Below are 49,275 nucleotides of genomic sequence, written 5' to 3' on the forward strand. Positions count from 1 at the left end.
GGGCAGCCGTCGACGGATCTCGACCAAAGCCTTGCGCGTGTCCTCGGCGTCCATGCTGGTGAGTAAGGCGAGGCGGTCGGCGAGGGGATAGCCCAAGTGATGCAGCACCCGAAACGGCAGCCCGGCGAACCGCTCGACGGACGCCACCAGCGGCAGGCACAACTGCAACTCATTGCCTTCCCAGCCCAGCAGCACGTGCAGGCGCTGCCCTGCGGTCAATGCCTGTTCAGACGCGGCCATCCAGGCCAGCGTGTTGAACGGCGTGTGGTCCGTCACCCGCAGACGCAGCGCTTCGTAAGCCGCTGCCGGGAAGTCAGCGGCGCACAGTGACGTGCGCCATTCCAATCGTGCCGCCATAAGATCAGGTCGCCGAGGCTGGGACAGGTTCACGGGCCGGTTTGCGCAAGGCATCCAGACGCGAGCCTGTGTAACGGGTTTCGCGGAAGAAGCGCCAGCCGAGCAGGCTGTACACGTTCATGATCCGCCCTTGCTCCTGATACCCCATGCGCATGTGCAGCTTGAGGGCCGGAATGTTGTGGAACTCGCAGACATCCACCACCTTGTTGCAGCCCTGGGCCAGCATGGCTTTCCACAGCTGCAGTTGCACGTCCACCGAGAGCGTGGTGCCCCAATACGCGCGGGTCAGTTCGCCGCCGAATTCGAAGAACTCACCTTCCTTCACCGGGAACCAGCAGCCGTAGTAATGCTTGTCGTGATAGTTGCGCGACGCGCCCCAGATAAACGCCACCGCATCGCCTTTATCGTCCAGGTGCATGTGCCCGGTGTAGCCCTCGCGGGCCAGTTCGGCCATGGTCTCTACGCGGTCACCGAAGTGGCGGGTGAAGGCCACGGCGTTTTGCGCGGTGATGGTTTCCACGCGCAGTGGCGGGTACGGCCGCAATTTGTGTGGCGGCACCGGGCTGACAAGGTCGCGCTCCATCCACAACAGTTCTTCGTGGAAGAACACGTAATGCTTCCAGACTTTTTTCAACGTGGCGCTCAGGCCTTTCTGTTTGATCTGTTCACTGAGTTTGTGCAAAACACTCATGTCATGTCTCCTGACGGCGTTGGCCGTGGTGGGAGTGATGCATCGCGCGGCAAGGCCGGCGCGGCAAAGCAATTCAGGGTATTCATGAGGCGTTCCAGCCCAGAGCGAACAGGGTTTCCCCTGGCAAGTCGAAGCTGACGCGCCCGTTCTGGCAGTTGAAAGGTGCGTCGCGGCTGCGGTTGTCCGCGCCGAAGTAACGCAATGAACCCTTGAGCAATGGGCAGGCGGTGCCTGCCAGGCTCACATGCTGCAAACGCTTGCCTTTGTTGACCCCCAACAGGCTGCGTTGCGCATCGTCGGCCATCGCCAGCACGTCGACTTCGAAGGCGTCGTTTTCCACGCGCACCACGTTGGCGAGCCAGTGCTGCTGAATGAACTGCTGGGCAAAACCCACCGGTTTCAATTCGAAGTGATCGTCACCCAGGACTTTCAACATGCCCTTGGGGTAGTTCGGTTCATCGGCGGCCTGGAACCAGTTGAGCATCTCCAGCAAACCGTCCTGGGACGAGTTGATGACCACAGACGCCCACCATAGCGAGGCGAAATGGGTGTCTTGATCGTAAGGGCTCAGGCTGGAACCACTGGACATGTTGGTCTGGTCCAGCAACAGGGCCTTGCGTGGCCGGCCCTTGCCGTCGAGGCCGACCAGGTCGGCGGCTCGGCGCACGCTGTCACGGTAGACCCGGGTCGCCAGCAGGTCGCGAATCATCCATTCGTGCCAGGCCAACGCATCGACGTTGTCGCCCGATTCCGCCAGCAAACGCCGGGCCCAATCGATGCCGCGCTTGTCTGCCGCGTTGTCGGCGAACGGGCCATTGACCAGCCGTGAACTGGCCGGCATGGCAATGCGCACACCGGCCTTGGCATTGGCCGGATTGCTGCGCACTTGCCGGGCCATGCTGTTGAAAATACTTTGGTACTGGGCGTAGCTCGAATAATTGAGATTCGGTTCGTCAGCGAAACCGATGTAGTGCGTGCCCTTGCCACCGAGGGCGCGGGTCGAGGCGAGCCAGGCATCGAGGCCGGAATTGCTCATGGTGTCGGCGCGCAAATCGGCCTGGCGCTCGCTGCCGGCCAATAGCGTGATGTCTTGATAAATACCGAAGCGGTCCTGATACACCTGGCGGAACGCATCTTCGTACTGCGGCTTTTTCGCCGTGACGTCGACAAAGGTGTAATAGGCGCCCGCTTGCGGTTTGAGGGCGTCGAGCACCGCATAACTGGAGGGCGGCGGCATCACGTAGGGCAGGGCGATGCCCAGGTTCGGCGTCGGGCCGAGCACGTCTTTGCCCAGGGTCAGGCGCACATCACCCGCGTCTTCGCGCAACGGCTTGAGCTGCTGCGGATCCTGCGCGAACAGGTTGGCGGCGCCATCGAGCCAGAACGCGACTTTGCCGCTGCCTTGCAGGCGCAGGCGCCACACTTGTTCGCTTGAGGTGACCGGTAACTCGACCTGATCGAACTGCCAATAGGCCCGATACGGTTTCAGCGCCACCGACACCTGTTTGCCGTCGCCGACCCGCTGCGCTTGCAGGGCATTGACGCCGCCATGGAACTTGCCGGCCAGCACTGCGTGTTCACCCGGCGCGACCTTGAAAAACAACTCGTCGCCGTCATGGGTTTCAGCGCTGAAATGCACCTTGGCCGGAGCGAACAACGCCACCGTGCTGTCGTCGTGTTCAACCTTGTAGCGGCGAAAGCTGTAACCCGGAATCTCCAGTTGATAGCTGGCCGCATTCGGCGCCAACGGCCAGCTCTGGGTGCCGCTCAATTCACTGGCGGCAATCTTGCGTTCAGCCTGAAGCTTGCCTTTGCCGTCGAGCAGGTACAGCTGTTCTTCGTTGGCATCCGCCTGCCACGCCGGAGTCCAGCGCACCGTCAGCGTGTCGGGGCGATCCGCTTGCAGGTACAAGCTGCCGTCGCGAATGTCCGCCCAGCGCATCGGCCCGGCGTAGACGTCGAGCGAAAGCCCCAGGCTCACCAGCAGGGCGAAATACCTCATGCCGACTTCCTTTGCAGCATCAGCAGCATTGGTGCCACGTCGCTGGGCAGGATGATCAGGGTTTGCCAGACCGGCACACCGCTCAAGCGGCAGTACATCACCAGCAGTGCAAGGGTCACCGCCAGATAAGCGATGGACGACGCGGCCGCCGCGCCGACGATGCCGTACGCCGGGATCATGACCAGGTTCAGCGCCAGGTTGAGCAAGGCACCGAGGCCCATCAGCAGTGAGATGGTGCCGGGGCGGTTCTTGCCCAGCAGGTCCAGGCGCAGGATGCTCGCGTAGCACAGGCCGAGCAGGCCCGGCAGCAATGCCAGCAGCGCCGGATACGCCGGTTGATACGCCTCGCCGAACAGCGTGACGATCAGCCATTCACCGATCACCGCCATGGTCAGGCAGGCGCCGAGCATCACCGTCGCGGTCAGGCGCAGTGCCAGCGGCGTGACCTTGTCGATGCCTTCTTCCTGTTGCAGAAGGCGTTTCATCAGCGGCGTGGTCACCGCTTCCGGCACGATCAGCAGCAACTCGGCGGCGGCGCTGGCCATGGCGTAATGACCGAGCGCGGTGCTGCCGAGCAGGGCGCCGATGAACAGGTAATCGGAACGCAGAATCACTTGCTGGAACAACAGGTCCGGATGGCTGCGAGCGCTGTAGCGCAGCAGTTCGTTCTGGCTGGCGCGGTCCCATTGCAACTTCAGCGGCTGATCACGTTTGAGCCAGACCCAACCCGCCAGCACCACCAGGCTGATCCCCGCCAGCCAGCTGATCAACGCCGCTTCGAGGGCCGACTCTTTCCACATCCAGAACAGCGCGAGGAACAGCAACAGCGGCGCGAGGGATTCCACCAGGCGCAAGGCATTGAACGCGACCACGCCGCCCGAAGCGTTGTGCAGGGTCAGCAACCCGCTTTTGAGTACAGTCAACGGCACCGCCAGCAACAGCAGCCAGGCGAGCAGACCCAGTTGCGTGGTGATGTCGAGTTCGCTGCCGAATTCGCGCACCAGCGCCACCACCAGCAAGGTCAACATCGCTGCCAGCAGACAGCCGAACACCAACACCTGACTCAGCAACAAACCCATCGGCCGTTGCTTGGCCGCTTGATAACCGACCGCCGAGTTCAGCCCGCCGCTGGTGGCGGCGCTGATCAGGTCGGGCAGGGTGCTGAGCAGGGCAAACAAACCGCGCTCACTCGGGCCGAGAATCCGCGCCAGCAACACATTGCGCAGCAAGCGCAGCGCAATCATCGCCAATTTGGTGCCCATGCTCAGGGCCAGGTGCTTGAGGTAATGGCTACGGCTCATGCGCGGGCTCCGCGATACAAACGCCATGACAGCAGTTGTGGATTGCGTGCCACGCGTTGGCTGACGCCGAAACGCGGCAAGTTCAATGGGTCTTCACTGCCGCGATAAATCCCGGTGCTGGTGCCCAATGCGTACGGGAAGTCATGCAAGGCGACCTGATCGCGCACTCGCGCATCGTTGTCGCCATTGGGGTAGCAATAGACCGGCAACGGCCGGTTGCAACCGTGGTGCAGGGCATCGCGGCTGCGGCTCAGTTCTTCATGCAAGCGTTGATCGTCGAGGCCGGTAAGGATTGCGTGACTGGCGCCGTGCGGGCCGAAACGCACCAGCCCGGAGGATTCCAGCGAGCGCACCTGATGCCAGTCCAGCGCCTGGGGCAACGACTCGTCCGGGCAGGCATCGGTCAGTTGGTTCAGTGCCATCGGGCTCAGGCTTTTCAGGCTTTGCAGAAAATGCAGCAAGGCCAGACTACGGCGCTCCTCATCCAGCTCCGAAAACGGCACCGGCAAGGGGCGACCGGCCTGTTGCAGCGACTCGATCAAGCGGACGCGGGCGGGTTCGCCGTGGCTGCCCCACAAGGTTTCACCGATGCTTTCCCACCAGAACCGCTGACGGCTGCCGATGAAATCGGTGGAGAGAAAAATGCTCGCCGGCACCTGGTATTTTTGCAGCAGCGGGTAGGCATTCACCGCGTTGTCACGCCAGCCGTCGTCGAAGGTCAGGGTGATTTTCGGCCGGTCCGAGCGGATTTTCCCCGGGTGCAGAATCTCCATCAACGGCACGCAGTCGAAGTGTTTTTTCAGCCACACCAGCAAGTGCTCGAACGCCTTGGGTCCGACGCACAATTCATTGCGGTGGGGCAGGGCGGCGGCCTGATCGTCGGCCAGCACCCGGTGCAGCATCAGGATCACTCCGGCGCCTTGCAGCTGACTGCGCCCGACCGGCGAATTGAGGTAGAGCCAACCACTGGTGCGCTTTAAGAGTTGTTTGATCGCCATGGCTCAATCCTTTCAACGATTCTGTTCGGGGTTCCACTGGGCGTAGCGCTGGCCGCGCAGGAACTGCCACAAGCCGATGCTCATGCCGGCCAGCGTCACCAGCAGGAACGCGGCGAGGCGAAAGGGCTTGGGCAAACGGTGTTGCGAATCCAGCAGGCCGGCGATGGCGATGGCATAACCGATCAGCTGCGCGATCAGGCTCAGGCGATAAAAACCATGGTCGTCCCACAACCAGAAATTGCTCAGCAGCAACGGCAACAACAGGATCGGCGCCAGACGCCGGATCAGCTTGTGGCTGATCAAGGCAATCGAATACAGGCCATGCTTGAGCGGATTGAGCAGCTCGCTGCGCTGCGCCAGGCTTTGCAGGCCGCCGACCGTGACGCGCTGGCGGCGACGGAACTGCTTGTCGGCTTCATCGACGCCCTGGTCGATCACCTGTGCTTCGGGCACATAGACGATGCGTTTGAACGCGACCGGCGCGCAGGTACTGATGAAGAAGTCGTCGTTGACCTCCGCCGGCACGTTCTGGAACAGCTCGCGACGCAAGGCCAGCAACGCGCCGTCGGCGGAGACCATGCAACCGGTGCGATTCTCGACCCGGCGCAGCCAGCCTTCGTAATGCCGATACAGGCTGTCGCCGACGCTCAAGCCACCGCCGGTCACCGGGATCACCATGTGCCCGGCACAGGCGCCGACCTGCGGATCACTCAGCGGTGCGAGCAAATGGCCGAGGGTGTCGCGCGACCATTGGTTGTCGGCATCGGTGAACACCAGAATGTCGCCGGTGCTCAGCGCCACGCCGGCATTCAGGGTCGCGGCTTTGCCCTGGCGCGGCAGGTCGAGCACGGTGATGCGCGGGTCAATCACTTTGCGTGCGCAGGCCACGGTGTCATCGGTCGAGCCGTCGCTGGCCAGAATGATCTGCAGCGAGGCAGGCGCGTAATCCTGGGCGAGCAGGGTGCGCAACTTGTGTTCGATGTGCCGCGCTTCGTTATGCGCGGCAATCACTACGCTCACGTTCATTGGCTCCGGCGCGCCATGACGCCGCGCCGCGAACATTGGCGACAGCAGCGTCAGCAACAAGGGATAACCGAGGTAGGCGTAAACCGGGAGCAGCAGGCACAACCAGAAAATGAATTCAGCCACGGGCGGGCCTCCTGGCATTCCAATGACACAGGCTGAGAACGAGCGCGGCCCCGGCCAGGTGCAGACGCACCCAGTGCAGGCCCCAGAGTTGCAGGGTCAGGCCGATGTCGCGGTGTTTGCGGCTCTGGCGCACGCTCAAGATCAGCGCCGGCATCGTGGTGATGGCCAACATGACCGCCGCGTGATGCGGAAAGCCGTCGCACAAGGCAGAGATCGCCAGCAAATCGAGAAACCAGGCCCCCAGCGACAGCAACGGAAAACGCAGCAGCCGCAGGCTCGCGCCATGGGTGCGGAGCAATTGCACGTGGCTGCTCTGGCGCCACATTTCCTTGCCCATCCATTCGCGCCAGTTCATTTCGTAACCCCAATGCAGGGCCACGCATTCATTGACCGCGAGGATCCGCGCGCCGGCCTCGTGCAAGCGCAGGGTGAAATCCTTGTCCTCGCCGGTGCGCAGGCTTTCGCTGAAGCCATCGACCTTGTCGAACCAGCTGCGACGCATCAACAGGTTGGAGCTGGGCAGCCAATCCACCTTGCGCAGGCTCTGCGTCGCAGGGCGCAATGTGCGACGTTGCCAGGCCGTGGCGTACCACGGGGCTTCGGCCGGGGTGTGCAAGTCCAGGCCGAACACATCGGCCTGCCCCTTGCTTTCCAGAGCGACCAGTTTGGTCAGCCAGTCTTCGGGCATTTCGACGTCGGCGTCGATGAACGCCAGCCATTCACCGGTGGCGATGGCGACTCCACGATTGCGCAGGGCGCCGATCAGAATTCCTGGCTGCATCAGCACCTGCGCACCGAACTGCCGGGCAATCTGTGGGCCTTCATCCTGCGAGCCGTTGTCGACCACGATCAGCTCGCAATCGAGGCCGGCCGCGTGGGCGGCTTTTTGCGCTGCGAGCAAGGTGCGGGCGATGTGGCGCGCTTCGTTGTACATCGGAATCACAATGCTGATTCGGCTCATGCCTTGGCCTCCCGTGGCGGGCTTTCTTCGGCTTTCAAACGCAGTACGCTGGTCAGGGCGAGCATGATCCAGACGTACTTCTGATTCGGCGCACTGAGGAACATCAGGAACAGGGTCAACGACAGAAAGCTCATCGCCAGGTGCGTCATCAAGTCCGCTTGCTCGCGGTTGGCTCGCTGCATCCAGATGCGTCGGGCGCGGATCAGGTTGTACAGGCCGAGGCCGAGCATGCCGACGAACAGCAGGCCGGCGGGAATCCCCAGTTCACTGAAAATTTCCAGGTAGGTGTTGTGGGCGCGACGGTACAGGTCGCCGATTTTGCGGTTGGCCGAAAACGCCTTGGCGTAACCGGTGGTGGCGTAGTGCAGCGGGAAGGTGCCGGGGCCGGAGCCGAGCAGCGGGTTCTCGCGGATCATCGCGCTGCCGACCACGATGTACGAGGCGCGGCGACCGAGGGATTCGTCCTGACTCTTGGCCCCCGCGCTCAAGATACTCAGGGACTGGATGCGGGCGACGTAACCGGCGGGCATCGCATAAATCGCCAGTGGAATCACGATCACTGCGCCGAGCATGGCAAACCCCAGGTGCCGCGGGCGGATACGCGTCAACTCGGCGCGGTAGTGCCAGGCGCCGATGATCAGGCTTAGAAACAACACCACCAGACCTGAGCGCGATTCGGTCTTGGTCATGCCGCCGAGCAACAGCAGGCAGCAACCGCCCCAGACCAGACGATGCAACAGGTTCGGGCTACGGATCACCAGCCACAGGCCGAGCGGCACAGCGAAGGCGATCAGCATGGCGAAGGCGTTCGGGTCTTCAAGCAACCCGGCGGCGCGCCCCTGGTCCTGATATTTGCTGGAGAACATCGCCAGCACGCAGGTCATGGTGACGCTGGCGGTGACCAGTTTGGCGAACAGGTCCAGGTTCAATTCGCGGCCAATCAGCAGGGTAATGACAAACAGGATCAGGCCGACACTCAACTCGCGCAGATGCCCCAACGACATGCCCAGGTCATCGGTATTGAGCAGGCTGAGCATGTACAGCACCAGAAACCAGATCAGGTAGCGCCAGGTATTGCTGCGCAGGCGTTCGGACGGAATCTGCCGCAGGGCCAGTTGCAGCATCAGGATCACCGCCAGCGACGCGCCGATGAATTTGGTGCCCGACAGCGAACTGTCCTTGAAGAACCCTTCGAACGGCACCAGCGCCGCGATGCCGAGCAGACCCCAGGTGGGTTTGCGGTACAGCACCGCGACACCGACCAGGCCCAGCACCGCCCCCGGCGCCAGAAAAGGATAAGGGCTGGCCAGCAAACCGAGGCAGACCAGGCCGAGCAGACTGACGATCGAGAGCGGAAAGATCACGCGCGTGCCTCCCGTGCAGTACGGATATAAAGCTGCGACCAGCGTTCGGCCAGGGCCTTGAGGTCGTAGCGATCCAGTTGGGTACGTTTTGCGTTGTCGATCAATTGCGCAGCCAGTGCCGGTTCCGTCAGCAAGGTGTCGATCTGGCGGGCGAGGGCGGCGCTGTCGGCGGGGGTTGCCAGCAATCCGTTGTGCCGGTCTTGCATTACATCGGGAATGCCGCCGACGCCGAACGCCACCACCGGCACCCCGGCCTGCATCGCTTCGAGCAGAATCATCGGCGTGCCTTCGGTGCGCGAGCTGATCACCAGCGCATCGAGTTGGCGCCACCACCGCCCCATGTCGGTCTGATAACCCGGCAAGGTGATGCGGGTTTGCAAACCGGCGGCGTTGATCCGTGCCAGCAGCATTTCCCGTTCCGGGCCGTCGCCGAGCATCACGGCGTCCAGTTGCGGGTGTTGCTGGCACAACGGGATCAGCGCATCGAGAAACAGGTCCGGACCTTTTTCACTGCTCAGGCGCCCGACGTAACCGGCCAGCCAACGCTGACGATCAACGTTGGGTGACAGCAGCGTGGCAGCGGCGGGCAAACCATTGGGAATCACCTGCAGTTTTTCCGCCCGCACACTGGCCTGACGGCACAGCGTGGCGATGCTTTCGGCGACGCAGACCACGCGATTCACCGAAGCCGTGCGGCACAGTTGCAGGCTCAGCCAGGTGTAAAACTTCTGCTTGCGACTGCGCGGGGTGAACCCGTGCTGGGTAATCACCAGCGGCAAGCGCAACAACGTCGCGCCGACCCAGCCAAACAACAGGCCCTTGAAATTATGCGTGTTGATCAGCGGCTGTTCTGCCCGGCGTTGACGCAAATGCGCGAGCAATTCCCCCAGCCCCGCGCAGCCACGGCAATCCACCCCGGCCTCACGAAAGCGTGCGATCAGTTCTGGCGGCGCATCGAGAAACAGCACCTGGTGCTGCCCCGGCGTCGCCAGACAATGGTCGAGCAGCATCCGCTCAGCCCCATAGAACCCACCGCTGCTGAGCAAATGAATGATCGGCAGGGCGGTGGCAGGGTTGAGCGGCGCGTTCAATTGCGCACCCAATGCACGAGGCTTGGCACGGACCAGTTCTTGTGCGGATTGATCGGCTCGACGTTTTGATCGTTGATCACCAACAGCACCGGCAAGCCCAGTTCGTGGGTGATTTGCGCAGGCGCCTTGAAGCGGTGATCGAAGAACTCACGCACGTAGACCAGGGCAATCGCCAGCAGCAGACCGGTGAACAAGCCGAACGGGATGATCAGGAACGGCTTGGGAAACGCCGCTTCGGTCGGTTCGTACGGTGGGCTCAGGACACGGGCGTTGGACAGGTCGTTGTCCAGCGAACGGGCGGTGCTGCTTTCGGCAAAGCGCTGGGCGTAGGTCGAGAACGCTGCGTGCAAGGCATCGATCTCGGTGTCCATCTGCCGCAGTTTGCTCTGGGTTTCCTGCAACTGGTGGATGCGGTTCTTGAACTCGGCAATGCGCGCGGTCTTCTGGTCGATCACCGAGCTGACAATTGCCAGGTCGTTGGTGCGTTCCTGAATCCGGTTGCTCACCACTTTCAAAAACTGCTGACGGGTGCGAGTGATCTGCTCGCGGGTCAGCAACATCGGTTCGCTGCTCGGCTGGAAGATGGCCAGGTCGTTCATGTAGCGGCTGACCTGATTGGTCAGGGCCTCACCCATCTGTTTGATCTCACGATCTTCAAACGCGACGTTGTCCACGGTGGTGGTGAAGGTGTAGGGGAAGGTGTAGTCGTTGAGCTTGTTATTGCTGGCGGCGGCCAGGCTGGTTTTCAGGTAGTCGAGCCAGCGTTGGCTTTGCAGGCGGCGGTCCTGATACAGGTTGAGCGCTTGCTCCTCGGTGTTGATCGCGTTGAGGCGGAAGGTGATTTCTTCCTTCGGATCGGACGAACCGACGCCTTCGAGCAACGCCAGCCGGGTGCCTTCCAGGCCATCAAGGCGCACCTGATACTGGTGCTTCTTGGTTTCGTAGAAGGTTTGTGGCAGGTCGATCGATTGCAGTTCCTGACGGCTGGCCAGGTAGTTTTGCAGCAAGGCCGCGACAAACTGCGTGCCTTGATGCGGATCACCGAAGCTATAGATGATCGAGATCACGTTGGAGCCTGGCAGGGTTTCAATCTTCAGCTTGTCGATGGCTTCCTGGGTCAACGTATCCAGCGTGGTGTCGCGCACCGGATCGGTTTCCATGCCCAACGCGGTTTTCACCGGGTTGATCACGTACTCACGCAGCGGCGAGGTGATGAAGCGTTTGATCGGTTGCAGCACCAGTGTGTTGAACACGCCGGGGGCAGGAGTGTACTCGCCCTTGTCGCGCAACTCGCTGATGGTCTGCCGGATCAGGGCCGGGGAGCGCAGGATATTGCTCTCGGTTTCCATGTCGGCCAGCGATGGCGGAATGAAGGTGGCGTTGTCCACGGTCAGTGACGTGGTGGCGTCACCCTGGGAGAGTTTTTTCGACTGCACGATGACTTGCGCGGTGATGTCGAAGCTCTGTTTGAGCATCAGCGGCAAGACCAGGGCGATCACTGCAAAGACCAGGAATACCCGCTTCACCAACTGCTTGTTGGCGAAGAAGATCCTGAAGAACTCATGCAGGTAGTTTTCCTTTGGATTCATGTCGGGTCACCTGAGAGTCAGTTGTTGTTATTGCTGTCTTTGTCGTCGACGCGGTAGCCGAAGCTGAAGCCCACACCCTGGAACAACACGACATCAGCGAGTTGCCGCGCAAGCTCACCGGCGCTGGCCAGTTTGGTCTTGGGCACGAAGAGCATGTCGTCCGGTTGCAGGTAGGCGATTTGTGAAGCATCGCCGGCCAGGGCTTTTTCCACGTCGTAATGCACGGCCTTAACCTGATTGCCGTTGCGGCGCATGATCACCACCGAATCGAGCCGCGCCTTGGCATTGCTGCCGCGCGCCAGGGTCAGCGCTTCAAGCACCGAAACCGGCCGGCGGATCGGGTAGGAACCCGGTTGGCCGACTTCACCCAGCACATAGATTTCGTTGCCGGCGGTGGACTTGAGCAGCACGTCGACGGTCATCCGTCCCGGCAGATCGGCGTAGCGTTTGTTGAGGAAGGTCTCCAGTTGATTGACGGTCATGCCTTGCAGTGGCACGGCGCCGATTTCCGGGAAGCTCGCATAACCGTCGGTGCCCACGGTGATCTCCCGGCTCATGCCGGTAGCGGGGTGGTTCAGGGCACTTTTAAGGTTGGATTCGTTGCTCAGCGGGCTGATGACTTGCACGGTCAGCTGATTGCGGTTGGGCTGGAACAGCTGTTTGCGTTGATAGACCCGCTGGATTTCCTCACGCGCCTGTTCGCTGGACATCCCGGCGATCTTCACTGAGGTGTTGGCGCCTGGCAGTTCGATGGTGCCGTCAGGCAGCACCAGTTGATTGCCGTTGAGCTGGCTGGCGGCAGTGAAGTTCAGGCCGATCTGGTCACCGGACTGGATGCGGTAGGCGTCCGAGCCGCTGGTGCTGATGTGGAAGATCACGTCCAGCACATCTTGTGGCCGCAAGGTCTGTTCGACCTTGGGCATGTCGGTGGCCTGGGCGTTGGCCGGCGAGGCCGTGAGGATCTGCACCGGCATTTGGGTTTCGGTCGAATTGCTGGAGCAACCTGCAAGCGGCAGCAACAGCAGGACAAGCATTCTGGCGTTCATGGCGTCATCCTTTTCTGGTTGCTTACAGGTTTTTGTACAGCCATTTCGGCATGTAGTACTTGCGACGGTTGAACACGCTGCCGACCATTTTTGCGCCGGCCTGAGTCAGGCGCTGGACCGCGGCTTGCGCCACTTCCCAGCGGGTGTCTTCCGCGCGAACGACCATGATCACGCCGTCCACCTGCGTGCTGATGACCAGGGTGTCGGCGGCGGAATACACCGCGTCGCCGTCGATCACCACAAAGCGATACTGGCTGCCGAGCTGATCGAGCAACGGGCTCATGCTTTCGGCGGTCAGGTGTTCATTGCCGCGGGCATAACGGCCGTTGGGCAAAATGTCGAAGGGCAGGCTGGCGACGTTCACCACACAGTCCTGCAGCATCGGTGGGCTCTGGTTGTTGAACATCAAGTCGCGAAAGCCGCGCTCCTTGGTCAACCCCAATTGTTGCGTGAGGTTGTTCGAGGACTGGCTGGCGTCGACCAGCAACACTTGGCCGCTGCTCATCTGGGCCAGTTGACTGGCCAGTGCCAGCGCGCTGGTGGTGGTGCCCGCGCCGGGGTTGGCGGCGGTCAGCAGTAGGATCCGCAGATCTTGATCCAGCACGGTCGAAGTCAGGTTGGACTCGCTCGGGTTGGCGATGCTCAGGCTTTTGTTTGATGAACCGTCCATTTAACTCGCTCCGTGGCCGCTGAATACTTTGAAGGGGGTTTTCAACAGGATCTTCAGATCAAGCAAAAGGCTCTGCTCGGCGATATAGCTGAGATCCAACTCAACGCGCTGGTCGAAGTCGATATTGCTGCGCCCGGAGATCTGCCACAGGCCGGTCATGCCGGGGTAGATGCTCAGGCGTGCAAGGTGGTTATCCTTGTAGCGGTAGGCGTTGAACGAAGTCGGCCGGGGACCCACCAGGCGCATGTCGCCGGTCACTACATTGATCAGGTTCGGCAGCTCATCGAGGCTGCTGCGCCGCAGGAAGCCACCGATGCCGGTGATGCGCGGGTCCTTGTCGATCTTGAAGTCGATGGCGTCGGCGCCGTGTTTGTTCAGGTGTCGCAGGGACTCCTTGAGCTCCTCGGCGTTGGCCACCATGGTGCGGAATTTGTACATGCCGAATGCGCGACCGCGGTAGCCGGTGCGTTTCTGCACGAACATCACCGGTCCCGGGCTGCTGAACTTGATCGCCAGCGCCAGGCCCAGCAGTACCGGCGAAATCAACATCAGGATCATCAACGCACCGAGGCAGGCGACCACCCGGTTGGTGCGTGACAACGTCCAGGGTCGACCGCCGTCACGGCCGGTGATCCAGCCACGCCCCTGCATGTGAATCGCCGCATCCATGCGAATCCGGTGCTCGGGATCGAGGCGTTTGTCCCGGCGCAATTGATTGAGGGGCACACCTTTTTCATGTCCAGTCATAGAGTCCTCCGCTGAAGTTCAGCCGCGAGCGGCGCGTGGGCGATAGGCAGTTGGTAGTAATCGCGGAACCAGGCGATGAAACGCCCGAGTCCTTCATCCAGCTCGATACAAGGCTGAAATCCGGTAGCCCGCGCCAGGTCACTGGCGTCGGCGCAGGTGTTGAGGACGTCGCCCGGCTGCAGCGGCAGCAACTCGACGATGGCCTGTTGTCCAAGGTGTTTTTCCAGCAGCGCCAGGTAGTCCTTGAGTTCCACCGGGTGCTGGCCGCCAATGTTGTAGATGCGCCACGGCGCCATGCTGCTGGCCGGGTCCGGTTGCTCGCGGTCCCATTCGGCGTTGGCTTGTGGTGGGCGCTCGATCAGGCGGGCGATGCTTTCGATGATGTCGTCGATGTAGGTGAAGTCGCGCTGATGCTGGCCGTAGTTGAACAGCTTCAGCGGATGGCCTTCGGCGATGGCGCGGGCAAACTGGATCGGCGACATGTCGGGCCGGCCCCAAGGCCCGTACACCGTAAAAAACCGCAGGCCGGTGCAGGCAATGCCAAACAGGTGGCTGTAGCTGTGGGCCATCAGTTCATTGGCTTTCTTGGTCGCGGCATACAGCGACAGCGGGTGATTGACGCCGTCCTGCACCGAATACGGCGTGTGCTGGTTGGCGCCGTACACCGAACTGGACGAGGCATAGATCAGGTGTTGAACCGGGTGCCGACGGCAGCTTTCGAGAATGTTGAGGAAACCACTCAAGTTGCTGTCGAGGTAGGCCCGGGGATTCTCCAGTGAGTAACGCACCCCGGCCTGGGCGGCGAGGTGGATCACAACTTCGGGTTTTTCACGGGCAAACAGGGCTTCGATGGCCGACGTATCGGCCAGGTCAACCGTTGAGAGCTGGAAAGGGCCGACCTGCTCCTGCACCCAATCCACGCGATCGCGCTTGAGTTGCGGGTCGTAGTAATCGTTGAAATTATCGAGGCCGAACACCTGGTGCCCGTCGCGCAGCAGCCGCAACACACAATGGGCACCAATAAAACCGGCCGCTCCGGTGACGAGTATCTTCATGGGCGCGGCGCCTCGGGTGCAATGTGTCGCAGACCGATACCGCTGTAGTGCAAGCCGGCCGCAGCGACCTGCTCCGGGTTATAAAGGTTGCGACCGTCGACGATCACCCGTGAACGCAACTTGTCCGCCAGCAGGTCGAAGTCGACCACGCGGAAGTTCTTCCACTCGGTGCAGATCACCAATGCATCGGCATCTTCCAGGGTGTCGTCGCGGGTGGCGCACAAATGCAGGTCTTTGCGATAACCGTAGATGCGCCGGCATTCGGACATGGCTTCCGGGTCATAGGCCTGCACCGTCGCGCCTTCGGCCCACAGGGCTTCCATCAGGTAACGGCTGGGGGCTTCGCGCATGTCATCGGTGTTGGGTTTGAACGCCAGGCCCCAGATCGCGATGGATTTACCGGCCAGTCCATTCGGGAACTGTGCCTTGAGCTTGCCGAAGAGAATGTGGCGTTGGGTGTCGTTGACGTCGGTGACGCTGCGCAACAGACGCAGCGGCATGCCGTTTTGTTCGGCAGTGTGCAGCAGGGCGCGCAGGTCCTTGGGGAAGCACGAGCCACCGAAGCCGCAGCCTGGGTAGATAAAGTGGTAACCGATGCGCGGGTCGGAACCGATGCCCCGGCGCACTGCTTCGATGTCAGCCCCCAGCAGTTCGGTGAGGTTGGCCAGTTCGTTCATGAAACTGATGCGCGTGGCGAGCATGGCGTTGGCGGCGTACTTGGTCAGCTCGGCGCTGCGGTTGTCCATGAACATGAGCTTTTCATGGTTGCGGCAGAACGGCGCGTACAGCTCGCTCATCTGGCTGCGGGCTTCATCGTCAAGCGTGCCGACGATGATCCGGTCCGGGCGCATGCAATCGGCGAGGGCGCTGCCTTCCTTGAGGAACTCCGGGTTGGACACCACCCGTACATTCAGCGCGCTCTTGCCACGGCGCTTGAGTTCTTCGTTGGCGGTGGCGGCCACCTGGTCCGCGGTACCGACCGGCACGGTGGACTTGATGATGAAGGTGCGATCAGCCTCCATATGGTTGGCGATCTGGCGAGCGACGCTCAGCACATGGCTGAGGTCGGCGGAACCGTCTTCATCGGCGGGCGTACCCACGGCGATAAAAATCAGCTCGGCGTGTTCGACCGCATCGCTGGCCTGGGTGGTGAACAGCAGCCGACCGGCCTTGATGTTCTCTTCCAGCGTGCTGGAAAGCCCTGGTTCGCTGATCGGCGGCACCGCTTGTTGCAGTTGTTTTATTTTGTTTGGATCAATGTCGACACATAAGACGCGATGTCCGACATCGGCCAGTGCCGCTGCTTGTATCAGGCCAACATAGCCCGTACCAAATACGCTCACGTCCATATTGGCGTGCCTCGTAAGACGGTTGAGATAACGAAAATAAGACTGTCAAAAGGGGTATAGCCCAGCGGTAGGAAAGCGTGTCAGCAAAATGACATTCTCTTGTGGTAGCCGAAGTCCATTTTTGGGGGCTAAATGCCATCAAGTGCTTGTCGGTGCTGGATTTGTCGCGGTTTTAAAGGGTTTTTAACGCATTGAAGAAAACGATGGACGGTCTAGTGCCTTGAAACACTGGGGAAATTTCCCCACATGTGTGTCAGATTTGAGTCAACGTTTTTTTGACGCTTTGTGTAAAAGTCCGACAATTCTTGCGCTTTGATGGCCCGGTGCTAGTGTCAAAAAATGGCCGACAATCTATTGGCCAATCGCCCTTCATGAGTACCTAAAGAGAATGATTCGATATCTCAAAGAAGTACTGTTAGTTCTCTATTTAGTTAAGAACTACGACTATTACCTCGAACGTTTAAGTGCGATGGGCATCGGTTTTCCGGTGCTTCTTTTCGGTGGCATGTTCATCGCACTGACGGTGGCGCTGTTTATGACGGCGTACATCCGGCAGACGCTGGTCCGTCATCTGTTCGCCTTGGTGATGTTTGTGTCGGCGGTGTTTTTCGACGTCTATACGCGGGTCACGGCTGATTACCTGACCTACAGCAGCTTCGTGTCGCTGGTGTATTCGGGCGGATTCATCCAGGAAGCGATCTACCAGTACCGCGATGCGATCATCAGTGGCCTGGTCGGCGGCTTGTTGCTGTTGTTTGGCATCGGCCTCAAGCCGCGCCGGCACATGCCGCTGCCCGGTGCGTTGCTGGTGGCGGCGCCGGTGCTCGGGGTGCTGCTGCTCAGTGCGGTGTTGTTCGTGCGGGCCGGCGAGGGTGCCCGGGGCTTGCCGATCATGTACACGCCGCTGGCCTACCTGAACCTGTTTACCTATGAAGCCTTGCACAACACCGTCGGCCCGCGTGAGCCGGTGAGCCTGGCGCGCAACGACCAACCCGTGGGCCACGACATCGTGTTGATCATCGACGAGAGCATTTCCGGCAACTACCTGGACATCAACGCGCCGTTCGGTGTGCACAGCAACCTCAAGGAGCCGCGCCAGGGTGTCGATATTTTCAACTACGGCTATGCCGCCTCGATTGCCAACTGCAGCGCCGACACCAACGTCACGTTGCGCTACGGCGGCACGCGCGCCGACTACATGCGCATCAACACGACGATGCCGTCGATCTGGCAGTACGCCAGGAAGGCCGGCCTGCGCACCGTTTACATCGACGCCCAGCGTACCGGCGGCAACTTGCAGAACCTGATGAACGACGCCGAGAAAAAGGACATCGACGAGTTCGTGCAATTCGACCAGACCAGCGTGCGTGACCGCGACATGGCGGCGGCGGCCAAACTGGTTGATCTGCTCAATGACGGCAAGCCCGAATTGGTGGTGATCAACAAGGTCGGCGCGCATTTTCCGGTTCACGATAAATACCCGGACGGGTTCATGGCGTACCGTCCGACCTTGCCGCGCGGGCAGTTTGTCGAAGTGGCCGATACCGGCAAGCGAGACGGGTTTAATGGTCAACCGGATGACTGGGTGTTGTACCGCAATGCCTACAAGAACACCTTGCTGTGGAACGTCGGGGAGTTTTTCTCACGGGTGTTCGCCCAGGCTGATCTGAGCAATGCGCTGTTGATCTACACCTCGGACCACGGGCAGGACCTGCATGAACGGGGCAATCCCGGGCTCAATACCCATTGCGGCGGTGACCCGGTGGAAGAAGAGGGATTGGTGCCGCTGGTGGTGATCCAGGGCAGCGGGTTGAAAACCCAGGACTGGTCGGCGCAGTTGGCCGCGAACAAGGATCGCTCCAGCCACTACAACATCTTCCCGACGCTGTTGCAGTTGATGGGGTATGACCTGGCGGGAATCGAGGCGGTGTATGGCAAGCCGTTGAGTGTGCCGACGGCCGATGAATTCACGTTCAACTACCGCTTCAATGCGCGGCTGGGGGCGAAGCCGGAGTGGAAGCATATAGATTTGAAGAGCATTGTGACGCCTTCGCAGGCGGCGACGAGTGTGGCGGTGGGGCAGTGAGGATTTAGGTTGGTTTCACTGGCCTCTTCGCGAGCAGGCTCGCTCCCACTGGGGGGTTGTGCACACCGCAAATCCAATGTGGGAGCGAGCCTGCTCGCGAAGAGGCCCGCCCATTCACCCGTGATTTGAAGGCTGAGCCCACCGCGTCCGATACACTATCCTTGCCTCACGCTTCTTCACGGTATTGCCCATGCTTCAGGTCCAAGGCGTCTTCAAAAGCTACGCCACCCCGCAAGGCCCGCTGCCGGTGCTGCAAGGCGTCGACCTGACCCTGAAACCCGGCAGCAGCCTGGCACTGATGGGCGAGTCGGGCAGCGGCAAAAGCACCTTGCTGCACCTGATTGCCGGGCTGGACAAGGTCGACCGGGGCAGCATCCGCAGCGGTGAGCATCGGCTGGAGCAGATGAGCGAAGGGCAACTGGCCCACTGGCGCCGCACCGAAATCGGCCTGGTGTTCCAGCAGTTCAACCTGATCGGCAGTTTGCGGGTCGAGGACAACCTGGCGTTTCAGGCGCGGTTGGCGGGGCGGCATGATCCGCGCTGGCAGGCGCATCTGGTGCAACGTCTGGGGCTGATCGATGTGCTGCGACGCTATCCGGAGCAACTGTCCGGCGGCCAACAGCAGCGAGTCGCACTGGGCCGCGCGCTGGCCTCGCGGCCGAAACTGCTGCTGGCCGACGAACCCACCGGCAGCCTCGATGAAGCCACCAGCGATGAAGTGTTGAAGTTGCTTCTGGAGTTGCTCGACGACACGTCCACCACGTTATTGATGGTCACGCACAGCCCCCGGGTAGCCGCGCGGCTGGCGGAAAAAGTGGTGTTGCACGGTGGCCGCCTGGCTGGCGCGGACGAGCGCTGAGGTGCGGGTTGTTCGCGAGACGTTGCGGGCGCTGCTGAGCCATTGGCGGCAACACCCGGTGCAGTTTTTCAGCGTGTTGACCGGGCTGTGGCTCGCCACCAGTTTGCTCACCGGCGTGCAGGCGCTGAACAGTCAGGCGCGGGAAAGTTACGCGCGGGCCAGTCAGTTGATCGGCGGCGAACCGCAAGCCAGCCTCAGTGCGCCCGGCGGCGGGACGTTTTCTCAGGCGTTGTTTGTCGATTTGCGCCGTGCCGGTTGGCCGGTGTCGCCGGTGCTGCAAGGACGGGTGACGCTCAAGGGCCATGAAGAGCAGCGCTTGCAGTTGATGGGCATTGAACCGGTGTCACTGCCGGCCGGCTCATCGGTGGCAGGGCAGGCGTTGCCGATCGAGCAGATTGTCGAGTTTTTCAGTGCGCCGGGCAGCACCTGGATTTCGCCACAAACGATGCAGGCGCTGGGGTTGCAGGAAGGTGAACGTCCGCTGAGTTCGAACGGCGAGCCTCTGCCACCGCTGCACGCTCAAACCGACATGGCCCCCGGGCTGTTGCTGGTGGATATCGGCTTCGCCCAGCAGATTCTCGGTCTGCCGGATCAACTGTCGCGTCTGCTGTTGCCGAAGGATTTCAGCGCTCCGCTACCCGATGCGTTCAAGGATCAACTCCAGTTCAAGACCAGCGGCGAAGAGAACAACCTTGCGCGCCTGACCGAGAGCTTTCACCTGAACCTCGACGCCTTGGGCTTTCTGTCCTTCGTGGTCGGCCTGTTCATCGTCCACGCGGCCATCGGCCTGGCGCTGGAACAACGCCGAGGCTTGCTCAGAACCCTGCGAGCCTGTGGCGTCAGCGCACGAATGCTCATCACCTGCCTGGCGGTTGAACTCGGTGGACTGGCCCTGATCGGCGGCCTCGCTGGCGTGGTCAGCGGCTACCTGTTGGCCAGCGTGCTGTTGCCGGACGTCGCCGCCAGCCTGCGCGGTTTGTACGGTGCCGACGTGGCGGGGCAGTTGAGCCTCAGCCCGTGGTGGTGGCTCAGCGGCGTGGGATTGAGTCTGCTCGGTGCATTGCTGGCCGGTGCCAACAGCCTGTTGCGGGCGGCGCGTTTGCCGTTGCTGGCGCTGGCCGATCCACAAGCCTGGCATCAGGCCCACGCGCGCTGGTTGCGGCGCCAGGGTTGGGTGGCGGCGACGGCCGCGGTGATTGCGCTCAGCGCCTTGATCTGGGGCGACAGCCTGGCCAGCGGATTTGTGCTGATGGCGGCGCTGTTGCTCGGCGCCGCACTGGCGCTGCCGGTGTTGCTCAATGCCGTGCTCAACCTGTTTTTGCAGCGCAGCCATTCGGTGCTCGGCCAATGGTTTATCGCCGATTGCCGTCAGCAACTGCCGGCACTGAGCCTGGCCTTGATGGCGCTGTTGTTGGCATTGGCGGCAAACATCGGTGCCGGCAGCATGACCGCCGGTTTCCGCGAGACATTCAGCAACTGGCTCGAACAACGCCTGACTGCCGAGCTCTACGTCAATCCGCAAACCCCGGCGCAGTCTCGCGAGCTAAACACCTGGCTTAAACAGCAACCGCAACTCTCGGCGGTGCTGCCCAACTGGCAGGTGTCGATCCAGTTGCAGGGCTGGCCGGCGGACATTTTTGGCGTGATCGATCACCCGACCTATCGCCAGCACTGGCCACTGCTGGAGGCCTTGGGCGACAACCCGTGGGACCGACTGGCCAAGGACGACGCGCTAATGCTCAGCGAACAACTGGCCCGACGCCTGAAGGTGCGCCTCGGTGATCATCTGACGATTCCCACGCCGGGCGGCCCGTGGTCGCCGCGTATCGTCGGGATCTACGCCGATTACGGCAACCCCAAGGGCCACTTGCTGGTCAACGTCAACCATCTGCTGCACGGTTGGCCACAGCAGGCGCCCAACCGTTTTAATCTGCGCATTGAGCCGGCCTCGATCCCGGCATTTGTCACCGCGTTGCAGGCGCGTTTTGCGCTGGACGACAACCGCATTGTCGATCAGGCGCGCCTCAAGGGCTGGTCGACGCAAGTGTTCGAACGCACCTTTGCCGCCACCGCCGCGCTCAACAGCCTGACCCTGTGTGTGGCGGGCGTGGCATTGTTCATCAGCCTGCTGACCCAAAGCCAAAGCCGCCTCGGGCAGTTGGCACCGCTGTGGGCGTTGGGCGTGACGCGCCGGCAATTGATGCTGCTCAATCTCGGGCAAACCTGGCTGCTGGCGGTGTTGACGCTGGTACTGGCGCTACCGCTGGGGATCGCGCTGGCGTGGTGCCTGGATGCGGTGATCAACGTCCAGGCGTTCGGCTGGCGCTTGCCGCTGCGGGTGTTTCCGGTGCAACTGTTGCAGTTGATGGGGCTGGCGCTGTTCGCGACGTTACTGGCGTCGGCGTGGCCGTTGTATTCGCTGCATCGCACGCAACCGGCGGACCTGCTGAGGACGTTTGCTCATGAGGATTAAGGTCGGGCTGTTTTTATTGGTTTTATTGAGCGGCTGCGACAACTCAGCGCCTGTCGAAAAAGGCTTTGCCGGTCTGGGCGGCGAGGCGGCCGCGTTTACTCCGGTGGTGCCGGGTCGGGTGTTCAGCTTCCCGGCGGATCACGGGCCCCATGACGGTTTTCGCATCGAGTGGTGGTACGTCACCGCCAACCTCAAGGACGCGCAGGGCCGCGAATTCGGCGTGCAATGGACGCTGTTTCGCAGCGCCCTGAAAGCCGCGCCCGAAGTGGCCGGTTGGGCCAATCAGACGATCTGGCTGGGGCACGCGGCCGTGACCTCGGCGTCGGTGCATCACGCGGCCGAACGCTACGCCCGTGGCGGCGTCGGTCAGGCAGGCGTGAGCGTGGCACCGTTCAATGCCTGGATCGATGACTGGCGCTTCAGCAGTCAGGGGCCTGATCCTTTAGCGGATGTTCAACTCAGTGCGCGGGACAAGGCGTTCGGTTACCAGCTGCGGCTGACGTCCACGCGCCCGCTGGTGCTTCAGGGCGATAAAGGTTTCAGCCAGAAATCCGAACAGGGCCAGGCGTCGTACTACTACAGCCAGCCGTTTTTTCAGGCCAGCGGCTCGCTGGACATCGACGGCAAAACCTATCAAGTCAGCGGCCCGGCCTGGCTCGATCGCGAGTGGAGCAGCCAGCCACTGACCGCCAACCAAACCGGCTGGGACTGGTTTTCCCTGCACCTCGACAGCGGCGAACAAGTGATGCTTTACCGCATGCGCAATAAGGACGGCAAGCCTTATCTCACCGGCACCTGGATCGACGCTGATGGGCAGACTCAACAACTGCACGCCGACGACATCCGCCTTACACCGCAAGACACTGCCCAAGTCGCTGGCCGTCAGATGCCCGTGCGCTGGTCGATCAAAATTCCCGGCAAGCACCTCGATATCACCCTCAACGCCCTCAACCCCAACGCGTGGATGGATTTGCGCATTCCGTATTGGGAAGGGCCGGTGCAACTGAGCGGCAGCCATGCGGGGCAGGGCTATCTGGAAATGACCGGTTATTGAGTCGGAACTCTCGACAGATCGACGTCCTCCTACGTTAACAAGCCCCGTTCACTGGAGCCCGCGATGAGCGACGACCTCAAACCGCCAGACCTTGCGTCGTGGCAACGCCTGTTCGACGACAAGGCCTACTGGCAACAATCCCCCGACGCCCATTACGCCGAATTGCTGCGCGTGGCCGACGACTTGCTGGGGCAGGGCGCCATCGACCTCCAGCAGTGGCAAGAGCTGAAGGCCAGGGCCGAGCAATCGCACAAAGACTCGCCGGCCGTGAACGTCGCCCGGGAAGTTGACGATCCTGAAGCCTGAGGAGAATCCGCATGAAACCGATCCCTGACTCCGATCACCCCGACGAACCCCGACCACCGGGCGAAGTCGAGCGCGACAACGACGCCCTGCGCCCCACCGACCCGACCCGGCGCAAGGAAAGCGGCAAAGGCACTGACAGCGGTGAATCCACCGCGCAAGAAACTGCAAAAACTTCCTGAAGCCTGAAGAGCGTCTATGCTCATTGGCACACATCGCGCTGACGCCTGAGCCAGAGCGGTCTGCTGCCCTTTATTACCAAGGAATGTATCGCCTATGAAACTCCATGCACTGACTAAAGCCATCACCCTTGCTTCCTTGCTGTCCGCTGTCAGCCTCGGCGCCATGGCTGCCGATATCCCGCTGGCTGGCGTCGTGTTAGAGGATCAGATCACCGCCACCGTTGTCTCGGTCGACGCCGCCAGCCATCAAGTCGTGCTCAAAGGGCCGGAAGGTAAAGAGGTTTCTGTACAACTGACCGACAAGGCGAAAAACCTGGGCAACTTGAAAGCCGGCGATCTCGTCGACATCAAAGTCGTTCACGCCGAAGCGATCGTCCTCAACACCGACGTCTCCGAAGGCCTGCCGGGCTCTGTCGAACGTACCGGCGATGTTCGCGCCGCTCCAGGCTCGGAAAAACCGGGAGGTGAAGCTTACCGTCAGATCCAGGTCCAGCTGAAAATCACCCACATCGACTTGAAGAAAAATCAGGTGACCTTCGAAGGTCCGAAGGGCAACAAAAAAACGGTTGATGTCGTAAGACCGGAGGTTCAAGCCAAACTCAAAGACCTGAAAGTCGGGCAAACCGTTGTCGTCACCTACACAGACATTCTGAAAGTGCAGACTCACAAAAAAAGTTGAGTATTGACTCTATAAAATGATTGTTCTTGTATAAGTTTTTTGTACAAGAACAATCAGTTTTAATGTTCTGGTTAGTGAGTTTTGGTAGTGATTTAAATAGTATTGCAATCGACATTTTGTTAAACATTGTGATTAAAATTTCATGTTCGCTTAGCGGACATATTCGCAAACTTCTATTAAAATGCCCCCGTTCGCCCAGTGTCACGGCTCTTTACCAGTGCATGGAATGCCGAGGCCATAGCACTGGGCGGACACCTTCTTTTGAAGTGTTTGGCAATGAATATATAAAAAAACGGACGATCGTATGATCGCCCGTTTTTTTATGCGGTTTGTTTTTGTAAGTGTCGGCCAATAACGTCCAGCAAGTCGCAGCCGTCGCGCAGTGGAATTGCAATGACGCGGGCGAAGTCCTGAAGTAGCGCGTTGTCGCCGTTGAGCGAATCACCCAAGGATAGAGTTTCCACCAGTTGAGTCACGCTGCGGATTCTGTATGCCGCTGTGTCGTGCAACACATCGATCGGCGCTTCAGTATCAATCAGCAGGGAAGGGATAAGGCAGTCGATGCCGGTGATGGGCATGTATCGAGCCATGGTTGGGTCTCCTTCTCTCAAGATTGGGTGCTGTGTGGGGCTTGGGATGCGTCGCCAGGAGGGTCGAGATTGTCCAGCGCACGGTTGACCAACAATTCGCCTACTACCGCCAGTTGCTGAATTGATAGCGCCAGGTTGCGGTGTGAACCTTCGAGTTTGCAGGCGAGGTCGGTGGTGAGGACGTTGAGTGAAGCGAGGGTTTCGCAGGCGTGGCTTAGCAGGGTTTCGGTGTCGATGTCGGGGAGGATGGTGAAAACGTGGCTGATGGGGTCGGGGGTGTTTGGATCGCGGAGGCGGGCGCTGACGGTGCGTTGGGTGGCTTGGCTGAGATCGATTGGGTCGAGGGAATTGGGTGGACATTTTTTCATGGTGAAGCTCCTGTTGGGACGGAGCCGCAAAGCGGCATTTGCATGCCTTGATCGTGTTCGGTCTGTCAAAACCGGTCGCTGAGGTTGCAGCGGCTGGGGGAGGTTATCTGGGGGGAGTGGAGGGTTACAAGTTCATGGGAGTCGATAGGGGCTGAGGGAAATTTCCGAAGCGTAGATCCATCATCAAGAGTGGTGGCGGGTTTCATTTCTCTCGTTGAAAATAAATCCGTCCCCTTAGTTTTTTTGTTTCTTGTCCAGATTTTTTCATGTTGCTTTTATTGGTTTTATATTTTCAGATTTTCCAAGGCAAGGGAGATTGCTTTATGAAGCTCTTCCCAGTTTTTTGCTTTTTCGCTAAAAGCAGGGTGCTCCCAGTCGTTTGCTTTTATTAGGGAAACTCTAAATGTACCGTTTTCACTGAATTCGGGATACCAGCCTATATCAATAATTTGATCTTTAGGGAAGGTGGCTTGAAATAGATCTTCCTTCAAATCGTCAATAATCAATGATGTGTCGATAGACTGGTTGAGCTGAGACAAGTCATCAAGTGTGATTTTTCCACCATATTCAATTATTTTTTTTGTGTCCATTTAGTTTCTACGATTTGAGTGTGAAAAGTGAAAGTGAAAGTGAATAGGGGACGTATTTATTTTCTGTTGAAAATAAATACGTCCCTTTTTCTCGTTTCTTTGTTTTCATTTTTTGATTTTATTCGGGTGATTTTTTGGGTGTGCGGCTTTGCAGTGATTTTTAAATGGCCCATTTGTCTAAAGGCAGTACGTTCATGTTTTTTGAGAATGTCTCTTTCGCTTCTCCGAGTGTCATATGGTTCGGGCCGCTGTATTGTTCAGGGTCGGTTATTCCGTTGTCTTCCCATTTGCATAGATCACAAATGTCGTAGTTTGCTCTCGACGATAATGTGCGGTAACCGCAGCAAGGACAAACTTCCATTAGTTCGATGAGTCCCAGTACTTGATGCTCGCCAAATCCCATTTTTTTCATTTGGCTAGATAAATACAAATTTGTCACGCCCTTGTATTCTGAGCGCAAAGCAATCAATAACAACTCGTCATAAAGGGGATTCTGTACGTCACTTGGCGGTTCGTCGTTTGTGATAAGTAGATGTTGCATTTCTTTTGAAAGCAAGGAGAACATTTCATCGCTGTCATCAATCCCCCACCAATTCAATAGCAGTGATTCGCGCGCATCATTGTCAAGGGCGGCTAAAGCTTTTTGGATAAGTCTGTATACTGCGTCGGATCGAGCGGTTTTTTGCATGTTAAAGTCCTTTGGCTAAATCAATTGCTGACTTAAACGCATCGGCGTTTCTTCCGTCATCTCTGTAAAAAATTCTGATTTCTCGAGATTTAAGGTGGGCGACAAAAACTCTTCCAGACGTTGGGTCGTGTTTGATAATAAAGTTTCCAACTTGGGTTTCATTGAACTGTCCTGGCTCTTTTGCAAATGCTTTTGCTTGCTTCAAATAATCTGTTTGAGTTATATCGACAAACTTTTTTTGGTCAAGTGCGTGCTTTTGGTAATGGATTTGCTTGAAAAGGGGCGGATTTATTTTCTTTCGTGAAAATACACCTGTTCAATTTGCCCTTGTCTTTTTAATAATAAAACCAAAAAAGACAAATTTAATTTAAGTTACAAATTAAATTTATTCTTTTTTGCTAAGTTTCGTGTGAAAAGGGGGCGAGTTAATTTTCTCGTTAGTCATCGGTGTAAGTACGATAGCCACCGTCAAAATTAGGTGCAAGATGTTTGTTTCTAAAGTCTATATTGAATAAGTTGTGTGAGTTGGGTGCGGTATTAATTGAGTTGTTGAAGGTTTCAGTGGCGCTCATAAAGTTTTGATAGTTATCTATGTAAACGCAGTCTTCGGGGGAGAAACTTAAGGTGATTTTGTTCGGTGATATAACAGCCAGATTAAGGCTCAGGTCTGGATATGTGCTAAGTCGGCCGCCTATGTCATACACTTTATCTCCGTTAGTCAGACTCGCTCCCCACGATCGCTCAAAGTCATACTCGTCGTTTTTGATTTTTAAAGAGAGTACAGAGTCGCAGCTTTTGACTTTTTCAAAGGTGACGATCGCACGTTTTACGATAAGGAAACCTTCATCTGTAAATTTTTTTGTAAGTTCTTGAGGTGCTTGTTTATGTATTTCGTCGATTATTGAGTCATCAATTATGTTTAAAACAAAGTTTGTCAGTTGCAGGCTAAAATTTTCAAGAAGAGACTCTGTTAAAGCTATGTCTATATAGGTCGTGAGCCCTCCGGCGTTCACATAGTCAATGGCGCCAAATGCTTCTGTAACGTCAAGTTCAATATTCACTTTAGTTTGCCCTCTGTATTACTATTTTGTCGAGTGCCTTGGATTGTATCTGTTTTCCGCCAACAGTCTTGTATCCTGCTGCGGGTAGTTCTGTTCTTGATACAATTTTGAATCCTAGTAATTCTATTTTCTTAATGGCTTTTTTCAAGTAACCATTGGCGTTAGAGCTCCCTGTCATCGTTATTTTTCCATCTGGGGAAAGAACTCTGAGGATTTCCGAATTCAAAGGGTCGAAGCCGAATGGGTTGTCGATATTTATATTACTCTGGGAGCCAGTTTTAATACCCGACAAGTCAGTAGCATCCCCTGCATGCACACCAGGAACCTTTGGGTCAATGTCCAGATTGTAATACCCATCCAATGGATTTTCCCCGGCACCAATGTTCAAGGAGCCGCTAGAGTTTTCCGGCTTATCTAAAAATCTACCAGATTTCCCTGGTTTGCACCCGTCACCACCCGGGCATACGTTCAACCCTAATGGATCCACCCACCCCGTAGGGTTAGGCACGTACTGGTAGTTATTCAACCCACCCGCAAGCTTGATCGGATCCGGTGTCAGAAACCGTCCAGTCCCCGGATTGTAGTAGCGATGCCGGTTGTAGTGTAAACCCGTCTCGGCGTCGAAGTACTGACCTTGAAAACGCAACGGGTTGTCGATTTCAGCGACATCCAATTCCGCTAGGTTGCCATAGGCGCGGTATTTCGCCGACCACATGATCTCGCCGCTGTAGTCGGTGAGTTCTTGAGGTGTGCCCAGGTGGTCGAGTTGATAGTAGAACGGCGTCGCTTTCAGCGGGCCTTCGCCATCAAGCATGGCCAATGGGCGGAAGCTGCCTGGTTCGTAGATGTAAGTGCGATAGCGGTTGTCGGCGCTTTCTGCAATCAGGCGTTCGCCTTGCCACATAAACTCCGTGGTTTGACCATCGAAGGTCTTGGCGATACGACGGCCGAAGGCGTCGTACTTGTAACTAGCCATGCTGCCGCCGGGCAGGCTGGCGCCGATAAGGCGATGCTGGCAGTCGTAGCGATACTCGGTTACGAGTTTCTGCCCGGTGCCGCGGCGCTCGCGGCTCAGATTGCCGTGAGCGTCGTAGTCATAGTGACGGTCGCCCTGCATCAACAGGCGGTTACCTTTGACGTTGGCCAGGTTTGCGGCTTGCTGATCACCTTGGCCTAGCAGGTTGCCCGCCGGGTCGTGGGCGAAGCTTTCCGGGGTGGTGCCACGGACGCTGATCAGGCGGTCGAGCGGGTCGTAGTGGTAATTGAGGTTACCTTTACGGCTATCGTCGATGCCGGCAAGGTTGCCATTCGCGTTGTAGGCATAGCGGCGGCGGAACAGGTTTCGCTCTTGTTGGCTGACGGTATGCGCCTGCAATCGGCCTTGGTCGTCGTATTGATATTGGCTGAGGAGCAGGCCTTGTTGGCGTTGTTGTTCGCGGCCGGCGCTGAATTGGTGCGTCGTCAGGCGCGAACCGTTGAGGTCGACGCTGCTCAGACGGCCACCAGGTTGGTGGCGGTAGTCGAGTTTGCTGCCGTCGGGAAGGCGGCAGTGGCTCAGGTTTCCTTGTTTGTCGTATTCATAGCGCAGCGTGCCCCAACCTTGGTGTTCGGTGACGAGGCGGTTTTGCAGGTCGTACTCGTAGGCGAGGGGCCAGTTGCCGTCGTCGACGTTCACGAGGTTGCCGTGAGCGTCGTAGCTGTAGTGAATCTCTTCACCGTCAGGCAGGGTTTTTACCAGCAGGCGACCAGCCGAGTCGCGTTGGTACTCAGTGACTAGCTCGCTGCCGTCGTCGCCTAATTCAGTTTTCTTCAGCAGTTGGCCGTTAAGGTCATATTCGTAAGCAGTACGCCGACCGTCGAAGCCGGTTTCCTGCTGGATCAGGCCATTTGCGTAGTAGTCAAGGTGATACAGCTCGCCGCGTTCGTTTTCGATGTCGCTGAGCAACAGACGCGGGTTGTCGTAGCGGTAGCGCAGTTGGCTACCGTCCGGGTTGATACGACGGCTGACCAAGTGCAGGCCATCGGCATACTCATAACGGGTGATGCGACCCAACTCATCGCGTTCAGCGGTAACACGACCGTACGGATTGTAGGTAAACGCGCGAGTGGCACCGCCGGGTAGGGTAATTTGTGCCAGGCGGTTGGCAGCATCCCATTGGTATTGGGTCACGCCTCTTTCGTCCTGACGAGTGATCTGCCGACCCAGTGCGTCGTAGCGATACTTGCGCTGACCGCCGTCCGGCAGTTGTTCTTCGATCAACTCGCCCAGATTGTTCCAGCCCAGATTATGGCGACTGCCGTCGGGGTGACGGATTTGCAACAAACGGCCTTGTCTGTCGTAGCTGTACTGGGTGACGTTACCGTCAGGATCTGTTTGTTGGGTGATGTCACCTTGGATATTTCGTTGGTATCTCCAGATTGATTCGTCACGCCGGACGAGTGTTACAAAACCGTTGCTGTATTCGTATTGGGTCGGCGCGTCTTCTGGCGGAATGACTGCTTCCAGGCATCCTGCTTCGTCGTACTGAAACTCTGTGATCGCTCCCAGTGGGTCTTTCTCGGCAATCAACCGACCTTTGTCGTCGTATGCTTTGAGATGTTCGGCACCGTCCGGCTTGACTTTGCTGATCAGTCGGGCTTGATCGTCGTGGGTGTAGATTTCCTCGCTGCCGTCGGCATTGGTAACGGTGACGCTACCTTTGTCATCCCAGACGTAACGGGCGTCCATCTGCGAAAAGTTCGCCCAGTGATGGATGCAGCGTGACGATTTTCCTTCGTTTTCCCACTCCCAGAAGAAGCTGGCACCACCGGCCAGTTGTCGTTCAAGAATGACGTGCTTTTCATCGTAGGCGTATCGCTCGCTCTCACCGGCGGCATTCTTCGCTTCAACCAAGTGATGTTGTTCGTCATAGCGATAACTAACTAATGTCTGGATGGTGCTCCATGCATCTTCCAGATTGTCTGCCGGGCTGAACTGCTGGTAATCGATACCAACTATATGTTTGCGGTCGTAACGCAACAGCAAGGCACGACCGGAACCGTTATCCACACGCTTGATACGCCCATGAATGTCACGAGCGATGTGCAGGCGGTTGCCGTATTTGCCGCTGATAGCAATTAGCGTGGCGCCCTTGATGTTGTAGCGGAAGTGGTAGAACAGCGTTTGATCGCCAGCCTGGGACAGAATCAGTTCAGATGGATCGTCACCGATGTAAATCGCCGCTTTGGACAAGCTATTGGTGATGGCTGGGCGTTGTTCGCTCGGGAGGGGAAAGGTCGTTACGCGGTTTTCATGATCCGTCCAGACAACCTCGTCGCTGTTTATCACCACTCGCTGCGCGAGTGCATGGCTCCAGCCATAGCCCAAACCGCAATCGATTTCCGCAGCACTGGTGCGATAAAGTCGAGTCCATTCAAATGGAAGGAGGCCATTGAGTTGACCATCGGTGAGTGTGAGTAACTCTTCGCCGGTGACCATCGAAACCGGGCAGCCGTTTACGCAGGTTTCACGGGTGCACGCGACATTTTTGTCATCGTGGTTGGTTGATTGCTTGGAGTTGTCGTCCAAATGTTCCGAGGTATGTACTTTAGCGTGGTCCTGCCTGCCCCAACCAATCTTGACCTTGCCTTTTTCAAAGGCCCCAACCGCTGCACGGGCGGCCACCTTCTTGTATTTATCGATAGCCTCCATAAAGGCTTTCAGGATATTGAAGACGGACTTGATGAAGCCGGTTACAGCTTCAAGAATTCTTGCGCCGTAGTTCGCCAGGCGCACGCCCAAATAGGCAATACCTGAGCCTGCGACCGCATACGTCAGCACCAGGGCCAGCACGAGGTCGATGAGAATGGTTACCAGAATGCTGGAAGCCTGCTTAGAGAACTCACCCGCAACTACGCTAGGCGGTAACTCAATAAGCCAGATAGCTGCAGTTTTCAGCAGTAAAAATAAGGCCGCCTGATCACTCGCCAGCAGCATGAGCCTTTCCATGGCCGCCGGTGTTTCTTTCGCGAGTTTGATCAGGTCAGTGGCACTTTGACCCAGCTCTTCTGCATATTTTTGAGGGTCCTTCAGAATCTCGAATATGCGTTTCAAGCCATCAAACGCGCCTTTGATGGCTTCCCATGTACCAATGGCAGAGCCATTGAGCTGCGCAAGGTAAGTTGTCGATAAGGTCTGGGTGGGCCATAGCGGCCTATAGTTTCTCCACTCAGCTTCCAGCCATGTTTGCAGTTGCTGGGTCAAACCGTCGTAGGAGTCGAAAAGTGCGGTGACCTGTTCTTTTGTAACCTTGCTCTGGACGCGAACGTAATATTTTTTCCCCGGTGTCCCTTTGTAAACGCCTTTACCTTCGTCATTCAGCAAGACAGGAACGGCCTCACCACCGTCTACCGGGGTTACTTCGACAGTGATATTGCCAACCGGAACGTCATGAAGTGATACGAATTTGCTTTCGATCAATAGCAAGCGGTTTGCCGGACACTCCGCGACAGTAGACGAAAACTCGTTATCGCCGGTGCTGACTGTCGCGCTTGCACTACCGAGCTTAACGGTCCTGTTCATTCCAAATAAGGCTGGTCTGTCAAAGAACTGAGGACCTTTATCCACCCACTGGGCGAAATTGCTTTCGGTCAGTTCACGATAAAGCTTCAGACTGTCCTTGAAGGTGGCCAGTTGGTCATCAATAAAGGCAACGCGATCCATCAGCCTTGCTCCAGAATCAGGTGGTTTAACAGTGCTTCATTCAGGTTTTTCGGAGCATCGGGCCGGCGCACGAAACGCGCGATTTTCAGCTTCAGGTTGCTTTCGGGGTAAGCGGCGTAGATGTCTGGTCGTTCCGTCTCCAGCCACTGCATCAGGTTGCCGACCAGCGTTGACGGATTCTTCTTGGCCAGGCCATCCAGCAAGGCCTTGGGCACTTCCCACCAAGGCCAATCCTTCGCCTTCGGCACCACCCTCGGCCCAACCTCCAACCGCTTCCCATTAATCAGATACCGATCAAACACCGGCAGCACTTCCCCCGCCGCATCGCCGAGCCCTTCCAGAATCGGAAAAATATGCCGCCCATCCCAGAACCGAAAAAACACCTCAGTCCCATCAGGCATGCGCACTTGGGTCAGGCTGCGAAGGTGTTCGAACACCACCTCCGGCGCGCTGGTTGAAACTGCCAGCCAACCCCAGTCCTGCGCGTCCGTTTCGGCAATCCACGGTAGAAAACCCGAGTTGGGTTTCAGCTCGACGAGGTAGGGCATGACCTGTTGCCAGCCCGCATAGGGAGTTCCGCCCCAGATCGGGGTGGCCTGGGTCGTCGGTTCATTTTGATAAAGCGACTTGAGCGCATCGGCATCGCTGGCGGCGCTGACGATCAAATAAAGACGTTCATCGGCCTGCAACGGCCGTTCTGCAAGCCACGCCTGCGGAGTCAAAAGATCAGATCGCACACGCACCTGCCTTGCATTTTTCGCACTCTTCACAGAACGGCGCATTACGTTTGAGGGTGTTGACCTGAGCCGGGGTCAGCACCGCACCCGCCTTGTCAGCATCAGCCTGTTTCAACACCCCTGGCATCAACGGCGCCGCCCCGGTTCCGCTGCCCGGACTCCCGCCGGAGTTCATGTTGATCATCGGCCCACTCATGGCAACGCCGCTGGCGTCGATCTTGATGAAGCTGCCGCCACCCTTGAGCGTCAGTTCGCTTCCCGCTTCGAGCACGACTTTCATGCCGCTGCTCAGGTGGATTTCCTGGCCGGCTTCAATGAACTGCCCTGTGCCAATCTTGATGTGCTGGTTCACGCCCACGGTCAGGTGGTCGTTGGCGCGGGCTTCGACTTTGCGGTCGGCGTAGACGGTGTGGTGTTCTTCGGCCTTGAATTCGCTGTAGCTGTTTTGCTCGACGGTGTCGTGGCGTTCGTTGCCGACGCGGATTTTCTGGTCGTGTTCGACGTTTTCGTCCCAGTCGCGCTGGGCGTGCAGGAAGATTTGTTCCTGGCCCTTTTTGTCTTCGATGCGCAGTTCGTTGAAACCGCCGCCACCGGGGGAACTCAGGGTCTTGAAGGTGCTGCGGGTCTTGTTCGCCGGCAGTGGATACGGGACGACGTTTTCCTTGTGGTACAGGCAGCCGCTGATCAGCGGTTGGTCGGGGTCGCCTTCGAGGAAGGTGACGAGCACTTCCATGCCGATGCGCGGGATGGCGATGCCGCCGTAGTGGGCGCCGGCCCAGGCAGAGGAGACGCGCAGCCAGCAGCTGGTCTTGTCATCGGCCTGGCCTTCGCGGTCCCAGTGGAATTGCACTTTGACGCGACCGTATTCGTCGCAGTGGATCTCTTCACCTTTCGGGCCAGTGACCACAGCGCTTTGGCTGCCGAGGATTCGTGGCTTGGGATGATGCAGTGGCGGACGGTTCGGCACGTCCCACGGGGTGGCCTGGAAGCGGTTGCGGTAGCCCTGGTGGAAATCGTCTTTCAGGTTGGTTGTGCTGCTGGTGACCGACTCTTCCAGCACTTGCGGCTGTTTGCCTTCGTGGAGGATTTCGGTGAGCAGCCACAGGTCGTTCCATTTGGCTTTCGGGTGTTGGGTCAGGGCCAGGAAGTGGCCGCTGACCAGTCTCGGCTGATCGCTTTTGCCTTCGGCGAGCTGGAAGTCGCTGCGGTGGCGTTCGAGGGCACGTTTGGCCAGGTGCTTGCCGCGGTCGCGGTCGAGGAAGCGGCCGGGGTAGTCGTAGTCTTCGAGGTCGGGCAGGGCGTCGCCACGGTTTTCGCTTTCGAGGGTGATGCGCGGTTTTTCGAAGTCGTAGTCGCGGCGGGTGGTGCGGCTGGTGCGGGTTTCCAGGCGCAGGTCGAAGCGCTTGATCACCGGGTCGTTGGCGACCATGCCGGAGTCTTGCTGGTAGGCCACGGGGGCGAGTTTCGGGAACACCGTCTGGTCATCGCCGAACACCAGTTTGTGGGCCGTGGCGCTGTGCTGGAAGTGGTAATGGATACCTTCTTCCTCGCACAGGCGCTGGATGAACTGCAGGTCCGATTCATCGTACTGAACGCAGTAGAGGCGCTCGGGATAAATCGCTCCGACTTTGAATTCGTAGGCGTTGCTCTGGATGCCGTGCTCTTCGAGGACCTTGCCGATGATTTTCGGCACGCTGAGATTCTGGAAGATGCGCTGGTTGATGCGGTGCGCCAGGTAAGACAGTTGCGGGCGCAGGGTCACCGCGTAGCGGGTCAGGCGTTTGCCGGAATCACCCTGGGCAGCACGGTAGATCTGGCCGTGAATGCCGCTGCCGTCCGGCGAGAGCTGCAAGAAGGCCGGTTTGTGCAGCAGGGTTTCGAGGTCCAGGGACGGTTGTTCACTGACCAGTTCCACCTCAAACACGAACGGTTGGCTGATCGCCTCCCGACCTTGCAAGGACAGCACCTGCAAATCGCTGGATAGACCTTCGATGGTCAGGGCAAAGTGAGTCTGATTGGCCGGCGCGAACATCCCTTGTTCCTCGTGCAGTGCTGCGGCGTGCGCCAATGGCCGAAAAGGCCTCGGCAGACGCAAAAATTCTGGAAGGGCGAAAACAACATCGACCAGCAGAGCTGGCCGATGCTTGAGACGGTCGGCCTGATTTAGGCGACCGGCTGACGCCAGTCATCGGAACCCGAAGTACCGGATACTTCGTGGGTCCAGGTGATTTTGCGGTAGGTGAACTGCACTTCTTCCAGGTGCGTGAAGTGCGAGTTCGACGGGTCCTGGCAGTTGTGCATTTTGTTGTTGATGGCGACGATGATGGCGTCTTCCAGTTTGGTGGTGTAGTAGTGCTCTTGGGTACCTTGAGCCGAAGTGCGGTACCACTGGATAACGATTTCGCTCATGCGCTCGCCGGAAGTCAGAGCGGCTTGCAGCAGTGGCGAGGATTTGTCGTAGACCTTGGTGATAACCACTGGCTTGTGAACGCGCTGACCGGTTGGCTGACCGGATTGCGGGTCACGCGGGATGATCACGTCGTGGCTGAAAGCCTGAACCATGACCTGGTCTTCGTGGCCTTCCTGGTAGGTGTTGCCAACCGAATCGGCGGTGAATGCGCCGGCGGTGATCAGACCTTGTTTCTCGCCAGTGACGGACATGTACGCTGGTGTAGCCATGGGTGTGCTCCTTGCTAAAAAATTTAGGGTGCCCGGGAGGCGTGTATCGCCCGGTGGGTGCCTGACTGTTATCAAGGTTCGTGCCAGAAACGGTTAACGTTATATAAATCAGTGGGTTGAGCCTGTTTTATAACGAAGGAAAAGATTTTCATCCCGAAAACTTTGAGAATGTGCGCAAGAACTTGCACACCACTGCGCAACTTCTTGCGCACTCGACTGGAGGGCCTGCCAGGCCGGGCGATCAGCAGCAAGGTAGGCCCTTTTCCAAGGAAGAGTGCGCAACTTCTTGCGCATAACGGCCTTGCGCCACCCGTCAACGGCGCCTGACATCCGGTGCAACGAATGGGCCGGCTGCAGGGTCCATAAAAACAGCGCCGTCGAGCGTCCGAACAACCCTGAAACGGAGTGAGAACGACATGAAAATCCTGATGGTTTTAACGTCCCACGATCAATTGGGTGATACCGGCAAGAAAACCGGCTTCTGGCTGGAAGAATTCGCCGCTCCGTATTTCGCCTTCAAGGACGCTGGTGCTCAACTGACCCTGGCCTCGCCCAAGGGTGGCCAACCGCCGCTGGACCCGAAAAGTGACGAGCCGGATGCGCAAACCGAGGCGACAGATCGGTTTAACAAGGACCCAGCCGCTAAATCTGCATTGGCGTCTACCGCGCTGCTGAACAGCGTGCGAGCCGACGATTACGACGCGGTTTTCTATCCGGGTGGCCATGGTCCGCTGTGGGATCTGGCCGAAGACAAGCAATCCATTGCGCTTATCGAAGCGTTTATCAAGGCCGGCAAACCGGTCGCAGCGGTTTGCCATGCCCCCGGTGTGTTGCGTCACGTCAAAGGCACGGACGGCCAGCCGTTGGTCAAAGGCAAGCGCGTGACTGGGTTTACCAACTCGGAGGAAGAAGCGGTGCAACTGACAAAGGTCGTGCCGTTTCTGGTGGAAGACATGCTGAAGGAGAAGGGCGGGATTTATTCCAAGGGTGATGACTGGGCGAGTTATGTGGTTGAGGACGGGCTGCTGATCACCGGTCAGAACCCGGCGTCATCGCAGGCGGGTGCTGAAGCATTGTTGGCGAAGCTCCGATAAACCTGTAGCAGCTGGCGCAGCCTGCGTTCGGCTGCGAAGCAGTCGTAATATCTGGCGCCGCGGTTTTTCAGATAGACCGTGGTTGCCGGTTTTACGACTGCTTCGCAGCCGGACGCAGGCTTCGCCAGCTGCTACCAGTGGTGCGTTTCAGATAGCATGCCCCAACGTGGCATAGCATTCTTCAACCGAACGCCGCTGCGTCTCGGCATACAACCCCAACTCATCAATCGTCAAGCGTCCCAGCGCCTGTTCAAACGCCTGCTGATTCGAATGCACGCCATAGTGGGTTTGCGCCGCATCCCCCAGGTTCGACTGGAAAATCCCCGCCGCACTCACCGGCAGAAAATCCTCATAGACCAACGGTTCGACCCGCAGATACCCACCGTCGAGCAAATCCTCCAGCGACAACGATTCCAGTGCATCCGCCGACAGGCCTTTTTCCGTCACGAAGTAGCGAAAGTACGCCAGTTCCTGTCGGCGCATGCCTTCGTACGTGTCGGGGAATTCGCCAAAGTGCTGGGTCATCAGCGCGTTGTAGCGTGCGGCATTGCCTTCATTGGGGAAGTCTTTCAACTCGTCCCGAGCGGCGTTGAGCAAACGGTCGTACAACGCCCGACCCTTGGGTGTCAGCGCGGCGCCACGTTGCTCGATTTCGCCGAAGCGCGCGCTGTGGCTGCCACGGGTTTGCGCTTGATCGGTGAACGCAACCGGTTCGTCTAGCGCTTTGAAACTGGTCTGGCGCAGCAGGATCGGGCACTGGCGGCGGGGCGGGCCTTCGACCACTGCTTTAGGGGTGATGCCGTGGGCAGGCATCTGCGCCTGGACGATGTCGATGTCCAGCGTGCGCGGGGTCAGGTGGTTAATGTGCGGGCCTTTGAAGGCCACGACGTCGGCGATCAGGCGATGCTGGTTGCTGAGTTTCTGGTATTGCTCGGCGGTGACGGTGGCGCTGTGATGCCAGCGGAAGGTTTCCAACGCCTGTTCGACGAACTGCTGCGCTTCTTGTTCGGTCAGGCCGCCCCCGGTTTCCGCACGTTCGATCAGGCTCAGCGCTGCCGGGGTAAAGATCTGGCGCTTGTCCAGCACCGACTGGGCGAAGGCGCGCAGTTCCAGGTCTTCGATCAGCTCCAGACGTAGCAGCGAGGTGAATACGCGGAACGGGCTGACTTGCAACGCGTCTTCATGCACCGCGCGAAACGCCGTGGAATGCACCGGCACGCCGGCCGGGGTCAGGTCGTAATAACCCACCGGTTGCATGCCCATCACCGCGAACAAACGGGCGAGGGTGGCCAGTTCTGCGGCGGTGCCGACGCGGATTGCACCGTGACGCTCCAGGTCCAGCCGTTCGATTTCGCCGGTGCTGTTCAACTGACGGGCGATCTGCGGGTCGTTGTCCAGCACGTATTGGTTGGTCTGCTCCACCAGCTCCATGAGTGCGCCGTACAGCGGCACTTCTTCGCGGTACATGTCGGACATCGCTTTGGAGAAGCGTTGGCGGATCAGGTCAGGGCTGACGAAGGGTGACTGGCTCATGAAAGAAATTCCCGGCGCGGTGACGTAAAGGATGTGCGAAAAGATCGCAGCCTTCAGCGGCGCCGACAAACGAAGAATCTTACGAACTTCATTCTCCCCAGGACTGCATCCTCGATGGTTACAGGTGCGAGCGGCTTTCGGTGCGCAGTGATCCCAGGAATTCGCGATACAGTCGCGCCGTATTCGCAGGCTGTTCGACCATCGGCATGTGCCCGATGTGGTCCCAGATATGCACCCGCAGATCGACGATGCCTTTGCTCCAGACGGCCACGCTGCTGACGTCGATCAAACGGTCCTTGTGCCCCCACAGCAACAGCGCCGGGCACTTGATGTCGGCCAGTTTGGGTTCCATCGGCGGGCTGGCGCGGAAGTCGTTGAAGATTTCTTCCAGTTCATCGCGGCTTTGCTCATAGCGCTGGGCCACGGCGTCCAGCACCACGCCGGGCACCCACGGCGGTTCGGCCATGGTCATGGCGTAGAAGCGCCGAAACTCTTCCCGCGAGTGAATCAGAAACGGGTTGTGCCCCTTGGCCAGGTGCCGCTCCAGATCACTGGCCTCGGGCGCGGTGACCCCGGCCGGGTCGATCAGCGCCACAGAGGCGATCCGGTCCGGGTACGTGGCCGCCAGCCACGCCGCGATGTAGCCGCCCATGGAGTTGCCGATCACATGCACTTTCTCGACCCCGCAGACGTCGAGCAGCTGGATCATCCGCTTGGCTTGCAACGGAATGTCATAGCCGCCACCGGCCTTGAAGCCGGTTTCGCCATGGCCGGCGATGTCCGGAATGATCACCCGATGAGTGCCGACAAAGTGCCGGGCGAAGCGCAGCCACAGGTTCTTGTCGGCGCTGTAGCCGTGCAGCATCAGCACACTGCTGGACGCCTCATATGGCCCGCCTTGCCAGGTCGAGACGGTCATTTCGTTGATCGGCACGACGATCTTGTGCAGCCGGTACAACTTGGCCTCGATCGCCATGTTCCAGTCGTACAGCCAATAACCGATGGTCGGGTAGCTCAACCAGCTCCAGGCCACGATAACCGCGATAATGACGACCAATAGAAGCATCGGATGACTTCCTTAAACGTGATCAGGACAGAATGTGGTCGGCCGGTTTCAAGGCCCGGGTCAATCGGTGATAGCTGAAACTGAACCCCGGAAACATGGCGATCACATGACCGCTCTTGCTTTGATACCAGCTGTGACAGCCTCCAGACTTCCAAACAGTGCGCTCCATTTCCCTGTGGATCATTTCAGTGTAGGTACGTTCCGCTTCGGGGCGTACTTCAATGCTGCGTAAACCCTGTGCTTTTAACGTACGGATGCAGTCGAGAATGTAATTCATCTGCGATTCGATGATAAACAGCGCTGAAGTGTGGCCAATGCCGGTGTTGGGGCCGGTGATGATAAAAAGGTTCGGGAAGTCCGGCAGACTGGTGCCCAGGTAGGCGCGCGGGTACTGCGCCCAGACGTCCCTGAGGCGGGTGCCGTGTTTGCCGGTGACGGGGTAGGAAATCACCCCGTCAGTGGCGTCGTAACCAGTGGACCAGACGATCAGGTCGAGGTCGATGTGCTGGCCGTCTTGAGTGACGATGCCTGTTTCATCAAAGGAGGCGATGCCCTGTTCCCGACTGTGCAACGTCACGTTGGGGCGGCTCAGCGCCGGGTAATAGGTGCTGGAGACCAGCACACGTTTACAGCCAATGGTGAAGTCCGGTGTCAGTTTTCGGCGTAGTTCGGGGTCAGGCACCTGGCGCTTGAGGAAGCGCAGGGCCTGATGCTGAACCATGCGGATCGCCGGTTTTGAGTATTTGAAGGCGATCACCCGGGTTTCGAACTGCCAGTAGATCATCCAGCGCAGCAGTTTGTAGGCCGGTTTCAGGCCCAGCAGCCAACGCTGGAAAGGGCCAAACGCACGGTCAGCCCTTGGCAATACCCAGTGCGGCGTGCGTTGGAACACATGCAGGTGCCCGACGTCCGGGGCAATCGCCGGGATGACCTGCGCGGCGCTGGCGCCGCTGCCGACGATCGCCACGCGTTTTTGCCGGTAATCGTAGGAATGGTCCCAGTTGTTGGTGTGAAAGGTCTTGCCCTGAAAGCGTTCCACACCTTCGAAGTGCGGGACGACCGGTTGGCTCAATGGCCCCGTCGCGTTGATCAGGAATTGTGCGTAATACGTGCCTTTGCTGCCGGTGTGCACGGCCCAGCGTTTGTTGGCGTCATCCCATTCGATGCGTTCGACATTGGCCTCCAGTTGCACCTTGTCGCGCAGGCCGAAGTGTTCCACCACGTACTGGGTGTAGTGGTGCAGTTCCGCCTGTTCGGCGAACATTTGCGTCCAGCGATAGGGCGCAAAGGACAGCGAATAAAGGGGCGAGGGCACATCCACCGCCGCGCCGGGGTAGGTGTTCTGGCACCAGGTGCCACCAAAAAAATCCCGTCGTTCCAGCAGGCGAAAATCGTCGATGCCGGCCTTGAGCAAATTGATCGCCGCGCACTGACCGCCAAAACCGCTGCCGATGATCAACACTTGAAAGGTCTGCATGGGCCTCCTTTTTAGAGTTATTGATTGAACCCTCCCTTCATGTATAGCCAAACATTGGGGACTCGCCTCGCGACAATACTCCAGTATTCAGACCGCTCACCGGTGATGGCTATTTAACGTCGCCCTGATAGACTTCAAACGCACCTGCAAGCCCGGTGTTATCAGGTTCCGTTCAGTGGCGCAGAGGCCTTATGGCAAAAGCGGGGAAAGGACTTTCATTGGCCAAGAGGCTTTATACATCGCGAACCCTGGGCCTGGCCTTGGGATTGTTGTGCGTGAGCGCGGCGATGTACCCACTCGACCCGGCTCCGTGGGTGTGGGGGCTGATGCTGTTCAACGGCGTGTTGTGGCCGCACGTTGCCTATCAGTGGGCGCGCCGGGCCAAAGTCCCGTTTCATGCCGAGCACCGCAACATTCTGGTCGACGCCTTTCTCGGTGGTTTCTGGGTGGCGGCCATGCAGTTCAATCCACTGCCCAGCGTTGCAACGCTGTCGATGATGGCGATGAACAATGTCGCCATCGGCGGCATGCGATTCCTGTTGGTGGGCACCGTCGCGCAAATACTCGGGATGGGGGTGGGGTGGTTGGCGTTTACCCCGGCTTTCATTCCGTCGACCACGCCGTTGCAGATGTTCGCCTGCATGCCCCTGCTGATCCTGTATCCCATGGCATTGGGCTGGATCTGCTTCCGTCAGGCCACCACGCTGGGTCAGCAAAAGCGCGAGTTGCTGGCCCTCAGTCGTACCGACAGCCTGACCGGCCTGCTGAACCATGGCGCCTGGAAGGATCAACTTGAAGTCGAATTCCAGCGCTGCCAACGTCTGCAGCAGGGCGGGGCGATCGCGCTGATCGACATCGATCATTTCAAAGGGATCAATGACACCTACGGTCATGTCGCCGGAGACATCGTGTTGCGCCAGTTGAGCAAAATGCTCAAGCAGAACCTGCGCGCTGCCGATGTGGCCGGGCGTTATGGCGGTGACGAGTTCTGCGTCATCCTGCCGGACATGCCGTTGAACAGCGCCGCCGCGACGATGGAAGCCCTGCGCGACCGCTTTGCCACGTTGGGTTATGAGCAGAATCCGGCGTTGAAAGTCAGTTTGAGTATTGGTCTGGCGGCTTTCAGTTCGGCGCATACCGATGCGACTTTATGGCTCAACGATGCGGATCAGGCGTTGTATGAAGCCAAGACCACAGGTCGCAACCGGGTGATCTGCCGCACCAATGGCAAGCCGTATCGCGAACTGCTCGATCCCGTTTGACCCTCACCACCAATCCCCTGTGGGAGCGAGTCTGCTCGCGAATGCGGTATATCAGGCGATATACATTTTGAATGTGACGGCCCTTTCGCGAGCAGGCTCGCTCCCACAGGGGAATTGTGAACGCCGCAAATCCAATGTGGGAGCGAGCCTGCTCGCGATGGGGTCATACCAGGCAATACAGCTAAGCCGCCCGAACCATCACTCCTTCACACGCATGAACTCTTCCGCCCAACGAATGTAATCCTCGGGCTGTGTATACGTATGCGTCAGCTCAGTAGCGCTCAAGTCGGACGCCTGGGTAAAGATCTGCCGCTGCTCGCGCAAGCTGTCGTACGTGGCCTTGATCGCCGCAAAGTAAGCGCCATGCCCATCAATGGTCACCCGCACGCCCAGTTCGGCCAGGCGTTTGTCGTCGCGCAGCGCCGGGTTGCCGTAGGTGACCAGCATCAGCGGCACGCTCAAGTGTTCGGCGATTTTTTCCAGTTGATCGAAGTCTTGCACGCCCACCATGCAGATCCCGTCCGCCCCGGCGGCTTGGTACTGCTGGGTGCGGCTGATGATTTCCTGGATGGGCAGGATGCCGGCGTTGGTGCGGGCGATGATCGCCATTTCCGAATCAACCCGGGCTTCCAGGGCGGCGCGGATCTTGCCGACGCCTTCCGCGACCCCGATCAGGTCGGTGGATTTACGGCCGAATTGCGCCGGCAGCAAGGTGTCTTCGATGGTCAGCGCGGCGATGCCGGCGCGTTCGAGTTCGACGATGGTGCGCATCACATTGAGCGCGTTGCCGTAGCCATGGTCGGCGTCGGCGATGACCGGCAATTGCGCCACTCGGCCAATGCGCGTGGCCTGTTCGGCGAACTCGCTGAGGGTGATCAACGCAAAGTCGGGGGCGCCCAGCACCTGCAACGATGCGACGGAGCCGCCCAGAATCCCCACTTCAAAACCCAGGTCAGCGGCAATGCGGGCCGACATCGGGTCGAAGACCGAAGCCGTGTGGTAGCAGGTGTTGGAAGCGAACAGTTCGCGAAAGTTACGGCGCAAATCTTGATGGGAAAGCCTGGACATACGAGTTCCACCACTGCAATGGGAATGGAAGGGCTTGAGCAAAAGTGTCAACGCCGAAGGAACAAAAGGCTATCACGGGGGCGGGGGGCAAATGATGACGAATTTACAGGGATGCCGGTTTTTTCGTCGGTGCGTTCAGAAAAAGGCTGCAGACCTGATCGGTCTGCAGCTTGCGGCATGTTTAACGGTGGCGCTTTCAGCCGTTAGCCGTCACGTTCCAGATTTGCTTGATTTCATGGATGTTACCCACGTTATAGCGAAGCACGAATTCGCCACACGGGGATTGCTTGGTAGTCTCGACGGGAGTGTTGATCACGTTGGTACCTGCACGCAGCAGCGGGGTTTCATTCCAGTTGTTCGTTGGCTTGTTCATGTTTTCTTCCTTTGGTTTTTATCGGGTAGCGAATGACTACCACTATTAAGCAGTGCCAGCGTTTTTTCAAAGAACGCTGTTTCCTGCGTAGCAATACCGGGATAAGTCGGTATGTAGTTTTCGTCGAAGCACCACGCTTCTTCGTTTTTAACCGATCGTTGAGGATGGATCAGTAAACTCAACGAAGCGGACATTGTTTTCGGGGGGAGCTGCTTGTGTATTTCCTGTAGTGGAAGCATGTGCAGGACCTCGCCGGGTGCGAGTTTAAGTACTCGCTCTTCGCCGAGTATCGGTCTTGCATTCACGCGAATCGGTGTGTCATCAAGTATTTTTCGGGTCACAGTTATATAACCGTCGCCGCTGTAACCCATGGCATAGATTTCAAAGTCGTGGGTGTGGTTCAAATCGTAGATGAACGTTTCACTTTCGTCTTGAGAAGAGACCGGTGACCAAAAACCCAAACGAACAGTAAACAGGTCGTTGTAATACAGAACAAAAGCGTAAGCGCTATAGATACTGTTGCGTGTGCTGAAACCTTCTTGCTGAATAATGTTGTAAAGGTGCTCGCTCAGCAAGGTACGGTTGGTACTCAGTTGACGTAAGTCTTCTATTATTTGTGGCTTGTCACGCTCTAGATCGTAAGTCGCCATTCGCTCAACAAATGTATTCAGCTTCATGCCGCTTCACTCTGTTGTTCGAGTAAAACATTCAGGCGACTGTTTTGCAGGTTTCTCAACAGTGGTACGAAATGCAGTGCGGCTTGCGGATCGATTTTATGAATGACCTGAAATGCCTTCCACGCGACGGCGGGGTGGTAGTGATAAATCAATTCTTCGGCCACTTTGCCAGCCCCTGGATCCTGCGCCGCTTCAAGTAATTCAAGGCTCACGAGGTAGCGTGCGGCGCTATCGTCATGGGGAAACCAGGCTATTTTGTGTCGAGAGGCACGATCAAATACCCCGATATCTGCACTTTTATCTGGCAGGTTGATACTGCCAATGAATGTCGCGTGCCCTTCGCCCGTGGGGTTGCTGTCGAACAGGACCTTCGTGCCGTCGATGAATAACGGGTTGTTGGCGTCGACAATGACCTGCTTTCCAAGTATCAGATTGTTGGCTTCTACTCCATAGAGCTGGACAGGAAATGACTGGTCGTTGATGGCAAACAAAACGCGGTTGCCTGGAACGGTGTACAGCTGCGGTGACGGCGGTGCGCGATCAGGTACTTTGAGACTGATGTTTCCACTGTCGTTGCAGTACAGTGTCAATGTTCCGGTGAGGGTGTTTGTTGACTTCATGATCGTCGCGCTTTTAGATGTTTCATGAGGGTGTTCAGGCGTGTTATGCAGCACGCTGGCTAACTTATGAATTTCAGCGGATGTGTCCAGTATTTTTAAAGTGGTTATCAGTTCGTAGGGTGATAAGGTTGCGTTTAAAAGCGTCTTGATCATGAAGTATTCTGCTTCGGTTTTTTTTGGGTTGGGGCGATCAGCTGGTTTGAGGTTGCGCGAAATGCCGGGGCGTAAGATCAATTGTCTATCGGGCGTTGCGGGGGTGCGTTTAATGTGGCCGGTTTGAGTTTTTAGTATGGGGAGGACGACCACTAAAGGCAATTTAGTAGATGTTAGTTGATGTTGTCAGTTGTTAATGGATGTTTATGGTGGGTTGATCCGCTATGGCGGATTTTGGTTTACATTGATTATTAAAACCGTGGCGACACTGTTACGCAGCCACAGCCTGCTGCTGTTGCCTCAACAAAGGCACCGCACGCACCGAATTGCCGGGTTGCAGTTGCAGGCGTTTGGCGGTGAGGCGGTCGACCACCAGACTGTTGCCGACCATTCGCGCCTTGGCCACGGTAATGCGGCAGTTTTCCAGTCGGCGGTTGTGGATCAGCCACACCGGGGCCTGTTCGTCGGGTGTGCCAATCGCCAGTACCAGCGCCTGACTGTCGCGCACGGTGCGGATTTTCGACACCGGCGCTTCAATCACCGGCCCCGCGTCGAAAATGTCGATGTAACCCTGGTGGGCAAAACCTTCGGCATTGAGGATTTTCATCGCCGGTTCTGTGTTCGGGTGCGCTTTGCCGATCACCGCCTGGGCCTGCTCAGTCAACAGGCAGGTGTAGAGCGGTTGGCGCGGCATCAGTTCGGCGATGAACGATTTGTTGCCCAGCCCCGACAGGTGGTCGGCGTGGCTGAATTCCATTTTGAAGAAGTGCCGACCCAGGCTGTCCCAGAACGGTGAGCAGCCGTGTTCGTCGGCGCTGCCACGCAGTTCAGCGATGAGCTTGTCGCCGAACAATTGCGGGAATTCGGCGACGAACAGCAGGCGTCCCAATGACAATAACCGGCCGTTCGTACCCTGGCGTTGATCGTGGCGCAGGAACAGCGAGCATAGCTCCGATTGGCCGGTCATTTCGTTGTTCAGGAACAAGGTCGGTATTTGCCGCGCAATCCCCAGGTCCGGCGAAGCGCTGACAGTCAGCCCAACCCGATAGTTGTACCAGGGTTCACGCAAGCCCACGGCGCCAGCCATTGCACTGACGCCGACCACTTGCTGATCGTCATCTTCCAGCACAAACAGGTAATCGGCATCCGCACGCTCCACCTGTTCGGCGAATGTCCGTTGGGCCCAGCGCACCCGGTGCGCCAGGCGATCCTCGTTGGCCGGCAGGGTGGTGAACCCGGGGCCGGCCTGTTGCACCAGATCCATCAAGGCGGGCAGGTCGCTGACGCGAACCGGGCGGACAATCATGATGCAGCTCCTTCTTTGCGCCAGTTCGGGCGCTGTCGTTGGGCACGCGGCCGGGTGATGCTCACAACGCGATCAGCCGGATCGGGCTGCCATCGGTCACGTTCAGGGCCTGGCACATCTCGGCGCTCAACCCCACCGGTTGCCCGGTTGAAACATCCAGTTCGACGACGATCGCGCGATAGCCTTCGAGTGCATCGTTGCTCACCAGGTAGCGACCGCGTGCATCGATGGATGAGCGCAGTTGCACCGTACATGTCTGGCTTTGGGCGATGGACAGCACGTTCGAGGTGCGCGCATACAGCGTCGGCCCCCCGTCGAACAGGTCGATGTAGCTGTTGGTTTCAAAGCCTTCGCGCTCAAGAATATCGAACGCCTCCTGGCCATCCGGGTGAATCCGGCCAATGCAGTCCTGTGCCGCCTGGGGCAGCATCGGCACGTAAATCGGGTACTGCGGCATCAGTTCGGCAAGGAAGGTCCGGGTTTCCAGGCCGCACAGCCGTTCGGCCTCGGTATAAGGCAAGTCAAAAAAGTGTTTGCCCACCGCATCCCAGAACGGCGATTGCCCCTCACTGCTGCTATAACCGACGATTTCGGTGATCACCGCGCCGGCAAAGCGCTGCGGATGGGCGGCGATGAACAACAGCCGTGCCCGTGACAGCAACTCCGAAAATGCCGTGCGTACCAGCGAGCTATCGATGTGAAAGCCGCGCAGCAAGGTGTGACCGTTGAGGTCCTGGCACAGCGACAGCGCCGGCACGCCATGCTCGATGTTCAGTTCCCTGGAAGCGCTGGTGAAATGGCGATTGCGCAAGCTGTAGAACGGCTCGTTGAACCCGGCGGTGGCCAGGAGCTCCGAACACCCCACCAAGCGCTTGACCGTCAGGTCCTCCAGCACGAAGAAGTAATTTTCCGGGCCATGTGCCTCGACGTTTTTTTCGAATGAGGCGCAGGAATCGAGAATCCTCAGGCGCAGGCGTTCGGTGTCGTCCGGCAACGACGTGACGCCCACCAGGCTGTCGCGCGCCAGTTGTTGCAACTGGGGCAGGTCGGTTAACTCGACTGGGCGTAAGACCAGCATGGATGAACTCCTGTATCAAAGGGTTCGGCGATGTGTTCCGAACCTGACTATCACTGTCGGTTTCCACGCGTTAAAGCAGCGATCACCTGATTTGTTGTCAGACGTCGCCCTTTTTATATTCAACCGTTGCTTGGCTCGGACAGCACCACCGTACGGGGCCGGTTTTGTTGAGCAAAAAGAAATAGACCAGTCCCAAGGCTATGGCGCGGGGAGGGCGCGTAAACAGACGGGGCCAGCGCAGATGGACTTGTTGCAGGTGGGTACGTGGTTGCAAGAGGGCGAGCCCGTTACGCCGGTACGGGGCCAGCAAGGCGCGTGTGACCTTGCGTTCCGACGACGTCAGCTCCAGGCCGGCGTCGGTGATCAGGTCTCTGAAGGTGGGCATCCGGGCTCCTGCTGGATGGCGGTGTCGGTTTCATTTCAAAAATTGCGAAAGCAGTATTTATGTAGCCGAGCCTACAAGTCTAGTGAATTCTTTCACGCCTTTTTTGAGCCCGAAAACGGGGCGTAAACCGCGTGCTAAAGGAGCTACATGGAATTCGACAGCACTTGTAGGCAATCGCCAGAATCCGTGTCGGAGATTGCCGATTACACGGCCTTATCAGGCGGGCAAGCGCTGTGGGCTGGTTGAAACGAAACGCCCTGAATCAGGCTTCTTGCGGCACAATCAGGCGAATATCGTCGGCGCGTTGCCGATATCCGTTTCATCGACAGGGTGTTCATCCGTGCAAACAACCCGTTTGACCTTGATCTGTCACGCTCGAACCGTCGCACAGAAATTGGCGCGTTTTCCTACGAATGAACCGTTGGAAATGGACTGGCAATCGGCGAAGGGTTCGCGTCGTCATTCATTCAAAGGGACGCCGCGTTTGCTCTGCGGTCCGGAATTGCGCACCCGGCAAACGGCCGCATTGTTTGGCGATGAGGTTGAAGTGATCGCCGCATTGAGCGATTGCAACGTCGGACAGTGGCAGGGCGTGCGCGTTGATGACCTGCAAACGTCACAACCCGAGGCGCTCCAGGCCTGGCTCGATGACCCTGGCTCTGCCCCGCATGGCGGGGAGTCTGTGGCACAACTGGGTCAGCGTGTCGCGCAGTGGCTGCACACCCTTGAGGCAACACCGGGGCACGTTGTTGCGATCACCCATCCGTTTGTCATACGCGCCGCGCTAACCCACGTATTACAGGGGGCAGCGTTCAACCAGATCGACGTTGAACCGTTGTCAGCCATTGAGTTGCGGTTCACCGGCTGCTGGCGCCTGCGCTTGCTCGGCACTGATGCCCAAGGGGTGCTGTGATGAGAAAACTGTTGGTCATCGGCATCGGTGCCGGCAACCCCGACTACATCACCATGCAGGCCGTGAAGGCGCTGAACCTCGTCGATGTATTTTTCCTGATGGACAAGGGCCAGGACAAAGATTCACTGATCAACCTGCGCCGCGACATCTGCGAACGCTACATCACCGATCACGACTATCGCTTCGTCGAAGCCCACAGCCCCGAGCGTGAGCGCGGTGAGGTGGACTACACGACCAGTGTCGAAGACCTCAACCTTGCCAAGCAATTGACCTTCGAGCGGCTGATCAACGAGGAAATGACTGACGAGCAGTGCGCCGGTTTCCTGGTGTGGGGCGATCCGGCGTTGTACGACAGCACGATCCGGATTTTGCAGGCGATCCTGGCGACGGGGCGCTGTGAGTTCGAGTTTGAGGTGATCCCCGGTATCACCAGCGTCCAGGCATTGGCGGCGCGCCATAAAGTGCCGCTCAACCGCATCGGTCGCTCGATTGAAATCACCACCGGGCGCCGGTTGGCGGCGGGGCAGGTGAGTGAGGCGGACAGTGTGGTGGTGATGCTGGATGCTCAGGATGCCTACCGTCAGGTGGCCGATCCGCAGACCGAGATTTACTGGGGGGCTTATTTGGGGACGCCGGATGAGATTTTGATCAGCGGCAAGCTTGAAGAGGTGGCGGATGAGATTGAGCGGGTGCGCAAGGCGGCTCGGGTGGCGAACGGGTGGATTATGGATACCTATTTGCTGCGTAAGCCTTGATGTCGGCGGTGGTCAGACCGACGCCTTCGCGGGGGGTGTCAGAAATTTTGTGTTCGGGCATAACATGAGTAAGAGGTGCATGTATGCCAACCAA

The 49,275-nt window shown here is 58.4% G+C and carries 46 protein-coding genes (1 of these 46 only partly in view); 11 read left to right on the forward strand and 35 right to left on the reverse strand.

Annotated features, from left to right (window positions below; translation table 11 throughout):
- The 15 genes from BK660_RS19110 to BK660_RS19180 form a co-directional block, all read right to left on the reverse strand.
- A protein-coding gene (locus BK660_RS19110) for a GNAT family N-acetyltransferase (protein WP_123434564.1) crosses the window boundary here: on the reverse strand, positions 1 to 357 show its start. It extends 858 nt beyond the left edge of the window; 357 of the gene's 1,215 nt are visible here — the first part of the coding sequence; it begins with the start codon at positions 355 to 357; its stop codon lies off the left edge, out of view.
- Positions 358 to 361: 4 nt separating this feature from the next.
- Complete coding sequence (locus BK660_RS19115) at positions 362 to 1,048, reverse strand: N-acetyltransferase (protein ID WP_123434565.1); 687 nt, start codon at positions 1,046 to 1,048, stop codon at positions 362 to 364.
- 82 nt (positions 1,049 to 1,130) lie between these two features.
- Positions 1,131 to 3,050, reverse strand: a complete 1,920-nt coding sequence (locus BK660_RS19120; RefSeq protein WP_123434566.1) for a hypothetical protein — start codon at positions 3,048 to 3,050, stop codon at positions 1,131 to 1,133.
- Positions 3,047 to 4,351, reverse strand: coding sequence for a lipopolysaccharide biosynthesis protein (locus BK660_RS19125; protein ID WP_123434567.1), 1,305 nt, complete (start codon positions 4,349 to 4,351; stop codon positions 3,047 to 3,049). Before BK660_RS19125 ends, BK660_RS19120 begins: the two co-directional genes overlap by 4 nt.
- Complete coding sequence (locus tag BK660_RS19130; RefSeq protein WP_123434568.1) at positions 4,348 to 5,349, reverse strand: polysaccharide deacetylase family protein; 1,002 nt, start codon at positions 5,347 to 5,349, stop codon at positions 4,348 to 4,350. Before BK660_RS19130 ends, BK660_RS19125 begins: the two co-directional genes overlap by 4 nt.
- Positions 5,350 to 5,361: 12 nt before the next feature.
- A complete protein-coding gene (locus tag BK660_RS19135) occupies positions 5,362 to 6,498 on the reverse strand; it encodes a glycosyltransferase (protein ID WP_123434569.1) in 1,137 nt (378 codons plus the stop codon).
- On the reverse strand, positions 6,491 to 7,459 hold the full coding sequence (locus BK660_RS19140) for a glycosyltransferase family 2 protein (protein WP_123434570.1): 969 nt from the start codon (positions 7,457 to 7,459) through the stop codon (positions 6,491 to 6,493). Before BK660_RS19140 ends, BK660_RS19135 begins: the two co-directional genes overlap by 8 nt.
- Positions 7,456 to 8,823: an O-antigen ligase family protein gene (locus BK660_RS19145; RefSeq protein WP_123434571.1), complete on the reverse strand. Its 1,368-nt coding sequence runs from the start codon at positions 8,821 to 8,823 to the stop codon at positions 7,456 to 7,458. The genes BK660_RS19140 and BK660_RS19145 overlap by 4 nt, the downstream gene beginning before the upstream one ends.
- Entirely contained in the window at positions 8,820 to 9,914 is a 1,095-nt protein-coding gene (locus BK660_RS19150) for a glycosyltransferase family 4 protein (RefSeq protein ID WP_123434639.1), read from the reverse strand. The genes BK660_RS19145 and BK660_RS19150 overlap by 4 nt, the downstream gene beginning before the upstream one ends.
- Complete coding sequence (locus BK660_RS19155; protein WP_123434572.1) at positions 9,911 to 11,503, reverse strand: GumC family protein; 1,593 nt, start codon at positions 11,501 to 11,503, stop codon at positions 9,911 to 9,913. Before BK660_RS19155 ends, BK660_RS19150 begins: the two co-directional genes overlap by 4 nt.
- Before the next feature lie 17 nt (positions 11,504 to 11,520).
- Entirely contained in the window at positions 11,521 to 12,549 is a 1,029-nt protein-coding gene (locus BK660_RS19160; protein WP_123434573.1) for a polysaccharide biosynthesis/export family protein, read from the reverse strand.
- 22 nt (positions 12,550 to 12,571) lie between these two features.
- The gene (locus tag BK660_RS19165; RefSeq protein WP_123434574.1) at positions 12,572 to 13,219 is read right to left on the reverse strand and encodes a CpsD/CapB family tyrosine-protein kinase; all 648 of its coding nucleotides are present in this window, start codon (positions 13,217 to 13,219) and stop codon (positions 12,572 to 12,574) included.
- Positions 13,220 to 13,966: a sugar transferase gene (locus BK660_RS19170; protein WP_123434575.1), complete on the reverse strand. Its 747-nt coding sequence runs from the start codon at positions 13,964 to 13,966 to the stop codon at positions 13,220 to 13,222.
- Complete coding sequence (locus BK660_RS19175) at positions 13,963 to 15,021, reverse strand: NAD-dependent epimerase (protein ID WP_123434576.1); 1,059 nt, start codon at positions 15,019 to 15,021, stop codon at positions 13,963 to 13,965. The genes BK660_RS19170 and BK660_RS19175 overlap by 4 nt, the downstream gene beginning before the upstream one ends.
- Complete coding sequence (locus tag BK660_RS19180; protein WP_123434577.1) at positions 15,018 to 16,370, reverse strand: UDP-glucose dehydrogenase family protein; 1,353 nt, start codon at positions 16,368 to 16,370, stop codon at positions 15,018 to 15,020. The genes BK660_RS19175 and BK660_RS19180 overlap by 4 nt, the downstream gene beginning before the upstream one ends.
- A 388-nt stretch (positions 16,371 to 16,758) precedes the next feature.
- On the opposite strand from BK660_RS19180, the gene BK660_RS19185 reads away from it, so the two are divergent.
- The 7 genes from BK660_RS19185 (at position 16,759) to BK660_RS19215 (ending at position 24,006) form a co-directional block, all read left to right on the forward strand.
- The gene (locus BK660_RS19185; RefSeq protein WP_123434578.1) at positions 16,759 to 18,456 is read left to right on the forward strand and encodes a sulfatase-like hydrolase/transferase; all 1,698 of its coding nucleotides are present in this window, start codon (positions 16,759 to 16,761) and stop codon (positions 18,454 to 18,456) included.
- A gap of 190 nt (positions 18,457 to 18,646) precedes the next feature.
- Entirely contained in the window at positions 18,647 to 19,315 is a 669-nt protein-coding gene (locus BK660_RS19195; protein ID WP_123434580.1) for an ABC transporter ATP-binding protein, read from the forward strand.
- Between the two features lies 1 nt (position 19,316).
- Positions 19,317 to 21,788: an ABC transporter permease gene (locus BK660_RS19200; RefSeq protein WP_123434640.1), complete on the forward strand. Its 2,472-nt coding sequence runs from the start codon at positions 19,317 to 19,319 to the stop codon at positions 21,786 to 21,788.
- Entirely contained in the window at positions 21,778 to 22,842 is a 1,065-nt protein-coding gene (locus BK660_RS19205; protein ID WP_123434581.1) for a lipocalin-like domain-containing protein, read from the forward strand. Before BK660_RS19200 ends, BK660_RS19205 begins: the two co-directional genes overlap by 11 nt.
- 63 nt (positions 22,843 to 22,905) lie before the next feature.
- The gene (locus tag BK660_RS19210) at positions 22,906 to 23,148 is read left to right on the forward strand and encodes a hypothetical protein (protein WP_123434582.1); all 243 of its coding nucleotides are present in this window, start codon (positions 22,906 to 22,908) and stop codon (positions 23,146 to 23,148) included.
- A gap of 11 nt (positions 23,149 to 23,159) precedes the next feature.
- Positions 23,160 to 23,327, forward strand: a complete 168-nt coding sequence (locus BK660_RS32635; protein ID WP_185045113.1) for a hypothetical protein — start codon at positions 23,160 to 23,162, stop codon at positions 23,325 to 23,327.
- Between the two features lie 94 nt (positions 23,328 to 23,421).
- Complete coding sequence (locus BK660_RS19215) at positions 23,422 to 24,006, forward strand: hypothetical protein (protein WP_123434583.1); 585 nt, start codon at positions 23,422 to 23,424, stop codon at positions 24,004 to 24,006.
- Positions 24,007 to 24,326: 320 nt separating this feature from the next.
- Here BK660_RS19215 and BK660_RS19220 read toward each other — a convergent pair whose 3' ends face one another.
- The 10 genes from BK660_RS19220 to BK660_RS19260 form a co-directional block, all read right to left on the reverse strand.
- Positions 24,327 to 24,596: a hypothetical protein gene (locus BK660_RS19220; RefSeq protein ID WP_123434584.1), complete on the reverse strand. Its 270-nt coding sequence runs from the start codon at positions 24,594 to 24,596 to the stop codon at positions 24,327 to 24,329.
- Positions 24,597 to 24,613: 17 nt separating this feature from the next.
- On the reverse strand, positions 24,614 to 24,964 hold the full coding sequence (locus BK660_RS19225) for a DUF6124 family protein (RefSeq protein ID WP_123434585.1): 351 nt from the start codon (positions 24,962 to 24,964) through the stop codon (positions 24,614 to 24,616).
- A gap of 284 nt (positions 24,965 to 25,248) precedes the next feature.
- Positions 25,249 to 25,554: a hypothetical protein gene (locus BK660_RS19230; protein WP_123434586.1), complete on the reverse strand. Its 306-nt coding sequence runs from the start codon at positions 25,552 to 25,554 to the stop codon at positions 25,249 to 25,251.
- A gap of 160 nt (positions 25,555 to 25,714) precedes the next feature.
- Positions 25,715 to 26,242 carry a CPCC family cysteine-rich protein gene (locus BK660_RS19235; protein ID WP_123434587.1) on the reverse strand — a complete coding sequence of 176 codons (528 nt, stop codon included), beginning with the start codon at positions 26,240 to 26,242 and terminating at the stop codon, positions 25,715 to 25,717.
- Between the two features lie 15 nt (positions 26,243 to 26,257).
- Positions 26,258 to 26,404, reverse strand: coding sequence for a hypothetical protein (locus tag BK660_RS32640; protein WP_185045115.1), 147 nt, complete (start codon positions 26,402 to 26,404; stop codon positions 26,258 to 26,260).
- A 275-nt stretch (positions 26,405 to 26,679) separates the two neighbouring features.
- Positions 26,680 to 27,303, reverse strand: coding sequence for a hypothetical protein (locus BK660_RS19240; protein ID WP_123434588.1), 624 nt, complete (start codon positions 27,301 to 27,303; stop codon positions 26,680 to 26,682).
- A gap of 1 nt (position 27,304) precedes the next feature.
- Positions 27,305 to 32,005, reverse strand: a complete 4,701-nt coding sequence (locus tag BK660_RS19245) for an RHS repeat protein (RefSeq protein ID WP_259698513.1) — start codon at positions 32,003 to 32,005, stop codon at positions 27,305 to 27,307.
- The gene (locus tag BK660_RS19250) at positions 32,005 to 32,742 is read right to left on the reverse strand and encodes a DUF4123 domain-containing protein (RefSeq protein ID WP_123434589.1); all 738 of its coding nucleotides are present in this window, start codon (positions 32,740 to 32,742) and stop codon (positions 32,005 to 32,007) included. Before BK660_RS19250 ends, BK660_RS19245 begins: the two co-directional genes overlap by 1 nt.
- Positions 32,732 to 34,774 (reverse strand): type VI secretion system Vgr family protein, encoded by a 2,043-nt coding sequence (locus BK660_RS19255; RefSeq protein WP_123434590.1) that lies wholly within the window; start codon positions 34,772 to 34,774, stop codon positions 32,732 to 32,734. Before BK660_RS19255 ends, BK660_RS19250 begins: the two co-directional genes overlap by 11 nt.
- A 131-nt stretch (positions 34,775 to 34,905) precedes the next feature.
- Complete coding sequence (locus BK660_RS19260; RefSeq protein WP_123434591.1) at positions 34,906 to 35,421, reverse strand: Hcp family type VI secretion system effector; 516 nt, start codon at positions 35,419 to 35,421, stop codon at positions 34,906 to 34,908.
- Positions 35,422 to 35,837: 416 nt separating this feature from the next.
- Here BK660_RS19260 and BK660_RS19265 point away from each other — a divergent pair, with 416 nt between their 5' ends.
- Complete coding sequence (locus BK660_RS19265; RefSeq protein ID WP_123434592.1) at positions 35,838 to 36,515, forward strand: type 1 glutamine amidotransferase domain-containing protein; 678 nt, start codon at positions 35,838 to 35,840, stop codon at positions 36,513 to 36,515.
- A 147-nt stretch (positions 36,516 to 36,662) separates the two neighbouring features.
- Here the strand turns inward: BK660_RS19265 and hglS are convergent, their stop codons facing one another.
- The 3 genes from hglS to BK660_RS19280 all read right to left on the reverse strand — a co-directional run bounded on the left by hglS (position 36,663) and on the right by BK660_RS19280 (position 40,591).
- Positions 36,663 to 38,048 carry a 2-oxoadipate dioxygenase/decarboxylase HglS gene (gene hglS / locus BK660_RS19270; protein ID WP_123434593.1) on the reverse strand — a complete coding sequence of 462 codons (1,386 nt, stop codon included), beginning with the start codon at positions 38,046 to 38,048 and terminating at the stop codon, positions 36,663 to 36,665.
- 118 nt (positions 38,049 to 38,166) lie between these two features.
- Positions 38,167 to 39,114 (reverse strand): alpha/beta fold hydrolase, encoded by a 948-nt coding sequence (locus tag BK660_RS19275; RefSeq protein WP_123434594.1) that lies wholly within the window; start codon positions 39,112 to 39,114, stop codon positions 38,167 to 38,169.
- Positions 39,115 to 39,136: 22 nt separating this feature from the next.
- Positions 39,137 to 40,591, reverse strand: coding sequence for a flavin-containing monooxygenase (locus BK660_RS19280; protein WP_123434595.1), 1,455 nt, complete (start codon positions 40,589 to 40,591; stop codon positions 39,137 to 39,139).
- 191 nt (positions 40,592 to 40,782) lie between these two features.
- Here BK660_RS19280 and BK660_RS19285 point away from each other — a divergent pair, with 191 nt between their 5' ends.
- Positions 40,783 to 41,853 (forward strand): diguanylate cyclase, encoded by a 1,071-nt coding sequence (locus BK660_RS19285; protein ID WP_123434596.1) that lies wholly within the window; start codon positions 40,783 to 40,785, stop codon positions 41,851 to 41,853.
- A gap of 198 nt (positions 41,854 to 42,051) precedes the next feature.
- Here the strand turns inward: BK660_RS19285 and BK660_RS19290 are convergent, their stop codons facing one another.
- The 7 genes from BK660_RS19290 to BK660_RS33630 all read right to left on the reverse strand — a co-directional run bounded on the left by BK660_RS19290 (position 42,052) and on the right by BK660_RS33630 (position 47,513).
- Positions 42,052 to 42,921 (reverse strand): isocitrate lyase/PEP mutase family protein, encoded by an 870-nt coding sequence (locus tag BK660_RS19290; RefSeq protein ID WP_027925208.1) that lies wholly within the window; start codon positions 42,919 to 42,921, stop codon positions 42,052 to 42,054.
- A gap of 196 nt (positions 42,922 to 43,117) precedes the next feature.
- The gene (locus BK660_RS32645) at positions 43,118 to 43,294 is read right to left on the reverse strand and encodes a hypothetical protein (RefSeq protein WP_172825910.1); all 177 of its coding nucleotides are present in this window, start codon (positions 43,292 to 43,294) and stop codon (positions 43,118 to 43,120) included.
- Positions 43,291 to 43,971 (reverse strand): transposase, encoded by a 681-nt coding sequence (locus tag BK660_RS19295; protein WP_123434597.1) that lies wholly within the window; start codon positions 43,969 to 43,971, stop codon positions 43,291 to 43,293. Before BK660_RS19295 ends, BK660_RS32645 begins: the two co-directional genes overlap by 4 nt.
- Positions 43,968 to 44,825 (reverse strand): hypothetical protein, encoded by an 858-nt coding sequence (locus BK660_RS19300; RefSeq protein WP_259698514.1) that lies wholly within the window; start codon positions 44,823 to 44,825, stop codon positions 43,968 to 43,970. Before BK660_RS19300 ends, BK660_RS19295 begins: the two co-directional genes overlap by 4 nt.
- Before the next feature lie 190 nt (positions 44,826 to 45,015).
- Positions 45,016 to 46,050 carry an arginine N-succinyltransferase gene (astA, locus tag BK660_RS19305; RefSeq protein ID WP_123434599.1) on the reverse strand — a complete coding sequence of 345 codons (1,035 nt, stop codon included), beginning with the start codon at positions 46,048 to 46,050 and terminating at the stop codon, positions 45,016 to 45,018.
- Positions 46,051 to 46,111: 61 nt separating this feature from the next.
- Positions 46,112 to 47,128, reverse strand: a complete 1,017-nt coding sequence (locus BK660_RS19310) for an arginine N-succinyltransferase (RefSeq protein ID WP_123434600.1) — start codon at positions 47,126 to 47,128, stop codon at positions 46,112 to 46,114.
- A 97-nt stretch (positions 47,129 to 47,225) separates the two neighbouring features.
- Entirely contained in the window at positions 47,226 to 47,513 is a 288-nt protein-coding gene (locus BK660_RS33630; RefSeq protein WP_404942947.1) for a hypothetical protein, read from the reverse strand.
- Positions 47,514 to 47,853: 340 nt separating this feature from the next.
- Here BK660_RS33630 and BK660_RS19320 point away from each other — a divergent pair, with 340 nt between their 5' ends.
- The gene (locus tag BK660_RS19320; RefSeq protein ID WP_123434601.1) at positions 47,854 to 48,426 is read left to right on the forward strand and encodes a histidine phosphatase family protein; all 573 of its coding nucleotides are present in this window, start codon (positions 47,854 to 47,856) and stop codon (positions 48,424 to 48,426) included.
- Positions 48,426 to 49,181 (forward strand): precorrin-6A synthase (deacetylating), encoded by a 756-nt coding sequence (gene cobF, locus BK660_RS19325; protein ID WP_123434602.1) that lies wholly within the window; start codon positions 48,426 to 48,428, stop codon positions 49,179 to 49,181. The genes BK660_RS19320 and cobF overlap by 1 nt, the downstream gene beginning before the upstream one ends.
- The last annotated feature ends 94 nt before the right edge of the window (positions 49,182 to 49,275 follow it).

Source organism: Pseudomonas brassicacearum (assembly GCF_003732265.1).
GTDB classification, from domain to species: Bacteria; Pseudomonadota; Gammaproteobacteria; order Pseudomonadales; family Pseudomonadaceae; genus Aquipseudomonas; species Aquipseudomonas brassicacearum_D.

Coding starts and splice junctions, on each gene's coding strand:
- BK660_RS19220 (WP_123434584.1), bottom strand. CDS start 24,596: ATGGCTCGATACATGCCCATCACCGGCATCGACTGCCTTATCCCTTCC.
- BK660_RS19170 (WP_123434575.1), bottom strand. CDS start 13,966: ATGACTGGACATGAAAAAGGTGTGCCCCTCAATCAATTGCGCCGGGAC.
- BK660_RS19125 (WP_123434567.1), bottom strand. CDS start 4,351: ATGAGCCGTAGCCATTACCTCAAGCACCTGGCCCTGAGCATGGGCACC.
- BK660_RS19295 (WP_123434597.1), bottom strand. CDS start 43,971: ATGAAGCTGAATACATTTGTTGAGCGAATGGCGACTTACGATCTAGAG.
- BK660_RS19130 (WP_123434568.1), bottom strand. CDS start 5,349: ATGGCGATCAAACAACTCTTAAAGCGCACCAGTGGTTGGCTCTACCTC.
- BK660_RS19180 (WP_123434577.1), bottom strand. CDS start 16,370: ATGGACGTGAGCGTATTTGGTACGGGCTATGTTGGCCTGATACAAGCA.
- BK660_RS19255 (WP_123434590.1), bottom strand. CDS start 34,774: ATGTTCGCGCCGGCCAATCAGACTCACTTTGCCCTGACCATCGAAGGT.
- BK660_RS19165 (WP_123434574.1), bottom strand. CDS start 13,219: ATGGACGGTTCATCAAACAAAAGCCTGAGCATCGCCAACCCGAGCGAG.
- BK660_RS32640 (WP_185045115.1), bottom strand. CDS start 26,404: ATGAAACCCAAGTTGGAAACTTTATTATCAAACACGACCCAACGTCTG.
- BK660_RS19265 (WP_123434592.1), top strand. CDS start 35,838: ATGAAAATCCTGATGGTTTTAACGTCCCACGATCAATTGGGTGATACC.
- BK660_RS19140 (WP_123434570.1), bottom strand. CDS start 7,459: ATGAGCCGAATCAGCATTGTGATTCCGATGTACAACGAAGCGCGCCAC.
- BK660_RS19160 (WP_123434573.1), bottom strand. CDS start 12,549: ATGAACGCCAGAATGCTTGTCCTGCTGTTGCTGCCGCTTGCAGGTTGC.
- BK660_RS19185 (WP_123434578.1), top strand. CDS start 16,759: ATGATTCGATATCTCAAAGAAGTACTGTTAGTTCTCTATTTAGTTAAG.
- BK660_RS19310 (WP_123434600.1), bottom strand. CDS start 47,128: ATGCTGGTCTTACGCCCAGTCGAGTTAACCGACCTGCCCCAGTTGCAA.
- BK660_RS19235 (WP_123434587.1), bottom strand. CDS start 26,242: ATGCAAAAAACCGCTCGATCCGACGCAGTATACAGACTTATCCAAAAA.
- cobF (WP_123434602.1), top strand. CDS start 48,426: ATGAGAAAACTGTTGGTCATCGGCATCGGTGCCGGCAACCCCGACTAC.
- BK660_RS19290 (WP_027925208.1), bottom strand. CDS start 42,921: ATGTCCAGGCTTTCCCATCAAGATTTGCGCCGTAACTTTCGCGAACTG.
- astA (WP_123434599.1), bottom strand. CDS start 46,050: ATGATTGTCCGCCCGGTTCGCGTCAGCGACCTGCCCGCCTTGATGGAT.
- BK660_RS19205 (WP_123434581.1), top strand. CDS start 21,778: ATGAGGATTAAGGTCGGGCTGTTTTTATTGGTTTTATTGAGCGGCTGC.
- BK660_RS32635 (WP_185045113.1), top strand. CDS start 23,160: ATGAAACCGATCCCTGACTCCGATCACCCCGACGAACCCCGACCACCG.
- BK660_RS19280 (WP_123434595.1), bottom strand. CDS start 40,591: ATGCAGACCTTTCAAGTGTTGATCATCGGCAGCGGTTTTGGCGGTCAG.
- BK660_RS19175 (WP_123434576.1), bottom strand. CDS start 15,021: ATGAAGATACTCGTCACCGGAGCGGCCGGTTTTATTGGTGCCCATTGT.
- BK660_RS32645 (WP_172825910.1), bottom strand. CDS start 43,294: ATGAACAAGCCAACGAACAACTGGAATGAAACCCCGCTGCTGCGTGCA.
- BK660_RS19195 (WP_123434580.1), top strand. CDS start 18,647: ATGCTTCAGGTCCAAGGCGTCTTCAAAAGCTACGCCACCCCGCAAGGC.
- BK660_RS19275 (WP_123434594.1), bottom strand. CDS start 39,114: ATGCTTCTATTGGTCGTCATTATCGCGGTTATCGTGGCCTGGAGCTGG.
- BK660_RS19210 (WP_123434582.1), top strand. CDS start 22,906: ATGAGCGACGACCTCAAACCGCCAGACCTTGCGTCGTGGCAACGCCTG.
- BK660_RS33630 (WP_404942947.1), bottom strand. CDS start 47,513: ATGCCCACCTTCAGAGACCTGATCACCGACGCCGGCCTGGAGCTGACG.
- BK660_RS19155 (WP_123434572.1), bottom strand. CDS start 11,503: ATGAATCCAAAGGAAAACTACCTGCATGAGTTCTTCAGGATCTTCTTC.
- BK660_RS19225 (WP_123434585.1), bottom strand. CDS start 24,964: ATGAAAAAATGTCCACCCAATTCCCTCGACCCAATCGATCTCAGCCAA.
- BK660_RS19120 (WP_123434566.1), bottom strand. CDS start 3,050: ATGAGGTATTTCGCCCTGCTGGTGAGCCTGGGGCTTTCGCTCGACGTC.
- BK660_RS19285 (WP_123434596.1), top strand. CDS start 40,783: ATGGCAAAAGCGGGGAAAGGACTTTCATTGGCCAAGAGGCTTTATACA.
- BK660_RS19245 (WP_259698513.1), bottom strand. CDS start 32,005: ATGGATCGCGTTGCCTTTATTGATGACCAACTGGCCACCTTCAAGGAC.
- BK660_RS19215 (WP_123434583.1), top strand. CDS start 23,422: ATGAAACTCCATGCACTGACTAAAGCCATCACCCTTGCTTCCTTGCTG.
- BK660_RS19230 (WP_123434586.1), bottom strand. CDS start 25,554: ATGGACACAAAAAAAATAATTGAATATGGTGGAAAAATCACACTTGAT.
- hglS (WP_123434593.1), bottom strand. CDS start 38,048: ATGAGCCAGTCACCCTTCGTCAGCCCTGACCTGATCCGCCAACGCTTC.
- BK660_RS19115 (WP_123434565.1), bottom strand. CDS start 1,048: ATGAGTGTTTTGCACAAACTCAGTGAACAGATCAAACAGAAAGGCCTG.
- BK660_RS19260 (WP_123434591.1), bottom strand. CDS start 35,421: ATGGCTACACCAGCGTACATGTCCGTCACTGGCGAGAAACAAGGTCTG.